The following is a 57671-nucleotide window of genomic DNA, read 5'->3' as shown; positions in this document are numbered from 1 at the left end:
GGTACTGGCTTTTTTACATTTTATCAAAATAACATCCCGGTTCATATGATAGGACGTATCGATAGCGTATTTGATTCCATAAAAAGTTTTATCCAAATCTTTTTCATTTTAGCAATTGGAGCATCCGCACAATTTCTTTCCGTTCAAATGACTGTAATAAGTAGCTCGTTACTCATCCTTTTCCTTTCCTGTTTATTAGCAATCCGAGTAATGACTCCTTCACGAGAAAAATATTTTAAGGCTACAGGATTAACCGCAACATAACAAGCGGCGATTTGCTAGGTAGTAAGCCCTCACTGATTAAAGTTTTACTTTATGTTAAAATATTAATGAAATTTGATTATGTAGGAGGGCTTTTTTGAATACTATATTCATGTTCATTTGTATTATATTAGTAGCTTCTATTTTACAAACGAGTACCGGTTTTGGCTTTTCTATTATGGCAACACCTTTCTTACTCATGTTATTTCTACCACAAGAAGCTATACAAATAAATATCATTTTATCATTCATTATTTCTATATCACTCATTTGGAAAATAAGAATGGACATTGATTGTATTCTACTGAAAAGATTAATTGTCGGCAGTATAGTTGGTGTTCCTTTTGGTATTTTCATTTTCGTTTCCATTAACATCAATACGTTTAAATTAGCAATTAGCATCTTGCTCTTACTATTAACGTTGATGCTAATCTGTAACTTTAAGATTCAATCAACAAAATCTAGAGATTTCTTAGCGGGAGGATTATCCGGTCTTTTAACGACAAGTATCGGTATGCCGGGACCACCTCTGTTACTGTACTTTACAGGAACTGATACAAAAAAAGAGAAGCTGAGAGCAACTACTTTAGCTTTTTATCTATTTATATATTTCATTAGTCTACTAACGCAAATACTCTTTACTGGCACAAACAAAACAATTTGGGAATCAAGTTTTTACGCTATTCCAATCGTATTTCTAGGTTTGTATATAGGTCAAATTATTTTCAAATGGCTTAATCAACGGATTTTTAAAATATTTACATACATCCTTTTAAGTTGCACGGGCATGTATCTTCTTATTGAAAGTTTGCATTCGTTATAGAAGTTGCTTTAGTTTGTGTCATAACGGATAAGTTTTCAATATTTTTAAACGTGCTAACAATAAAAAGCGGCTATTATGCCGCTTTTTATTTTCAAATTAAATATTTTAAAACTAGAAGCCCACCTATTGCTATTACAAAGACATTGAAAAAAATCATCCAACGTTTTTCAAATTCTTTATACCTCTCTTCTTTCACTCCACATTTTTTAGCTTTTCAATTAAAAGTGTTAATTCTTGATTATACTCTTTACTTCCTAATTGTATATAGTTATTATCTATAGTAATTCCATATACATTCTTCATTTTTTTATGTCTCGAAACTGCTTGAATTGAACTAATTAGCACATTGTACTCATTTATTTCTTTGAAATAACAATCTAACGATTTAATTCGTAATCTTGTATTTGTTAAAACAATGTAATAATAAAAAGCAGCACCTGCCGTTAATATATTCGGTATAACTTTAGAATTTACAAGACTCCCCTCTTCTACTAATATTTCGCATTCGATTTCTTCTCCTTCTTGTAAATCTTTCCGAACTGATTCTTCCAACATTTGCACCGTTAATTTCTTCAATAATTCTCCGTTTTTCACATAATACTTATCTATATTGATAGTCTCATCCGCTTCTTTCTCTAAACGTGCAATTTCTTCGTCTGAATATTGGAGCTCATTTAACATAGATAATAATCTTTTATCCATATTACACACTCCCTTTCCATAGTTTTTGAATTTTTTTCTTCCCACGAGAAATTCGATTGTATATATAATCCGCCGTTACTTTTAATTCTTTTGCAATATCGTCAATGGAATATCCATCAATGTACCTCTTTAAAAAGATATATCGATCTTTCTTATTTAAATCTTGGACTATTTCCATAATCTCTTCTTCTTGTTCTATTTCATACCTATCATGGACACCTGTATCTATCTCTACGTCTTTATCGACTTTATTCTCTTTATATACTTTCTTTTTATATTCCAATGTCTTTAATTTAGTAATACCAATCATCCAAGATTTGAAGTTTCCCTTTTCCATATCAAATTGTTCGATATGAAACCAAATGACAGTAAATACATCGTTATAACAATCATCCACATATTGTTTCTCCATAGGGCTACTTAATGATTTATGAATAATGTATAAAATTAATTTTCCATATTGATCAATTACTTCTTTCAAAGCATCTTGATCACGTTTTTTCATAGCTGTAATTAAATCCACTTCAGAATCGAAAATCATAAACATCTTCCTTCCTCAATTCCCCTTTAGCAGCTGCCTTTACTTACTATTGGCATTTCACTCTCATTTCCTATCACTTTTGTAAAAATTTTTTAATTTTTATGTATATGATAACAAATAAAATACCTAAGTTCAGAAAATGGTATCTACATTCTGAACTTAGGTATTAGCAATCAAACTATTCACTTAAACTAACATCTCATCACAAATCTCTGTTACATTTTTAAAATATTGCAAGTTCTCCTTCACTTCAGATCTGCCTTTTTACTCATTTCTTATTAAATCCTTTTTCACTTAAAAACTCTTTCATATGCATTCTTTTTTCTTTAGACATAAACGAACTCATTGATTCCGTCCATGTTGCGTTTTTCTTATTTGATGATCTTTCTTTATAATACGCGCTCATCGTTTCATCGTATTCGTTTAGTAATTCATCATATTTCTTTTCATCATATCCATTTTCATGAAGGATTGCTGCTACTGGTAAGCGTGGTTTTACTCCATGATCTTCATCTGGTACACCGACTGTCATTCCGAATACAGGATATACTTTATCCGGTAAATGAAGCAATTCGCTCACTTCTCTCGGATTATTACGAATACCACCAATATAACAAATACCGTATCCTAACGATTCTGCTGCTAACGCCAAGTTTTGCGCAAAGAGTGAAGCATCTACCGTTGCTACGATAAAGTCTTCTACTCCTTCATGCTTTATCTCTGTACCATGTTTTTCACATGCCATTTCAAGTCGTTTTAAATCTGCACAACAAACAAAGAATGCTGCGCAGTCCTTCACATGACGATTTCCGGATAACTCTGCTAGTTTCGCCTTTAAGTCTTGATCGGTTACATATATAACAGAGTAAGCCTGTACAAAATGCGAGGAAGCAGCATGCTGCGCAGCTTGCACCATTCTTTCTACTACATCTTTCGGAATGGATTCTTCTTTATATTTACGAACTGAAACGTGTTGCTCCATTTTATGTATCATCTCATTCATGAAAATCACTCCTTTTTTCTCTTCCTAATGAAAAATTAACATATCTTTTCCAATATTCACAACTTATAAGCACAAAAAGAGCAATTCTTTTTGAATTGCTCCTTTTAAAAGATCTATTAATACGGTAAATGAAATTATATCGACGATTTTTTCAATATATCGACTTACCAACAAATAACGACAAATTCATTCCAAATTATTCCTTATCTTATTACGCTGTTTTCAACACTTTAACACCTTTTACGATATTCCAAATGAAGTAATAAATCCCTACAAGAATGAACACTGCATATGTGATCATGATCCCAATTCCAGCACCGTCAGATTGATTGAATCCTAAACCGTATATTCCTGATATCGCTACCCCTCCGAATAAAATTGCATACGGGAAAGTATGTGACCAAAATGCTTTTTTCGCGTGATATTTCACTTCATCCTCTGCAACGAAGTACACGATAATTGGTAGTAAAAATGGTGCAAAAAAGATACTAAAGTAACATAGTGAAGATAATATATTATTTCCTTTCATCCGATTCACCTCTAAATAGTTTTTGTTATCTTCATTATGTCAGGAATCCATTCTAGAAACTATCGCTTTACCTTTCATTAAGATGACATATTTGTAAGATTCCCCTCAAAAAATCCCGCCTAGAATACTAGGCGGAATCACTTTCTCTATATTCGATTCATAAACCAATATTGCGTAATGGCTAAATATTCACGTATATTCGATGGAATGACAATTCGCTTTGGTGTTTCGGCCGGAAGACCTTCTAATTGTAAACCTTGCTTAGCTGCTATTTTTTTCGCTCTAAACATATGGAAGTCATTTGTTACGATCAATCCTTTTTTCATATTGTCCGGAATTAAAGGTTTTGAGAATTTAATATTTTCATCTGTACTCGTTGACTTATCTTCCATTATAATGCGGTCTTCTGCAATTTTTAGTTTTATTAATTCATTTTTCATTGCTAATGCTTCTGAAATATCTTCCCCTTTTCCTTTTCCTCCAGACACAATAGCAATTGCTTTCTCATGTGCTTTCAAATACTCAGCTGCTTTATCAATACGATATTGCAATGAGTACGATGGTTTCGTTCCGTTTACTTTCGAGCCTAATACAATGATATAATCAGCTTCATAGGTGGCATTCATTTGCCCATGCTTATAAATGTTATATTGTAAAAATCCCACATAAACGGCGCAAAGCATTATCATTCCTATCATATACTTCATTATTTTTTTCTTTCTCATATCTATATACTCCTATGTTCTTTGCTTCTTTCATGATAATATCCATTTATTTGTTTGTATACAGACAAATTCCAATTCAACCTAATTTATCCTCTAGAAAGTAATATTTATATTTCTTTCGGGAACAGTAAGTACAACTTTGCACGAAGGAGTGTCTCTATTGCTTCTCTTTTTATGTAACGTATCGTTCTTTTTTATCTTATTTTTACTATCACTTAAGATGCTCGGTAAATCAGCTTTAGCACAACTAACGCCTCATGATTTTGGTGCTATTATCTTTTTATCTTATTTAGCTTTTCAGGCCATACCAGTCTCTGGTGCTTTGCAAGCTTTTCTCGGTATGGTCGTTATTACATGTTTGCATTTAATCCTTACAAAATTAAGCCTATTCAACAAACTAAATCGTTTCATTCTCGGGCACCCGATTATTTTAATTAAACATGGTGATATTATTTTTGAGAACTTACAAAAAAGTAGGTATCCCATTGCTGAATTACTTTCTAATCTTCGCGTCGCAGGATACCCAAGTGTTCATGAAATTGAATACGCTATTTTAGAAGCGAATGGAGCCATTAGCATTTTACCAAAGCGTGAACTTGTCCCATTAACTCCGAAAGATTTGAACATAGATGTTAAGTATGCTGGATTACCAATTGCCCTTATCGTTGATTCACAAATTCAATACGATAACTTAAAGTTAATTCATAAGGACGAAAAGTGGTTATATAAAGAATTAAAAGAAAAAGGCATCACAAATATTAAAAACGTTGCCTTTGCGTCTGTTCAAGAAACGGATGGTTCTTTTGCTATTAGTTTAAAAGAATAAAAAATCCCCTTACTTGCTCAAGGGGATTTTCTTCATCATATTGCTTCTTTCTCGCCTGCCATGTTTAATGGCACAGGATGTTTCATACGATTCATCGTAAATACGATAATCGCTGTCAATACTTCCGCTACTGGCATAACGAGCCAAATTCCGTTTATCCCAAATAATTTCGGCATAATCCATAATAACGGAATAATAAATAGCAGCCCTCGGCTCATTATAATAAGTACTGATTTTGTCGTTTGTCGCACTGATTGGAAGTACTCTCCATACACAATGTTATAGCCTAAAAATACATATTGGATAAAGAACAAGCTCATACCTGTTAATGTTAACTCCAATAACTCTGGAGATTGGACATCAAATAGACCAATAATATATTTCCCGAAGAATAATCCGACAATTATTGCAACGCCTCCAAGTACAACTGCAATTTTCACTGCAAACTGCAATCCTTCACGAAGTCTCTCTGCTAAATTTGCACCATAATGGAAACTAGCAATCGGTTGTAATGCTGCACCTACACCAAAGAATAATAGCAATGTCATTGCATGAATACTATTCACCATCGCATAAGAAGCGACTCCTACTTCTCCTGCATATTGAACGAATGCAATATTAAAACCAATCGTTACAATCGCTACTGTACTTTCTGCTGTAAAGCTCGGGAAACCGATTATCATAATTTGTTTTACTGTATCCCATTCAAAATGGAATTTCGTCCATTTTAAAATACTACTTTTTCTAAAGAAATGCGTTAATAATACAAGGAAACCAATCGCTGCTGAAAGAATAGTTGCTGAAGCAGCTCCTGTTACGCCCCATTTAAAGATGAAAATAAAGATATAGTCAAACACTATATTTAATACAGCTGTTACAACTAAACCTGCCATTGCTAAATTAGGATTTCCATCATTTCGTATAAATGTACTTAAAATATTTTCTAAAACGTATATCATTCCAAATGTTAATAATACGTGTAAATAGTCTAACGCATACGGTAAAATTACTTCATTCGCACCGAATACGTATGCTAAATCTTCTATTCTCCATAAGCAAATTGCCGCTAAAACGCCTACAATAATGACTGCTACCGTCATGGATTGAGTAAAAATAGACCTTGCTCTTTCAATTTTATTTTCACCTAATGCAATGGAATATAACGTTGCCCCGCCCATTCCAATCCATAATGAAATAGAGAAGAAAATTGAAAACGCTGGAATAGCCACGTTTACTCCTGCCAATCCATTTGCTCCAACTCCCCGACTAATCATTACCGCATCAATTACAATATTAACCGACATTAATACCATTCCTAGAACAGCTGGTATTAAATAAGAAATAAATAAACTTTTTATCGGTTTTTCTCTTAATTTTTCTGTTGCTTCCATACTATTATGCTCCTTTTTTCAACTCTCTTTTCTTAGTTTAAACCTTCAAGTAACTTGAAGGTCAATAGAGAATTTAAAAAATAGGTAACTGAATTATCGTATTTAATACCCATTTGTAATGATACGAGTGCTACAGCTTATTGTTTTATTTTTTCATGATAGGAATTTGAATTTCTGTTACTTGCTCCTCTGGATTTTCTGTTACAGACCAATCGATTAATCCAATCTCAATCGCATCTCCACTTACTTCATATCCTTCTTGATCAATGTATGCAAGTAATTCCTTATACGTTGCATCTGTTTCTTCATACGGTCCATGATGATAAGAACAAGCATATAAACCTTCCTTAATCTCATCTGAATTATGCACTTCATACGGCATATAATCCAAAAGAATAAACACGCTACTATACGCTTGAAACTCATTTTGCATGAATCCTTTTTTCGCAACTGTTACACCAATATCTCCAGAAAATAAACTATCATCCATTTGCCTCATATTTTTTTGCAACGAATGAATGTAGTACTCAAACATATCATCCGTCGTATTCGGAGCAACCGCAATGGCTGTTATTTTTCGCCGCGGGATCTCTTTTATTACCATTTGTTTAGCTTTTGCTTTTGTTGCTTCCTTAATCAAATGAATTCTATGCTCCATTTTCGCCAAAGCATACTCAATTTCTCTTTGTTTTTTCAACATCATTTCTTGTTGTTTTTCCAACAAATTGAGTGCGTATGCTGGATTTCTTTCATCAATATATTTCTTAATTTCCTTTAATGGAATATTTAATTGGCGTAAAAACTTAATCGTATCTAATAGTGAAAATTGATCGATTGTGTAATAGCGATAATTTGTTTGTGGGTCCACAATGGACGGATGAAAAATTCCTTTTTCATCATAATAACGTAAAGTAGATTCCGCTATATTATGCATTTTTGCCATTTCTCCAATTGTAAAGCGTTTGTTTAATAACATCTTTTATTCCCTTCCATTTCTATTTATTTCATTATATGTTCATTCTATCTTCAAAACAAAAAAGAATTCCCTTAAGAGAATTCTTTTTATTCATCATTACACCTCTATAATTATAGGAAGAATCATCGGTTTTCTTTTCGTACTCGTATATATATACTTCCCTAAAGCTTCTCTTACTTCTCTTTTCAAAATACCCCAGCTATTCACTTTCTCTTTCTTTACATTATTAATCGTAATAACAGCTAATTTATTTAATTCCTTCAAAAATTCTTCTGAATCACGAACATAGACGAATCCACGAGAAATAATATCAGGACCTGAAATTATTTCTCCATCCACTTTATTAAAAGTAATAACTATAACGAGCATTCCATCTTCTGAAAGTTGTTTTCGATCACGTAATAATGCATTTCCAACATCACCAATTCCTAATCCATCTACATATATATTTCCTGCTTGTATTTTTCTCGATTGAATTGCCACTTGATTACTTATATCTACAACATCTCCATTACGAACGATAAAGATATTTTCTTTTTCGACACCAATTGATTCCGCTAGCAAGCTATGGTGATGTAGCATTCTAAACTCTCCATGAATGGGGAGAAAATATTTTGGCTTCATTAATGTGAGCATTAACTTTAATTCTTCTTGATATGCATGGCCAGATACATGGACTCCAGTAGAACTGCCTGATCCGTAAATCACTCTTGCCCCTAATGCAAATAAGTTATCGATAATTCGCGAAACATTACGTTCATTTCCTGGAATAGGAGTCGCAGCTATAATAACTGTATCTTCTGATAAAATATCTACTTGTCTATAGTTTCCACTAGCTAAACGCGCTAAAGCTGCCATTGGTTCTCCTTGACTTCCTGTACAAAGTATTGCGACCTGCTTTGGATCTAAATTATTTACCTCATTTGCTTCAATTAGCATACCATCTGGAATATTTAGATACCCTTTCTCTAGAGCAACTTCTACTACATTTACCATACTTCTGCCGAGCAAAGCCAGTTTTCGATTTGTTTTTATACAAGCTTCAACTATTTGCTGAACACGATTCACATTAGAAGCAAAAGTAGAAATAATCACTTTCCTATTTGCTTTCATAAATATTTCCTCTATCCGTTCCCCTACCGACCTTTCTGATGGGGTAAATCCAGGTCGTTCTGCATTTGTACTTTCAGATAGTAAAGCTAATACACCTTCACTACCTATTTTAGCCATTTTATGAATATCAGGATGTTGATTATTAACTGGTGTTAAATCAAATTTAAAATCACCTGTATGTACTATAGTACCTTCTGGTGTATGAAAAACAATACCGAGGCAATCTGGAATACTATGATTCGTTTTAAAGAAAGTTGTCTTAATAGTACCGAAATCAATTTCTGATTCTGAATGAATCACGATTAATTCTGTATCACCTTGAAGGTTATGTTCCTTTAATTTAATTTCAATTAAACCTAACGTTAACTTCGTCGCATAGATTGGTACGTTTAGTTGTTTTAAAAAATATGGTATTCCGCCAATGTGGTCTTCATGTCCATGCGTCACGACTAATCCGCGAATTTTTTCTTTATTTTCTTGTAAGTAGGTGACATCTGGAATGATTAAATCAATTCCTAATAAACTTTCATCTGGAAATTTTGATCCACAGTCAATAACGACAATATCATTTTCAAATTGAATAACATACATATTTTTCCCTATTTCATTTACTCCACCTAAAGCAACGATAGACACGTTGTTTTTTAATGAATTCAAACTATAAACCCTCCCTTTCACATTTATAACTCGTGAAATCGTATTTAGGCTTTATTATTTGTAATGAAAAAGGACTTCATACTATTTCATACATATATAAATTCACACGCTACTCTTATATGTATATCCCCAATTACACAGTCTCTCTCTAAAAAAAACCCCATTTTTTCATTGATTTTTTGTAAAATCTATTATATATTAATTACAGGTTCAAATTACGAGTTCAAAAGAACTTGTAATTAGACCCTTTGTTTAATGGGTTTTACATATTTTCATTAGGCAAATTCCGAGAAATCGTATGATAAAAATAAAAATGATAAGGAGAGGATCCGATGGAATTCGAATTTTTCTTTCAAATTGCACTTATTTTATTAAGTACAAAGCTTGCTGGTGATCTTAGTGTTAGATTAGGTCAACCTTCTGTACTAGGTAAATTAATTGTCGGTATCGTTATCGGTCCAGCTGTATTAGGTTGGATTGAAAATTCAGAGCTTCTAACACAATTAAGTAATGTTGGTGTTATTCTTTTAATGTTTATGGCAGGACTTGAAACAGACTTAGAGGAATTAAACGCAAATCGTAATTCTTCTTTAGCTGTTGCACTTGGAGGTATCATTCTTCCATTCGTAGGTGGTTACGTTTCTGGTCTTATTATGGGAATGGAACAAGGAAATGCTGTATTTTTAGGATTACTTCTATGTGCGACAAGTGTTAGTATTTCCGTACAAACACTTCGCGATTTAGGAAAGATGAAAACACGTGAAAGTACAACTATGCTGGGCGCAGCTGTATTTGATGACATTCTTGTCGTTATTTTATTAGCATTTGCAATGAGTTTCCTAGGTACAGACGATGTTAACTTAACAATGATTATCTTGAAGAAAGTTGTATTCTTCGCTTCTATTATTTTAATCGGATGGAAAGGTGTTCCTGCGATTATGCGCTGGTTATCACCGCTACGCGTATCTGAGTCTATCGTGAGCGCGGCTCTTATCATCTGTTTCTCATTCGCATATTTCGGCGAACTATTAGGAATTGCTGGTATTATCGGTGCTTTCGCAGCTGGTATCGCAATTTCTCAAACGAACTACAAACATGAGGTAGAAAAGAAAGTAGAACCAATTGCTTACGCTATGTTCGTTCCAGTATTCTTCGTAAGTATCGGTATGAATATTACATTTGACGGTATTGGCGATCAAATTTGGTTCATCCTAGCATTAACAGTAATCGCTGTATTAACGAAACTAATCGGTTGTGGCTTAGGTGCACGAATGACTGGATTTGACGCTAAGTCTTCTGCAATTATCGGTTCTGGAATGGTTTCTCGTGGTGAAGTTGCACTTATCATCGCAGGAACAGGACTTTCTTCAGGTCTACTAGCACAAGATTACTTTACAGCTATCGTTATTGTCGTTATTTTAACTACAATGATTACACCACCAATGTTAAAATACACTTTTGGTGCAAAAGATAAAGCAATGAAAGCAAGTAAATAAGTTTAATAAAAAAGAAGCTTACTATCTTATAAGATAGTAAGCTTCTTTTTCGTTTTATCTTTAAACAATCCCGTTCGTTTTTAACCATTTTTCAAAAATAATTCGCGCTTCATCATCATCAATATCATTACGAAATGAATACACCATAATGCCATAATCATCTACATATTCACCTAGCTTCATTTCCTCCACTTTCTTATAAAAATCGTCTACCTCATAGTGTGGAATATAAGCATCCCAAACTGGTTCATGTATTCTTTTGTACGCTGTCACTTCTAAATCATATCCATCTTCATAATATCCGATGTGATAATGTTGACTAGGATCATATTTCTTCATAATAATTTCCCTCCCTTTGAAAACGTATCATATTTCACCTAATAAAGTGAAACTTTAATCAGCCCTCACCAATCGGACTTTAATGGGCAGCCCGCCCCCCACCTAACTCCTTTGCTTTCGCTGCATTTTGAGGTGGGGGTCTTACTGCCCATTAAGTGGGATAAACAAAAGCGAGCTGTAATCACAGCTCGCTCAATTCATTAAATGCGTTCCATCGCTGTCTTCAACGTTCCAACAACAAAGGCAATTTCTTCACTTGAAATAACAAGTGGTGGCGCTAATGTTAAGACGTTATTATATCCTGCTGTTGTCATACCGTTTCTACCTATAATTAACCCTTTTTCTTTGCAAGCATTTACAACACTTGCAATTTTGTCGTTATCAATTGGCTCTTTCGTCTCTTTATCGTTTACTAGTTCAATTCCCACTAGTAGACCTTTTCCTCTAATATCTCCAACAAGTGGATGCTCCCCAATTTCTTCTTTTAATTGCTCTAATAAAAGAGAACCCATTTGCGCAGATCGCTCAATTAAATTTTCATTTTCCATAATTTCTAAGTTTTTAAGTGCTAGTGCACAAGCTGCAGGATTTCCACCAAATGTATTAATATGACGGAAGAATTCATATTCTCCCTTTCCTTTAAATGCTTCATATATTTCTTTTTTCACAGCTGTTGCTGATAATGGTAAATATGCACTCGTAATGCCTTTTGCCATTGTAATAATATCAGGCTTCACATCATAATTCATAAATCCAAATGCCTTTCCTGTACGTCCAAAACCGCAAATCACTTCATCGCTAATAAGCAGGGCACCGTGTTTTTGACACGTTTCATGAACAGCTTTCATATAGTCTTGTGGCGGCATTAAAATGCCTCCGCCTGTAATAATTGGTTCCATAATAAAAGCTGCAATCGTTTCACTTAGTTCCCATGTCATGACCCGATCTACTTCTTTTACACATTCTACATCATAAATGTTCTCTCTTTCTATTCCAGGCATACGATAACAATCTGGCGGCGTTACATGTAAAAATCCTGAAGCAAATGGCTCATATTGATATCTACGCTGTGCTTGTCCCGTCGCTGCCATCGTTGCCATTGTATTCCCATGATAGCCGCGGTAACGTGACATAAATTTATAACGATGTGGTTCACCTTTTTGCGCATAGTATTGTCTCGCTATTTTAAAAGCTGTTTCGTTCGCTTCCGAACCACTATTAGAGAAGAAAATAACATACTCTCCTCCAAGCCATTCATTTAATTTTTCTGCAAGCTTTATAGCCGGTTCATGTGATTGTGACATCGGAAAGTATGATAATGTTTGTAATTGCTTATAGGCCGCCTCTGCAAGCTCTTTTCTGCCATATCCACTATTCACACACCAAAGACCACTCATACCATCTAAATATCTTTTTCCTTGTATATCTTCAACCCAGCACCCTTCTGCTTTTGCCCCTACCATTGTACTATTTGGACTAAAGGGACGCATTCCGTGCCAAACATATTGCTCATCTTTTGCTAATAATTCATCAGTCTGTTTCGTTTTCATCATTTCTTCCACCTTCCATAACAACTTATTTTTCACAAAAGCTGCGCTGGTACCATGATGATTTAAATTTCTCCCTGCTTATTTTCATTCCACAAAATTAAGACAAATCCTACTTACAAAGCAGTATTATTTACAAGAAAATGACAAAAGAAAAAGGAGCTTTTCTTATCTATCGAAAAGCTCCTCTTTTTTAATGCGAAGACGCGTCACTAATACCATGCCCAGTATTAGATTTCACGAGAATTTCATCAAATTTCGCTGCATCTTCTTTCTTACTAGATAAAACAGTTCCTAAATACGCTGCAAGAAATCCGAGCGGAATCGAAATAATTCCAGGTGTCGTATATGGGAATATCGCTTCCCCAACAAATATAGCTTTTCCAGCTACAGGGTTCCATACATTTGGGCTTAACGCTACAAGAACAATAGCTGATACAAGACCAGCAATCATACCAGAGATGGCACCTGTTGTATTGAAGCGCTTCCAATATATTGTGAATAATATAACTGGCAAGTTTGCACTCGCTGCAACTGCAAATGCTAACGAAACTAAAAATGCTACGTTCAATGTTTGAGCAAATAACGCTAGTATAATAGATAATACAGCTACTCCAATAGACGCATAACGAGCCATGGATACTTGCTCTTTTTCCGTTGATTTCCCCTTACGGATAATTTCATTATAAAAATCATGTGCGAATGCGGATGCTGCTGTTAATACAAGGCCTGCCACTACAGCTAAAATCGTTGCAAAAGCAATTGCTGATACGAAAGCAAATAAGAAATCTCCGCCCAATGCTTTAGCTAATAAAGGTGCTGCCATATTACCAGCTGGATTTGCTTTAATAATTGCCTCATTTCCTACAAACGCTGCTGCCCCAAATCCTAAGAAAATCGTCATAATATAAAATGCGCCAATTAACCATGTCGCATATACAACAGATTGACGTGCCGTTTTTGCATCACGTACTGTAAAAAAGCGGACAAGAATATGTGGTAACCCTGCTGTACCAAGAACTAGTCCTAAATTTAAAGATAGCGTATCAAGACCATCTTTATACTTTACACCGGGATTTAAAAACGACTCTTTTAACGGAGTAGCTGTTTTCATTTGCGCGAACATTTCCGTCACACTGAAATTAAATTTGGCGAAAACGATTACAGAAATAATAAATGTACCAGCCATAAGTAATACAGCCTTAACGATTTGCACCCAGCTCGTCGCAGTCATACCACCAAAAATAACATACACAGTCATAAGTGTACCAACGATTAATACAGATGTTGTATATTCGATTCCTAATAATAATTTAATAAGTGCACCCGCACCAACTAATTGTGCAATCATATAAAAAATGGATATCGTCATCGTATTAAGCGCTGCAACTCCGCGAACTTTTTTCGCATCAAAACGCGCCGCAATCATATCTGCTAATGTGTATTTCCCCAAGTTTCTAAGCGGCTCTGCAACTAAGTATAGTACAACTAAATAAGCAACTAAGAAACCGATACTATAGAAGAAACCATCAAACCCAGTTAACGCGATCGCTCCCGCTATACCAAGAAAAGACGCAGCAGACATATAATCTCCCGCAATGGCCAGACCATTTTGCCAACCAGTTAATCCCCCTCCAGCTGTATAAAATTCACTCGCATTTTTCGTTTTCTTCGATGCAAAATAAGTTATGACGAGTGTACCAAGTACGATGATTAAAAATAGTGCAAAAGCGGTTGTATTCAAAGTCAGCCCCTCCCTTTTTGCATCTCTTGCAGAATGTTTTGTGAGATTTTATCAAAGGATTCAGCTTTTTTGCTGTAAATCATACATAATGACCACGTCATAATAAATTGTGCAAAAGCAAATATCCACGCCCACGTAACATCACCAAATGCCGGTGTATTGAGTACCTTTGAATACGATGTTAAAATAGGTAACGCAATAAAAAAACTTAAAAAGAAAATACTCATTGGAACGATGAACTTCTTTTTCGTATTTAATAACAATTGAAATTCTTCTGACTGAACAACCTCTGTATAATTCACCTCATTTTGTAACTTACGTGCTGACGTATCATCTCGTTTCATTCTCTAATCCCCTCTCTTACTGAAAGTACAATTCCCCCTTGTATACCCAAAAACTGAATTTTATAAATATTCAGAAACTTATTTTCATTTTAGACAATCCATACATTCCTGCAAAGATTTTTCGATAGACATTTTTCGGCATTTTCCCCTAAATTTTTAATATACTTTTTCAACATAAAATTCACGTGCCAGTGCAGCTTTCATACTCATTAAAACAAAAACAGAAGTAATGCTTATCGCACCACTTCTGTTTTTTTCTCTTTTTCTAAATTACGAGCTGTTTCGCTTAATTCAACGTCTTTTCCATCTTTAAGTGTTCCAAATATGAAATCGAATACTGGATTTGAAACACCAAACCAAAATTTTTCATTTTTATAATGGTGTAATATGTGCTGTTTTTTTAGCCACCTACCGAACTTGGTGACGGGACGAATTGGCTTATGTGCAATATAATGTTTCCATTCATAAACGAGAAGCATAATAATCATTCCGATTCCGAATGAAAGTGTAATGGTAACACTTTTTGTTATCACGTATGATATAAGTAAATATATAGTAAAGCTCGGTATACTAAACCATACAGGCAAAAATAAAAGTTTTAAATCATCTGGATATACGTGATGGTCATAATGTAATCTTCTTAGCATTTTTAATAAAAATACGTTTTTAGGTGGTTTTAAGTGAAATAAAAACCGGTGTGTCATATATTCGTTTAGCGTATAAAAAATAATCCCAAACAAACATGCTAACAAACCGATCCATGTAAAAAATTGCATTTTTAAAATAATAATAAAAACAAATAAAATACTATACATAATAACGATATCATGTTGTAAAAAGAACTCTTTCCCCACCCTCTTCATCTTCCTTCCCCCTTTTCAAAAGAAATAGTCGCAACATATCGTTACGACTATTTCTTTTCTATATCTTATTCTATACGCTTTACAAATTTGCCTGTTGCTCTATTGTCGAGAAAAAATTGTTCGGTCCAAATATATTTTGCTTTGGAATAATATGTTCTACCGCAAACACTGTTACTTCTCCTCTTTGTACCTCTCCAATGATAAGTCCAAATATTTCATGATTTACAGCAAACGTTGGTTGCTTTGTTTGTAGTAATCTTGCTGCATTATGAAATACCGCTTCATATAGTGGATTTCTATCAGTAATTTCTTTTCTGATTTTTGGCGCTAACGTAATAATGATTTCTTTTCCGTCAATAGTGGTTCGATACATAAAAATCTCCCCTTCAATCTTATGTGAACAACTGTAAAGCTTTGTATGCAAAATGGATAGAATATCCTACTAAAATAATACCTGCTCCGGCTGTTATATAGCCAAGTGCTTTTTGCTTTAATAATGTTCTGCCAAAATGGACAGAAAAAGCAATATTTACATTCCATAAAATAATACCAACGATAATACAAAGACTGTACAAAAAGGCTTCTTGTTTCGTTACCTTCGTAAGCAATGAGCTAAGTGTACTTCCGTATATACCAAACCAAAAAACAAGATTTAATGGATTGGATATCGCAATTAAAAAACCTGCCATAAACGATTGTTTAAGGCCGCCTACCTCTTCTTTTTTATATTCCATATTCGATTGAGAAATTCCTTGTTTTACACTTTGAAATCCTAAATAAAATAATAAGAAAAACCCTGTGCAATACATAAAAGCTTGTACATATGTATACATAAACAGAGAAGATAAACCGAAATAGATGAGAAGCATAAACAAAATATCTGCTGTCATTCCACCAATTCCAACAACCCACGCATGCCAAAAACCTCGTTCAATTCCTCGTTTTAACATTTCAATATTAATCGGACCTACTGGCGCAGCTAATGAAATACCTAATACAATTTGTTGTATAATTGCTCCAAACATCACTCTATCCTTTCTACTTCCTTTACTATTAAGTAATGATGTAATAATTAAAAATAGACTAGCTTTCCTCAAAATATTTACTACTAAAATACCCTTTTTTATCCAAAATATACAAAAGAGCCATCCAGATGATGACTCTTACTTTTCTATCTTATGAAGAAAAGGACATTTTCCTTTTAACGGTTCTACATCGTCTCCTATAAAGTATTGTTTCCATTCACGATGATCCGGATCACCATAATGACTAATGTTAGGATGTTTCGGCAGCTGATCCCACTTTTCAACTCGCTCACGGACCGTTTGCCTAGAATATGCTCCTTTAGGACGATCCCCTTCTAATCCATCAAATATAGTACGTGGCTGAAATCCAATAACGAGAGAATTTCCTAAATGCCTAGTTTTTCGTTGTTTATAGGCTGGTGCGTTTCCAAATGCGAATATCGGTTCCCCGCCAAATGAAAATTCCCATAAGTAATGATCTGGGTCTTCAGGAATTTGCTTTGGCCATGTTTCCTTATCGTTTTCATGTAAATATTGTAGTACTTTCCAAAAGTAATCACGGTAATATTCCAGTGATTGCTCCTCACATTCCGGTTCTACAAAAAGAAAAAATCCTCTTCTTACAATTGGACGCTCTTTCATTAACTCTAAAAAAGATAACATTGTATGTGGCAAATGACTCCAATCATTATGAGAGAGAAATGAATAACGAAGTTCATTCTTTTTTAAAGCTGTTAAGCCGAAATAGCACGGAAAAGTTGGTTCTAGCACAACACTCGAAAAATTTTGAAATTCCTTTGCAACCCAATTCGGTATGTCGTTTCTCGTTCTCATTCCTTCATTATCTAATAAATAAGACTCATTCATTCTTTCACCTCATTATGTATAGCGTTCAATTAAGACTATTACTTACTCGGCCTGTCCTATACCTATTAAAAAATTTGGCTAAAAAATTATTTAAAAATACAAAAAAATAAAATCGCTTACTTGACTAAATTCTCCCAATTCGTGTATATTTAAATTAATCATTTAGCAGAATATTCAAGATTATAGCATTTTTAGTTTATATTATCTTTTCAAATGAATTTCACTAAATGAAAAAACGTAAATGTTTTCTAGGAGGAATTGTAACATGCAAGGAAAAGTAAAATGGTTTAACAACGAAAAAGGTTTTGGATTTATCGAAATTGAAGGCGCTGACGATGTATTCGTACATTTCTCTGCTATTCAAGGCGAAGGCTACAAAGCTTTAGAAGAAGGTCAAGAAGTATCTTTCGATATCACTGAAGGAAACCGTGGACCTCAAGCTGCTAACGTAGTAAAACTTTAATCCAACATATGACAGGAGGTTACCTTACTTGGTAACCTCCTTTGTTATTCCTTTGTATATTTCCGTTTTCCAGAGCAAAAACTATGTGAAATGCGCACTATACAAAGGAGGAATTATTAATGGGATCAGAAGTAAATGATTTTGAAGAAGTGAAATTCCGTGTAGAAACAGCACAAAAAATGGTAGGATCAGCGACAATTTCAATGGATCCAGATACATTAGAGCATGCGACTACTGCTGTAGAAGCAGCTCGCTCTCAGCTTGAAATTATGAAATCTGTTGCAACAGATTTAGACGAGCCATTTTTAATAAATGAGGAAAAGAAATTAAGCGAGTGCGAGCATCAATTAAATGAAGCGAAGCACTAAAAAACATCCAGAGAGTTTTCTCTGGATGTTTTTTCATGACAACTGTTCCCCATATTTTTTCAATGTTTCTCCAACTGTACATTGTCTTATACAAAAGGAATGAGCATAATACTTACTATTTGTCTTTCGATTATGTTCTCGCAAAAAACATCCTTCACAATACGTTTCTAATAAGTCATTTACCTCTGTAATGAGTTGCTTTTTATCCACTCTTGCACCTCTCTATTCGGTTATTTCTTTATGACTATCAATCACTGTTCCTTCTAATGCTTGCGTAGCTAATTGATGTGCTTCTTTATTTTGTTTTCTTGATATAGGCTCACATACAAGTTTTAATTTCATTTGCTTCGCCTTTTGCTCAATTTGATCTAAATAATGATTTAAATGTTCATCATAACAAGGCCATTCTCCAGCCAATTGCTGCAGTACAACTTGAGAATCTCCGCGAAGCGTGACCGCTTCATACTTAATCCCTAATTCCTCGAGTATATTCATGCTATATAGTAATGATGCATATTCCGCTTCATTATTATCATATATGCCTTCTATATATGCATTACGGCGAATTCGGTAGTTTTTATTTCCTTTTTTATAGTACACACATATACCTACTCCAGCTTCTTTCGTCTGCACATCATAACCACCATCAAAATAAACGAGTATTTCTTGAGGCTCATCCTCCACTTGCTTACTCAGTTTTTTCATTTCTTTTAATGACCATTCTGCATCCATTTCATCGTAAAATAATAATTCTTTCACTCTTCCTGTTTTCTCGAAATCCTCTGCAAATTGAAGTACTTCTTCTATGTTCATATAATCTGTCGTTAAGTCCGTCTGCAAACCGCGCTTTGTTTTATACAACCAATGAATTTTATATTTCATACTAAATTCCCCTTATATAAGACTTCTTATATGTAGCCAGCTAATGAAAGCCTCACTTTATTTTATTATATTTTATCAAGAGTCAAAGAATTATATTCAATATTATCACATGCAAAAAGAGCTATCCCTATAGGAATAGCTCTTTCATCTATTACATAAATCTTTCAAATTGTACTCGTTTATTAATCCAGTACATTACAGGCATACCAATCGCCATAACAACAAATTCACCGATTGCACATGTTAACCAAGTCAACATAAATGGTAAATCAAATGCAAGATGAAGTTCAATTGCAATCATAAACATTGTAATTGTAAAAATAACTGTATTAAAAATCATACGAGCCCAAACACCTTTAATAAATCGCATAGAAATAATCGTTGCAACTAATGCAAGAATAGATTGCCCTACTCCAAATACTAAATCGTAAGCGATCATAGGTGAGAAAAAGAGATTCGTTAAAAATACACCTAATACAATTCCGTAAATTGCTTTCTTATTAAATACAACGAGATGATTAAACATCTCTGAAATACGAAACTGTACATTCGTAAAGCCAAATGGCTGAATAAGCATAGAAACAGCAATATATAATGCCGCTAAAATACCATTACCGACTAAAGTTCTAATATTCATGACAAAATCTCCTTAGTTTTTTTACGTGGGATGGTTTCGAACCACGTTATTCGTTTTTTTAGCAACAAGATTATATTTTACGCGGTAGCCCCCCTTTCGTCAATAGATTCCTACCATGAACTACCCTTTTTCTTTTAGACAACGTATAATGAAATATATGAAAGATTTAGGAGGTTTTACTTCATGACTGCAACAATTCAAAATGAAAAAGTGATCGTTACCATCTCTGACAAAGGTGCAGAATTACAAAGCGTTCGCTTAAAAGAAGACAATACAGAATACTTATGGCAAGGTGATGCTACTTATTGGGGACGCCGTGCACCAATTTTATTCCCAATCGTCGGCCGATTAGTAGATAATACATACTACGTAGATGGTAAACCTTATTCTTTAACACAACACGGCTTTGCTCGTGATCTTACATTCTCTGTAGAAGAACAAAGTGAAACGAAAATCACCTACATTGTAACTAGTAATGAAGAAACATTAAAAAAATACCCATACGAATTCGAATTACTCGTTTCTTATGAACTAGACGGACAAACCGTTCATGTAACATACGAAGTAAATAACCCTACTTCAAAAGAGATGTTCTTCTCAATCGGGGCGCATCCTGGTTTCAATTTCCCGTTATTAGAAGGCGAATCATTTACAGATTACCATCTATCATTTAATGGTTCTGAACGCTTAGAAACAAGTGTATTAGAAGGACCTTACCTTTCAAATAAAAAGCAATTAATCGCTGAAAGTACAAATGAATTACCACTTACATACGACCTATTTAAAAATGATGCGCTTATTTTTGAAAATATGAATACGGATGAAATCTCTATTCGTTCTCATAAACATAATAAATTTGTAAAAGTAGAATTTGACGGATTCCCATTTGTCGGCGTATGGACACCAGGCGAGAACGCACCTTTCCTATGTATCGAACCTTGGTACGGGATCGCTGATGAAGTAAATCCTGCAAAAGATTTCAAGGAAAAAAAAGGAATTCAATCTTTACAAGCGAATGAAACATTTACATGTCGTTATAGTATTACAATCGGCTAAGTTACTCTATCCCCTACTTCAATGAAACATATAGGTAGGGGATCATCTTATCATTTGGAGGTTTCTCATTTTGATTGAAGTATATATTGATGGTGCATCAAAAGGAAATCCTGGTCCTTCTGGTGCAGGCGTATTTATTAAAGGGGTTCAACCCGCTGTACAATTATCATTCCCCCTTGGGACAATGTCCAATCATGAAGCGGAATACCACGCTTTACTTGCGGCATTAAAATATTGCACGGAGCATAATTATAACATTGTCTCTTTTCGTACAGATTCGCAACTTGTTGAGCGAGCTGTCGAAAAAGAATACGCAAAAAATAAAATGTTTGCACCACTATTAGAGGAAGCACTGCAGTACATAAAAAGTTTCGATCTCTTTTTTATTAAGTGGATTCCAAGTAGTCAAAATAAAGTTGCTGATGAATTAGCTAGAAAAGCTATCTTACAAAATTAACGGGGGTATGAGTGTGAAAAAAGATTGGATTGCTCCTCTTGCTTTATTATTTGTGTCTTTTATTTGGGGAGCTACATTTGTCGTCGTTCAAAATGCTATGTCTTTCGTTGGTCCATTTACATTTAATGGTATACGCTTTTTATTCGCTGGAATCATTTTATTATTCGTTCAAATGATTTTCTCAAAAAAAACTTCAAAACAAGATATAAAACAGAGTAGCCTCGCTGGATTAACCATTGGATTCTTTTTATGCGTTGGCTATGTATTACAAACATTCGGCTTACTTTATACAACTTCTTCAAAAGCTGGTTTCTTAACAGGGCTTAGTATCGTTATGGTACCAATCTTGTCTTTTATCTTTTTAAAACAAAAAGCTACTATTTTTATCGTAATTGGCATTGCTGTAGCAACAGCGGGTTTATATTTATTAACAGCAGGTGATTCTTTTCAATTAAACATTGGAGATATACTCGTTCTCGGTTGTGCAGTTGCTTTCGCTGCTCATATTCTCGTTAACGGCTTCTTCTCTAAAAAAATATCACCTTTATTATTAAGCACATCGCAAGTATTAGCTGTCGGTATGTTTTCTTCTATTTGCGCCTTTTTGTTTGAAGATTGGGAAAAATTATTTTCAGTAGCACTATGGACGAATGCTTCCTTTTTATTTGCTCTATTTCTAACTTCCCTGTTCGCGACATCCATTGCTTTTTTCATTCAAACATCAGCACAAAAACATACGTCTCCAACGAGAGTAGCAATTATTTTCGCAATGGAGCCCGTTTTCGCTGCCTTAACAGGCGTTCTCGTTGCAAACGAACAACTTTCTATTTCCGCTATTATCGGATGCCTCTGTATTTTCCTAGGCATGGTTTTTGTTGAATTACCTTCTAAAACAAAAAAAGAAGCGCAGGCTGCGTGAAGTTACGCTTGTAACTTCCGCATAAAAGCCTTAGCGCTTTTTTTATCTGTAATCTCTTCTTCTTTCAATCGTTCTAATAGCGCAACAAAATAACTGCCATCAAACTGCAATTGATGTTTAATTGTCGCTTCTATTGCTGCGTTTACAATGCCATCAGATGCACCCGTATATCCTTGTCCGAACATAATAAACCCTTGCGCTTCCTCTGATAATTTAAATCCTTTCGTATGTAAGAATGAAAGATAATCTTCTACTGTTTGCATGATATTCCCACCTACTCAAAAATTCTCCACTTCTTATCATACATGTTTTTACACGCTATGAGAATGAAATTTATTTGACAACTTTGTAAACCAGTCGCTACTTCGCTTGCAATGGAGGATTTCCTTATAATATGGAGGAATATGTACAGTGGAACTTATTTCATATTAAAGGGGAGACACGATGAAACAAGCACTATTAATCATTGATGCACAGCAAGAATTAATGGATGGTAATGAACAAGAAAATGAAGTTTTTCGTAAAACTGAGCTATTAGCCACACTAAATACAGCCGTGCAGAAAGCAATAGATGCCAATGCCCTTATTGTTTTCGTAAGAGATATCGATGTTGCTTCTGGTAGCGGCGTAGGCTTTGAAGTACATAATACAATTCAAGTACCTCAGTCTGCAATCCTTATTAATAAAGCAGCCACAAACGCATTCTATGGCACTTCTTTACTTGAACTTTTAAAAGAAGAAAAGATTAACCATATTGTTATAGGTGGATGTAAAACAGAACATTGTATCGACACCGCTGTTCGAACAGCAACTGTACAAGGCTTTGATGTTACATTAATTAAAAACGGTCATTCCACAACTGATTCTGACGTATTGTCTGCCGAGCAAATTATTGGTCATCACAATAAAACTTTACATGGGCATTATAACGTTGATCATTTTTCTATGGTGAGAGATGTCGAGGAAGATCTCTTTCAGCCAACTCATGACCAATATCGTGATTAAATGAACTAAAAAAGAATCCTTACGTGAAAAGGATTCTTTTTTAGCCAAAAATTTGCGCTGCAATACTGTATAGTTCTCCATTTCTTTTCAATAATTGATCACTATTTTTCAACATAATGGGTGGTATATTCGCCCTTTTAAAACCAGCAATCTCTAACTCTTTCAGAAAATCGTCCTTTCCTTCTGTTACATCTATTCTTAATCTCCCATTATGGCCCCTTGCTAAAGCATGTACAATTCTCATTGCCATCGCATCATTTTTAGCAACAACCGGTCCTATTATTTTATTTTCTGGTGTTTGTATGCTTAAACCGTAACCTAATACATTTTGTTCCTTGTCCTTTACAACGATACACTGTTCACTTTGCATAATTCTTTTCTTTAAAAACTCTTTTCTATTTGTTCCAAACGCATATTCATCTATTTTTATTATTTTTTCTAACTCACCCTCTTCATAATTCATCACATAATCTTCATTTCTTACACAATAATCATTCGCATTGTATGAGTTACATATGTATTTAGAAACATAACTTACTGCCCTAAATCCTAATTTTTCATATAAAGGTTTCCCTTCATCCGTAGCAATAAGCATAAATGGAGTTTGAGCTGATACGCTATTCATGCATGAATTTGTAATCATCTTTCCAATTCCTCTTCCCTTATAATCTGGATGTACAATTACCATTCCGATAGATGCCAACGCCTCCCCATATAATATTATTGCTGCGCTAGCAATAAGTTCCTTTCTCTCATTCCATACGCCGTATACAATACCTGAGTTAAAAATTGTTTCAACTTCTTCCCTGTTATAATCCCAACCAATATAAGATGATAATGCTACAATATCGCCTATTTGTTCTTCCCTAAGACGCTCCACGCTAAATTCCAATTCAATCATACTCCATCCCCTTATCTAGACATTTAAATCCATCTTCCCAATTCAACTTGTACATGTTACCCTTTATTTGTCACACACATATCCTATTTTGACCAAGACTATATTGTAAATGAGGTGACAACATGCCCATTACGAATCGATTTTCTACCACCACTAACGGCGCACTCGCTATTACAGGAAATACTTTAGGCTTAAGTAAAATTAGTAATCAAAACCGTGCTGGTACAATCGGGGCAATTGGTGCATTCGCAACTACGAATACCGCTTTACAAGTACCTACTTTTCCTGCTGGTACAACGTTAAACTATACACAAAATAGTTCTACCGCTCTTTTAAATATACCTGCCGGTAGTACAATTCTTTACGCAGAACTCGTTTGGGGTGGAAACTATTTATCTCGTGATCAAAACATTACAAGTGTTTTAGGAAACCCCGTTTCTTTTACAACACCTGTTTCAACATACTCGATTACCCCTTCATCCGTTACAGCTTCTAATCAAACATTCGTTTCTGGATCAGTCACATTTGGATTTTATACGCGTTCAGCAGATGTAACATCACTCATTCAAGCTGCGGGAAGCGGCTCTTATACGACTGGATCTGTTCCTGGACTTGTGGATCCTTTAGATGCTTCTAATGGGGCGATTAATTCAGCTGGATGGACGCTTATCGTTGCTTATCAGAACGGAACATTACCCGCAAGAAACTTAACGATTTATGTAGCAGGAAACCGTGTTTCTGCAGAAACTGGTAGTGCCGATGTATCTGTTTCAGGATTTTTAACACCTTCCGGAGGACCTGTAAGCGGGAGATTGTTTTTAAGTTCTACCGAAGGAGATGCTGATCTAACTGGGGATCAAGCTTTGTTTGGACCAAATTTCAGTTCATTAAATGCTTTATCTGGGCCAAATAATGCTGTAAATAATTTTTTCGGTTCTCAGGTCAATAATGCGGCTGGAAATTTAGATACAACCGGGACATTTGGAACACGAAATCAGAGTGCTTCTACAAGCACAAATATTTCCGCAGGTCGGCAAGGTTGGGACATTACTTCTATTGATATTTCTCCTTATTTAACAAACTCTCAAGTGTCCGCAGCAATCCGTTTAACAACTAACGGAGATGCATATATGTTAAATACAGTCGGATTACAAATTAATATAAACTCGCCTAACATACAAGCAACGAAAAGCGTAAATAAAAGTGTTGCGGCAATTGGAGACATTCTCACTTATACAGTTACTATCCCTAACACCGGACTACTTCCTGCTAATAACGTTACTTTTACAGACATACTCCCTAACGGTACTTCCTTTATACCTGGCACTGTAACAGTGGATAATGTCCCGCAAACAAATGCAAATCCGGCTGCTGGTATATCTCTTGGAACAATTAATAATAGTGCTTCTCGTACAGTAACTTTCCAAGCAACCGTCGTTTCTCTTCCAAGTCAAAACCCTATCTCTAACACCGCTACTATCACATTTCAATATACACCAATTGCTGGAGGAACGACTTTTAACGGTCTTGCAACAAGCAACTCTGCAGGAACACAAATTAACCTCGCAGATATGAATGGAACAAAATCAGTTAACAAAATCTTTACTGACATTGGTGAAACATTAACTTACAGTATCGCCTTAACTAATATAGGAAATATCACTGCAACGAACGTTATATATACGGATCCGATTCCTAGCGGGACTACTTTCGTTCCAGGAAGTGTAACTGTTAACGGAATTACGCAAGCTGGAGCGAATCCCGCTAATGGTATATCAATTGGGTCTATTGCTGCTAATTCTACAACTACTATTTCATTCCAAGTACTCGTTCCATCTATCCCCCAAACAAACCCCATATTAAATAGTGGAACAACAACATATCAATATACTCCTATACCAAATCAACCGGCAGTAAGCGGGACTGATACGACGAATATTGTCTCCACTCAAGTGAATAATGCTACTGTAACAATGACGAAAGTAGTAGATAAAAATTTTGCAGATATTGGTGATACACTAACGTACACCGTTTCCTTTACAGGTACAGGTAATACAAGTGCAAACAATGTTATTTTTACAGATGCCATTCCTACTGGAACAACTTTTGTTCTCAACAGTTTAACAATAGACGGAACGACACAAGTAGGCGCAAATCCCGCAAACGGTGTGAATATTGGATCGATCCCAACTGGTACAACAAAAAATGTTTCATTTCAAGTAGTAGTAAATACAATACCCGCGTCAAATGTCGTATCTAATGGATCAAACGCTTCTTATCAATACATCGTCAATCCTAGCCAATCACCCGTTACAAAAAATATTTCTTCTAATCTCGTTTCCACTCAAATTAATAATGCGAATGTAACAGTAACAAAATCAACAAATAAACAATTTGCTACAATCGGCGAAACAATTAGTTATACAATCCTTATCTCAAACAGTGGAAATACAGCTGCAACGAACGTACAACTAACAGACCCACTTCCAAATGGTACAATATTGACTCCAGGTACTGTAACACTAAACGGTGTTTTGCAAAATGTAAATTCTCTCGTTGCTTTTCCTATTGGCACAATTCCCAGCGGAGCTACTTTTACACTTTCTTTCCAAGTAACTGTCATCAATATTCCCGCCCAAAATCCTATCATTAATAATGCTTTCGCTTCTTATTTATACACTGTAAATCCTGGTCTGCCACCAACTTCAAAAACCGCAAATTCTAATTCTGTTACATCAACAATTAGATTAGCAAACCTTCAAGCTACTAAATCTGTAGATAAAACGTTTGCAGAAGTTGGAGATGTATTAACCTATACCTTAGCTCTTACAAACAACGGAAATGTTACGGCAAACAATGTATTACTATCCGATTCAATAGCGAACGGTACTTCCTTTGTACCGAACAGTGTTATAGTTAACGGTACTACTCAGCCGGGCGCAACACCAGCTAGCATCAATATCGGTAACATCAATGCTAATACTACACTTACAGCTTCATTCCAAGTAGTAATCACTAGCATTCCAAACCCAAACCCGATTTCAAATAGCGCCTCCATCTCTTATAACTTTATTGTTGATCCAAATGCTTCACCTGTAAGTAAAAACACAACTTCAACTACTACATTTACGCAAGTAAACGATGCAAATGTCATTTCAGCCAAAACAGTGGATAAAGGGTTCGCTACTGTAGGGGATGTATTAACTTATACCGTCGTTTTAACGAATGCAGGAAGTGTTTCTGCTGATAGTCCTACTTTCGTAGATACAAATCCAAACGGTACTACCTTTATCCAAAACACTTTCCTTATTAATGGTGTACTCCAAAATAACGCCGATCCAAATGTCGGTGTTCCGTTACCTTCCATTCCTGCTAACGGCTCACTTACCGTCTCTTATCAAGTAACTGTCACCTCTTTACCAACACAAAACCCAACAATAAATTCATCTAGTACACAATATAGCTTTATTCTAAATCCGGGCGATCCACCAACTATAGAAACATCTTTAAGTAATACTGTAAGTACACAAATTAATTTAGCAAATGTAGTTATTGTTAAACAGGTAGATTTAACTATTGCTGATGTTGGGCAACCAATCACATATACCATTTCCCTAGCTAACCCAGGAAATACTCCAGCGAATAATGTAGTTGTTACCGATATACTCCCTTCTGGCACAACTCTCGTACCAAATAGTACTTTTATAGGCGGTGCTTTACAGCTAGGTGCAGACCCAAGTACCGGTCTTCAAGTTGGGACAATTCCTGCTGGCGGATTTACAACGATTGTTTTTCAAATAAGCGCAAGTAGTTTGCCTACACAAAATCCAATTCAAAACAGTGCTGCACTGCAATATAACTTTATTGCTGATCCAAATTTACCTGCTGTTGTGAGAAATGCTACTAGCAATATAGTAACGTCTCAAATTAACACCGCTAATATTGTTGCTACGAAACTAACAAGTACAAATTTCGCTGATGTTGGCAATGTCATAACTTATGCAACGATTTTAACGAATAACGGCAATATCCCTGCCTCCAATGTAACGTTTTCAGATATCATTCCAGCCGGTACCATCTTCCTTCCTAACACTGTAACGATTAACGGTGTCCCCCTAGCTAATACAAACCCTGCTAATGGCATTTTAATTGGTACAATAGGAGCGAATTCATCACGTACTGTTTCATTCCAAGTTTCTGTACCAACTATTCCTAGTCCAAATCCGATTACGAATCAATCGAGCACTACATTCCAATACACGTACGACGCATCCAAACCAGTTGTAACGCAGATGGTGGCGTCTAACACCGTACAGACGACTATTAATAATGCTACAATTGCCGCTGTAAAATCGGCAGATAAACAGTTTGCTAACGTAAATGATATGATTACGTACACAACTACTTTAACGAATAACGGGAACACACTTGCATCAAATGTAATTTTTACAGATGTAATTCCAAACGGAACATCATTTATTCCTAATAGTGTAACAGTAAATGGGAATACACTCCCTAATACAAATCCAGCAAGTGGGATTGCAATTGATCCAATAAACCCTAATACAAGTGCAACAATCTCATTTCAAGTAATAGTAAATTCCATTCCTAGTCCAAATCCAATCCCGAACCAAAGCAATACAGCGTACCAATATGTCATAGATCCCAACTTACCTCCAGCATCTTCCAATGCGTTAAGTAACGTAATAACAACTCAAATTAATAATGCTACAATTGTCGCTACGAAGTCAGTAAATACACCGACAGCTGCAATTGGGGATATCGTTACTTATACGATTGCAGTTACGAACACAGGAAATATTCCTGCTAGTGCTACAGTTTTAACAGATGGACTTGGTGCCGGCGCGTCCTTTATCCAAAATTCAGTAACTATCAATAATGTTCCTCAGCCAGGGTTAGATCCATCACTTGGTATTCACTTGGCAGATATTCCGCCGGGAGATACTGTATTGATTACTTTTCAAGCCCAAATTTTAGCTATACCACCTAGTGGCACATTAACAAATAATGCTCTTGTAAATTATGAGTATACCGTGAACCCAAACCAATCACCTGCTGTTGGTAGCACAATTACGAATACGACGGTTACTCCAATTATTGATGCTACTTTAGTTTTAAATAAAAATGCGAGTACAACTTTCGCTACAATTGGTGATACGATTACATTCACTTCATCTGTTACAAACACAGGAAATACTACTGCAAACAACATTGTTTTTACAGACACAATTCCAAACGGTACTACATTTATCCCAAATAGCTTTAAGATAGATGGTGTAACCGTTCCGAATGCAAATCCACAAAACGGTATCAATATCGGTAACTTGAATGCAAATGCATCAATTACACTCAGTTTTCAGGTAAACATTACAACGATTCCAAATCCTAATCCAATGCCTAACAAATCATCACTTCAATATAGCTTTATTGTAGATATAAATGAACCGCCTGTTTCACGAACCGTTCAATCCAATAAAACTTTTACACAAGTAAATACTGCTTCCGTTATCGCAACAAAAACTGCAAGCAGCGCATTTGCTGCTGTTGGAGATATAATTACGTATACGACTATCCTCACTAATAGCGGAAATACTACTGCAAACACACCTGTTTTTATCGATATATTACCACCCGAACTTTCATTCGTTCCTGATAGTGTACAAATTAACTCCAGCCCACAACTTGGATTTAGGCCAGATAGCGGAATCTCTTTAGACGCAATTCCAGTTGGAGGAACGATAACAATTAGCTTTCAAGCTATCGTTGGCTCAATACCAGCTACAAATCCAACATTGAACCAATCTAGCACAACATACTCTATCATTGTTGATCCTACCCAGCCGCCGGTGACGGAAACAGCTACAAGTAATCCAACTTTAGTGCAAATTAACGAAGCGATTATTCAAGCAACGAAAAGTGTAGATCGACTATTCTCTGACGTCGCACCTGGAAATTCCTTTTTAACGTATACTGTTTTATTAGAAAATATAGGGAACACAACTGCTACGAATATCATTTTTACAGATTCGATTCCAAACAATACAGTATTTATAGAAGATAGTGTTCGAGTAGGTGGGGTTTTATTGCCTGGGGTAAATCCAGCGAACGGGATACCAATTGGGGATATTATTGCAGGAGATTTTATAAACGTTACCTTCCGTGTGCAAGTAGTTAGCATTCCAAATCCAATTTTCACAATTGGACCTGGGGGGCCAAATTCACCGGTTGTAAACGGTGCTTCTATTGATTATCAATTTATGGCAGGACCTAATTTACCACTTGTTTCACGAAATACGACATCCAATTCTGTTTCGACACAAATAAATTCTGGGGAAATCGCACTTGTTAAATCTGTAGATAAAACTTTCGCAACAATTGGCGATACAATTTCTTATACAATTACATTAAGTAACCCTGGAAATGTCACTTCACAAAATATAATTTTCAACGATATTTTACCTAATGGAACAACATTTATATCTGGTACTCTTGTAAATGATTCTGGTACGCAGCAAATCGGAAATCCAGCTAATGGCATACAAATTGGAAATGTCAACCCGAGCGGAATAGCCGTTATTACTATTAATGCACTTGTTATAAACATTCCAAGTATAAATCCAATCTCTAATTCTAGTTCTGTACAATTTCAGCATATTGTTAATCCAAGTCAACCAGTTATCACTCAAACCGCTTCATCTAATACCGTTACTACGACAATAAATAGTGCCATATTAACTACTACAAAAAGCGCTGATAAATCCATTATTTCTGTCGGTGATACGATTACGTATACAACCACGATTACAAATACAGGAAATTCGACAGCGAAAAACATAAAATTTACAAGCGCTATTCCAGCTAACACTACATTTATACCAAATTCAATCACAATCAATGGTGTTCAGCAACTTGGTGCACAGCCAGCTCTTGGAGTAAATATACCAAATATCGCTCCTGGTGAAACAGTAACCGTTACTTTCCAAGCAAATGTTCTTTCTGTTCCCTCCTCAAGTTCAATTATGGGTAATGACACAATTTTATATTCTTATACTGTCGATCCAAACGGAACTCCTGTTACAACTTCTACTTCAACGAATATCGTTACAAACCCTGTACTAGATGCTATGATAACGATGGTGAAATCTGTAGATCAAACACTTGTAACACTAGGTGATACCATTACCTATACGACACTTTTGACAAATACCGGGAATACAAACGCTACGAATATTACGTTCACTGACCTTATTCCAGACGGCACATCATTCGTTTCTGGTAGTGTCACAATAAATGGCCTCACACAACTTGGCCTTAATCCTAATACAGGTATTACAATTGGATCAATTGCTCCTAACAGCTCAATATCTATAGCATTTCAAGTTACTGCTACTTCTACACCACCCCAAAATCCTATTGCCAATTCCGCTACTGCTTCTTACACATTTATCGCTGATCCAAATGCACCAATTGTTTCAAGAAATGTTACTTCAAACACAACATTTACTACAATTAATACAGCTACCATTCTTTCATCTAAACAAGTTGATAAAGCATTTAGCCATATCGGAGATACACTCACTTACACTGTCACTTTAACAAACACTGGAAACTTCCCTGCAAACTCTGTATTACTCATTAACGGAGTTCCTGAAGGAGCATTATTTATTCCAAATAGTGTTACACTCAACGGGATTTCACTTCCAGATGCAAGTCCAACTCTTGGCATTCCCGTTGGTATTGTCGCACCAGGTAATTCTGCTACTATTACGTTCCAATTTCGTGCAAGCTCTATTCCACCGCAAGGAGCAATTATAAATCAAGCACTTACAAGTTACACGTATACTGTCGATCCGAGTCAACCTCCAGTTACAGCAACCTCCTCATCTAATACGGTTAGTACAGCCGTCGTTGATGCATCGTTATCCGTAATTAAAAATACAGATTCTCTCGTACAATCTACTAACGGTACAATCACTTACACTGTCGTCATTCAAAACAACGGGAATACAACTGCAAATACGGTTACTTTAACAGATTTGGTCCCAGAAGGAACTGCATTGATTCCAAATAGCGTGATCATTAATAGTATCTCAATTCCAGGTGCCGATCCAAACGTAGGAATACCAATAAACTCCATTGCGCCGTCAGAAATCGTCACCGTCACATTCCAAGTTATCGTTCAATCTATTCCAACCGCGAATCCAATTTCTAATATAGCCCGTATTGACTATACTTTTATCGCCGATCCAAACGCTCCTATCATCTCTCGAACAATTGCGTCTAATCCAGCTTTCACACAAATTTCGGATGCGAATGTCCTTTCTTTAAAAGCAGTTAATGCACAACAAGCAACAACAGGTGACATTTTGACCTATACGATAACACTAGAGAATACCGGAAATATTCCAGCTACAAATCTCATATTTTCAGATACTATTTCAGAAGGGACTACATTCATAGAAAATAGTTTTACACTTAACGGAACAGCTATACTTGGTGCAAATCCAAACGCAGGGGTTACTTTACCTAACCTAGCAGCAAACGCTACTCACCTTATTTCGTTCCAAGTTCTTATTAACGATCCATTCTCGCAACAATCGATTACAAATCAATCTAATACAACATATACAATTCAACCAGATCCAGAGCAACCGCCTATTACGGAAACATCTACTAGTAATATCGTCATTACAAATTTCGTGCAAGCACAATTGACAATTACAAAAACATCCAATCCAACAACTGTAGATATTGGCGGAACGATCCTTTATATTTCTGAAGTGAAAAATCTCGGCAATGTTGACGCAATAAATATTATTTTTACAGATTCTATTCCAGCTGGGACTACATTCGTTACCGACAGCGTCACAATTAACGGTGTACTTCAGCCAGGTGTAAACCCTGAAAACGGAATAGCAATTGGAACGATTCAAGCTAACAGTTCCAAAACAATACTATTTCAAGTACAAACAAATAATCCACCTACTGAAACCGAAATTGTAAATCAATCTTCAGCAACGTACCAATATGTAAGTATTCCTGCAGCTCCCCCAGTGAATCGTTCTGTAACTTCTAATATCGTTACAACATCGCTTCAAAATGCAAATATTATTTCTGTTAAACAGGCGAACGTTACTTTCGTATCTATCGGGCAAAATATTACCTACACAAATACACTACAAAATATCGGAACTGTTCCGGCTAACAATACAGTGTTCATTGACAATATTCCAGAAGGTACGATATTCATTAAAGATAGCTTATCAATAAATAATGTGATTCAGCCTGGTGCGAATCCTGAAATTGGCATAACGCTTGACACGATACAACCAAATGAAACAGTCACTATTTCATTCCAAGTACAACTTACAAGTATACCTCCTGACAACATAGTCATTAACATTTCAGACACTTCGTATGAATATCAAATTGAGCCTAGTTCCCCTATTATTCAGCGTAGATCGTTATCAAATGCAGTAAATACTGAAGTCCGTACAGCAAATGTTATTGCAATTAAATCCGCTAACAGATCTATTACACGCATCGGTCAAATCATCACATATACAGTCGCGGTTACAAACACTGGTACAGTACCTATTACAAATACTCTCCTAATTGACGCAATTGCTGCTGGCACTACATTCGTTCCAAATAGCATTCTTGTAGATGGCATACCAAGACCTAACGAAAATCCAATTACCGGTATCACCCTTAATATTATCCTTCCAAACAATACAATTATCGTTACATTCCAAGTAAATGTAGTCTCTATACCTTCTCAAAATAACATGAATAATATCGCCGTCATCCACTATGAGTATGAGCCAGATCCAAGCTTACCACCAATTTCAGAAACGGCATTTTCCAATACTACCAATATACAATTTATTGATGTAATTCTTACCGCTACAAAATCCGCTAATACAGTATTAGCTAATATCGATGAAACCGTTGCATATACAGTCTTTATTCAAAATAACGGATCCACTACAACTAACTCCATCTTTTTTACAGATACGATAGAAGATGGAACAGTATTTATTCCGGGAAGTGTAATAGTTAACAATACTGTGCTTCCTGCAGCAGATCCGAATATCGGCTTTTCCATTCCTAATATCGCATCAGGTCAAATGGCTACAATAACCTTCCAAGTTTCCGTTACGAATTTACCTGATGTAAATCCAACACCTAATACTGCAAACATCATCTACGACTTTGTTTTCACCCCTGATTTTGCACCAATTCAAAAATCGACTACTTCCAACACTACTTTTGTTCAAATTAATGATGCTGATATCGTTTCACTTAAAACTGTTGATTTAACTTCTGTAGCGATTGGTGACATTTTAACTTATACAACAACTTTAACGAATACAGGGAATACAGATGCCACTGCGGTTGTATTTACAGACAACATTCCTGGTGAAACTACCTTTATTGACGGTAGCGTTTTAATAAATAATATTCCGCAACTTAACGCCAATCCAAGTACCGGTATACTTGTAGGAACGATTGCTCCTAACATTTCTATCTCAGTCACATTTTCTGTTACCGTCATAGCTCTTCCAGCTACCGGCCATGTTCAAAATCAATCAACTTCTCGTTATACAATTAACGTGGAAGAACAAATATCGACTAGCAATATTACCTTCACTGAAGTTATTTCCGCTAATGTAATTGCGACAAAAACAACACCTATCCAATATGCTGACTTACAAACTATCATCCCTTATACAATTTCCATCATAAATAACGGAAATATACAAGTCGAAAACATTATTGCTACAGATATTATCCCGGCAGATACGAGCTTTATAGAGAATAGTGTTATCGTGAACGGCAACGCTCGGCCAAATGACAACCCTCTTCACGGTATACAAATTGATACCATTCCACCTAATACGACAGCAACTATTCTATTCCAAGTACGTGTTACTTCGATCCCACAAACAAATCCAATTTCTAACACGAGTACAATTGAATTTCAATACACGTTACCAGATCGACCACCTATTACAGAAACTATTATTTCATCAGCTGCCGTAACAGAAATTAATCACGCGACTTTAAATAGTAATAAAGCTGTTGACCTGGCATTTGCAACGGTTGGTGATACGTTAACGTATACGATTACACTCAATCAAACTGGTAATGTTGCAGCAAATGATGTAGTCATTCAAGATATGATTCCTCAAGGTACTACGTTTATAGAAAATAGCGTTATTGTAAACGGAAAAACGCTTCCGGGAGTTAATCCAGTAAGCGGTATACCAATTGACACTATAATTGTTGGTGGAGATGCTATCGCTTCATTCCAAGTTTCTGTGACTTCTATCCCAACACCAAATGAACTCAACAACAATGCAATTACTACCTTTAACTATACCGTCAATCCAAATAACGCACCTGTTACAAATACAACCACAACAAATACTGTCACAACGACTGTCCAAAATGATAATGTCATTGCCATAAAAGCTGTTGATTTCACGAGTGCCTTACCTGATCAAACTTTAACGTACACCATTACTATTACTAATAGTGGTAATATCACTATTGAAGATCTTCTTTTAGTAGACACAGCACCAGTAGATACGACATTCGTTATTGGTAGTGTTACAATTAACGGAATCAATCAACCTAATACGAATCCTGAAAATGGTATTACGTTAGGAACTCTTGCTCCTAGTGAATCTGTTATTATTACGTTCCAAATAACAATATCTTCTTCTACTCTTCAACCTACAATTAATAATGATGCTTCTGTTTCCTATACCGTTATCATCGATCCAACAAAACCACCTATTACAATTACAAAACAAACAAATACCGTTACAACGACAGTCATTGATCCGATGGTTCGTATTGAAAAAACAGCTGACAAATCTATTGTCGTTATTGGAGATATAATTACATTCACATTAGCGGTATTTAATCACTCCCCAATTCCGACAATCAATACTTCTGTTATAGACACTATTCCGGCTGGTACAACATTTATAGAAAATAGCGTAACAATTAACGGTACTCCGGTACCAACTGTCCGTCCAGACACTGGTATGAATATCGGCGCTTTACCTGCAGGCTCAGTAGCAACGATAACATTTCAAGTGCTCGTAACTTCTATTCCTTCAAAAAATACAATTATAAATTCTGCAACAGTTACAGCCGCTTTCCAATTGACACCACAGGATCCGATTATTACTTTCGTTGTTAATTCGAATATTGTTCGTATACCAGTTCAATTTGTAACTGCGACAGTCACGAAAAACGCTTCCGTCAGCTCTGCTTATTTAAATCAATATTTTGATTACACGGTGCGTATTACGAATACTTCGGAGATTTCACTCTTAAATATTTCTTTACAGGATACTATTCCAGCAGGTTTACAATTTATAAACGGCACTGTCTCCATTAACGGTGAACACTCTCCACTAGCGAATCCGAATATCGGTTTCCTAGTCGCTACTAATTTGGAACCAAACGAAACAATTATCGTGTTATTCACAGTACAAGTAATAAGTCCACCTGTTACTAATGAATTTAAAAATACGACTACTATTTCGTTACAACTTCAAGTCTCGCCTACGGACCCACCAATTACAGTATCTGTTATAAGTAACGAAAACATCGTCACCTTTGTTCCAGAAAATCCAGATGAAACACTTCCAAATTTGAATTGCTTCTTTGACGGTGAACGCTTCATACGGATTACTCCTCGAAATGTACGAAATGACTTTTGGGCTTGGATTTGGTGGAAGTAATACAAAAGAAAAAGCTTGTAGTTTGGATAGTCTCTAAACTACAAGCTTTTTTCATAGGGAAAATTATTATACTCAATTACTAGCAACTTGATATGCTACATGTCGTTTCTCAATTCGTTCCTCAATTTCTTTCATATTTTCTTTATTATTTAATAGTGATTGTTTATTTTCAATTAATAATTGTTTAAAAGATTTTCTCACTTTTTTTCTCATTTTCATTGTCCTCCTTGGGGGATGATTTATATAAAGTGAAACTTTAATCAGTGGGGGTTTTCTTCATCCCCCACTGATTATTAGTTGAACCAATCGGACTTTTATGGGCAGTTGATCCCCCACCTAACTTCTTTGCTTTCGCTGAATTTTAAGATGGGGGTCTTACTGCCCATTAAAGTGGGATAAAAGATAATGAATTATCTGGTTGTTCTTATAATAATTGATTGTTGTGAATTCTATTTGAACTTCATATGAAAATTCCGTTTATTTTCTGACAACTTTGTGAACACTCAAAAAAAGAGATTCCCCTAAAAAAGTCTATAGTTGTTTCATTCAATTACATCAATCGCCATTTGCATCATCTTATATCGGTTTATATTATCTAAACGTTTATATATCACAATCTAAATTTCATATATTTTCACTTATTAACATACTGTTTTCCAAATTAAAAAAGAAGGTGTCACCTAGTCTAAGTTCGATTTATGCAACATCCTTCTTTTCAACTATTTACAGCATATTGATTAATATTTCAGGTCTTCCCCAATTCATTTCTTCACAAACGAATCGTAATTTTTCTTCATCTATTGTGTGTAATCCTTCTTCTAGTGAACATGAAATAGGAACTTCACAATGAATTTGTGCCAATTGTAATGAAATATTTAAATTCTCTAAATCACTTTCAATCTTCGTACGTTGCGCTTTCGTTAATGATGTTATGTTTTCTAGTACAGCTGATACTGTTCCGTGTTCTTGAATAAGCTTATACGCTGTTTTTTCACCAATACCTTTTACACCTGGATAATTATCACTTGTATCTCCCATAAAAGCTTTCGCATGAACAATTTGCCACGGTTCTACACCTTTTTCTTCCATAATTTTCTCCGGTGTGTAATACTCGTAATTTCCAATTCCTTTGCGCAGAAGCATAACTGTAACGTTTTTATCAACAAGCTGAAGTAAATCCGTATCACCTGTTAAAATATAAACTTCCGCTTCATTGCAATATTGTTTTGCTAGTGTACCGATACAATCATCCGCTTCATACCCTTTCAGACCGATAACTGGAACAGATAATTTTGCAGTCATTTCTTGCACTAGATCAAATTGCGGAATTAATTCTTCAGGCGGCGCTGCACGATTTGCTTTATAATTTGAGAACGATTCTGTTCTAAATGTTGTACTTCCCATATCCCAGCATGTTACGATATGTGTCGGTTCAATTGCTTGTATTGCCGTTAATAAATGTTTCATATAACCATGAATCCCATTTGTAGGGGTACCATCTTGTCGTTTCATAAACTGTCCATAGACACTTGTTGCATAAAAAGCACGAAATAATAGTGCCATACCATCAACTAATAATACTTTTTTCATAATTCCTCTCCTACCAAAAAAATAATAACCTCACGTCATCACGTAAGGTTATATAAATAGATTACCATTCTACGTTTTTCAACTTTGTCTATTATACATTGTTTTTGTATATTTAGCATCATTTACACATTAAGACGTTCTACTACAACAAGTATGAAGAATCCCTGTATACGTATTTTTCCCAGTTGAAACTACTACAGCTTTCGCATTTCCACCAACAATATACGTTCCTTTGAAACATACATTTTCAAGTTCAAGTGGATTATAGTCTTTCATTCTTTTTAAAGGAATAAATCGTTTGCGCTCAAGATGATAGCAGCTTTCAAACTTCTCAATACTCGCATCATTTCCTGTTAGTACAGATTCATTTACTAATAAATCATTTGCATAAATGATACGTACATCTGCTGGTACTGTGTCACCTTCTGAAAGGAAAATTATATCCCCAGGAACAAGCTCTTGTACTGGCAAATCCATCATTTTTAATTCACCATTTAAACCTGTTACACTAGAACATTCTACTCGAGACACAGTAATCTTTTCACATTGTAATCCATCTCTCACATGTTGTTTTGAAAAACCTGGGATCATTCCACTTAGCTTCATCATTACTTCCGCAATACGAGCTCTTTTTGAAGTTAATTCATTTCGGCCGTATACTTGAATACGTTTTTGTGCCTCTTTCATAGATAATCCATCTCTTGTTGTTTTAAAATACGCAAATACAGATTTTACATCTCTCGTTGCGATTTCAATTAATAAATCTTTATTTTTTTGAAGCAATGTTTGTTCTTTCATTGATTTTTTACTTAATTTATATGACGTGTTACCCACAGTTTTGTTTGCATATAACATATTATCGTCTCCTCCTTTACAACGTAGGAAGAAACGCTTTGTTTCTCAATTTATCTACTTTACTGTGAAAGTATTTAGCGCTTAAACATACATATAAACGCTACATGATGATAAATATAAAGGGAGGAACAAGTCGTTTCCTGCCTACATCATATATTTTTGATTTGAAGTATATGGGTAACGGAACCGAGTCAGAATTTGACATGCTCCTCACCTCCTCGTTTTATTTTATAGTTTATACTATGAAATTACTCATAGCTTTGCAACAAAAAGACCTTTACTCCGAAAAGAGTAAAGGCCATGACATACACAAATAAACGATTCCTAATACAATTAGAAATCTACGGACCTCTCCCTCGCCGAGTTTTAGCACTGTATAGCATAGGTACATTACCAGCTACGTTAAGAAAAACCTTAATTCGATCATTCCTGTTGACCCATTGGCGTCTCTCGACATTTTTGGGCAGTAGCATTTCTCTATACAGGAGCCTCACCTAACAGAGACTTATTTTTATTACATAGAAAATGTTACTCTTATTTAAAATAGATGTCAACAGTAGCCTACATTTTTTTCGAAAGGTATAACAAACTAACCTAGATATAATAAAAAACTTTACGTTTAAACGTAAAGTTTTTAATAAGTTATACAACCAGCAATTACAATCCCAATTGAAAGCGATAAAAACATAAGAAAAAGACCGACCGCTTGATTATCTTCTTCAAGACTTTTATTTATATTAAAGCGTGGTGTAAGCCACTCAGCCAAGTAAAAGACGATAATTTGAGCCAGAATCCCAACCGCTCCCCACGAAACCATATCAAGAAGTGAAATGGAATTAGCCGCTGTCGAATATAGAACAATAGCTAACCCAAGTAATCGCCCTCCAAGTACATAGCTTACTGCCTTATTCCCTTGGGCCATTAACTTAAATTCTTTTACTTTCGTTGTCACTTCCATCAGGAAAAGACCTATGCATAAAAGACCAAGTGTTACTGCTAAATATAATAAAAAATTAATCATATACTTCCTCCTTTTTTATACCTACTGGTAAATAGTACGATTCATTCCCCGTAATTTTTTCACCAGCACGAATACCAATACTACTCGCTTTTCCAGCAATTAAAAATGAACCAAACACATACGACAAATTCTCCATCCCTTTTTCTGTTTCCAACGATACGACTGGAAGTTCTGTATACTTTTGAAATATCGGCAGCGACGCTTTATACGTTTGGTATGTATTTTGAAGCATAATATTTTCGTCCTTATCGCGAATCGTAATTGTATCTCCCTCTCTACCAAATGAAGGTTTTTGAACGAAAGAACCTTTTCCTAAAAATAAATCTGGTTCTAAATATGTAGGTAACATATATTCTTTAATCCACTGTCGTTCCTCATTTGTATAAAAGGCCTCTTCTTCTGCTAGCCCCCAAATAAGACACTGAATTGATTTTGGCTGAAGTAAAAATGATGACAAAGGATTTATAATAAAAAGCTTTCCAGATTTCACAAGTTGCAATAGCTCCACACCAACCAAATCTCCAGTTTCAGGATCTTGATCCTCAATTAAATCTTCTATTGGATATGTTTGGCGGTATAAAACATCAATTTGCACTCCATCCCTATCCACTAAAGCATCTTTTGTAATTCTAAGTTCTGACATTGGTACTACTTTATTTTCAACACGGCATAACTGACTTAAATACATAGTCGTATTCCAATCCTCAATATGCTCATGATGCGCTGTAAAAACAACATTTGGGTTGTCTATTCCCTTTGTCGCTTCCATTACAGCTTTTGTAACACCAGAGGATAGCAATCGCTCTTGACCTAAGTTTGGATCATCATAACCTAGCTTTTTACAAACTTCCCCATTCATTTGAAAGCATTCCATAATAAAGGTAGGTGTATCACTATTAAACTCAAGCATTTTAATTTGGTTATCGCCTGTTAAAACGAAATCAAATCGTGAAATAACAGATTCAGGATATAATCCTTTCATTCTAATGAACGATAAGCTTGCGAGGGGAAATCCAAGTTCAAGAAGCTGTTCGTCACTTAAATTACGCAAAAGTCTAGCGGTCTTAAAAAATATTTTCCCCATTCGTTCAGTTGCTAATTGCAATTGTTTCCTAGTCTCATTTGTTATAGAGAAAACATGAAATAAGCTATACTCACATTCATATAGATCCGACCAGAAATCCGGATATATCGAATAAAACTCTTTTCGATCCCTTATGTACTGCGACATATTTTAGCCCCCAAATCCTCCCTTTGAACCGCTTCCAATTCCCCCTTTAAATTCGGCAGACGATTGATACGATTTAAACGCCGATGAATTTTTAAAAGTGGATTTATTTTGATAGTATGTTCCGCCATAGAAATAATGCCCACGATAACCTGAACTACTATCATCACACTGCCATACCCCAAGTTCATCATCCCAATCCCAATCTGAACAACTTTTATCATTCGGTTTTGGGGGAAGATCTTGTGCGCAGCCAAATAAGGTGCCAGTCATTAAAGACGTTACGACACCACCTACTAGCCATTTCGTTTTTGTCACCTTCGCACTCCCCTTTTTAAATTCTATTCCTATTATATAGGATGTCATGATAAAGTAGAAGAAAAAGGAAGAAGAGGGATAAAATGCGCTTAGAATACCGACTTAATGATGAAACGAAAGGGTATCCAGCTTTATGGAACTATGCAAATATTTCTAATTCTGAAATCATTGCACGCATGACTTGTGAATATTTTATAAAAGATAAAAATACATATGTTGTCACTGCAACCTCAGTAGATCCAGACGGAACAGCAGTTATATATATTCAACAAGAAACTTTCTCTAACGATCCTTCAGATCCTACTTACTTCCACATCGGTTTTGAAATTAGAGAGCTAAAGGATACAAGTTCAAACTTGATTGAAAGTAAAGATGTATGGAACTATGAAGAAATTTTACCATCTCTTCATTCAGATATTATATATATTCAGCGCGACGGCATTCATATGGAGTTTACTTTAGATTCAAGAGAAATTGATGAAGACAGAAAATGCTATATTTATTACGGAAACTTCACAGGTGAATCGAGATAACATGGATATATGTATGCAACAAAAAAACCTTACGTATAAAACGTAAGGTTTTTATATAGCCCCACATATGCCGTTCTCTCTAGATGTCCATAAACCTGCTCTCACAGGTGGATGCTCTCACAAATGTTTGTAACTTCCTTCTTAAAAAGATGGCATGTTAGCTACATTTAAATATTGAACTTCCATATTAAACTTATTGGTTTAAGACATGCATAAGCTACGTACACCGTAGGAATTTTATATAATGTTAGTTGAAATAAGACCCCCGCACGTGCCGCTCCTCGTAAATGTCCAAAAACCCGCTACTCGCAGGTGGATGCCCTCACAGTTACCGTACATCTTCCTCCACAAGGAAGGCTTGATGATGGTCGCTAAATATTGAGCTTCCGTATAACTAACATCGGTTTTAGACATAAATAAGTTACGTACACCGCAGGATGTATTATTTACTTGTCGTTATATTATCACATTGTTTCCAATGTGTAAAATACAAAGTTTTTCGAGCAATCTCTTGCTTGTGACCTTATTTTAATACAAATTATTTTTGCATGCAAGTGATTAATCTTCTTCTTTTGCAATTTGATTTTCTGGATAAGAAATCCAATCACTCCAGCTACCTGCATACAATTTAACATTCTGGAATCCAGCTAATTTCAATGCAACGATATTTGGACATGCTGTAACACCAGAACCACAATATACAATTGTTTCCTTATCTTTCGAAAGATTTTGGAATCGTTCTTGTTGCTGAGCTTCATTCTTAAATTGTCCTGATTGCAGCATTCCATCCTTCCAAAAATAATTTACTGCTGTTGGAATGTGTCCTCCTTTCGGATCAACAAGTTCCTCTACACCAGCATAACGTTTTGGCTCTCTAGAATCAATTAACGTAACATCTGCACTTGCATAAATATTCTCTCTCACCGTTTCCATCGTTACAAGCATATGATTTTGTACATTTGCTTTGAATGCTTTTCGTTTAGTAACAGAAATTTCCGTTGTTACCGGTAGTCCATTCTCTTTCCATGCTGGAAATCCGCCATCTAATATATATACTTTCTCATGTCCTACATAGTTTAATAACCACCAAAGACGAGAAGCATTTGCACCCGCTTCACTGTCATATGCAATCACTTTCGTATGTTCATCAATACCAGCTTGCGAAAGCTTGTCTGCAAACTCCTCAATATTCGGTAACGGGTGGCGACCACCATGTTCTGTTATAGGACTTGATAAATCTACATTCAAATCAAAATATAATGCATGAGGAATATGTTCTTCCTCATACTTTTCTCTACCCCAATTAGGATTCGCTAAATCAAAACGACAATCGATTATACGGACGTTCTCATCTTCTATATGCTCACGTAACCATTCGACTGTAACTAACATCTTTAACGACCTTCTTTCTCTTTCAAACGACTTACATACTCCATAACCATTTCTTTTGTAACATATTTACGCTCTAGTGTAACACCATTTTTTGCAAGAGCATTAATTTGCTTCGTTACAACATTAATGACATCAACCGAAAATTCTTTCCCATTTGACGCAAGAGATACGGCTGCTTCAATAGCTGCTTCACGCTGCGCATCTAATTGTAAACATGCTTTTACACTTTCATTTTGTTTACGAGAATGTGCTGTAATTGCTTTATGTACTTCCATCTTCTCTTCCCCCTAAATAAGTTATACGTTTTAATTTAATTCCATTGCAAGCCGAATCATATCACGGCATACAATCCCATTTTCAATAATCTCTTCTTCATAATGCTTCGAAAAGTAATCAAAATCAATAGAAAAAATACGAAATCCACATTTTTGATATAAAGCAAGTTGTGAAACACTAGAATTGCCTGTACCAACTTCAAGTTTTGACATACCATATCCTTTAGCAGTTTCTATAGCATGACTTACTAGCTTCTTTCCAATGCCTTTTCCTTGCAAATGCTCTACAACCGCAATATTCATAATTTCCATCGTCTTCGGCCTTGTTTCCAAAATCACATATACACCGATTACATTATCCTCTTGCTTAGCTACGTATGTTAATCCTCTTTGTACATATGCACCAATTTGCTGTTCACTTGGATCGGCAAGTAGTAATAAAGACTTCGGTATAGCTTCTTTTGAAATACGTTCTATTACAACAGTCATAAAAAATTCCCCCTTCTCTATTGTTCTAAACCCTCCTTGTCTACCATAAGTAATAGAAAGGAGGGATTCACCATGGACAACAATGAGAAAAAATGCAACGTCATCTCTATTGATGGAAAGAAGAAGAAGAAGAGCGACACGTATTCCTATCCAAAATTAGTAGTAGAAAACAAAACATATGAATTTTCTTCGTTCGTCTTATGCGGTGAAACACCAGACGGCAGACGACTCGTTCTTACTCATATGATTTCTACCGATGAATTTGCTGGGTTTGTCAAATCTTTAGATACTGTACTACAAAAGAAAATCGAACGAATCTTTTTCTCATAACGACTACATCACATACATTTCTTTTTCAATCTCTACTAATTGCTTTTGCAATTGTTCTTTACTTTGTTCATATAGTGATACATCAATTGTTTCAGCCAATGCAAATAATACACTTTCATAATAATTCATCACATCTTGCTGCATCACTTTTTGGAATAAGTTCCATTTCAAATCCCACTCTTGCTTATAATGATGAACAAATAAATCTTTTTCATCAGCTACATAGTTTGATACGAGAGGTTCTAATACAGATTTAACGTCTTCTTGCATAAAGGCTTTGTCATTCTTTTCAAAAAAGCTTTTCTCGTTTTTAAAGTGTGCCAATGCTTTTTTGAAATCTTTTATTTCAACTGAAGGGAACGGTTCTTTATGTGTAATATCTTTATATTCATATTCCACTGTTCCATTCATAGAAATTGATTCATTTTCTACTTTACAGTTCACCACAATTTCATTCTTTGCACGCTTCATCGCTTCATCTATCCATTTTTCAAGGCGTAATGATGTCGCACGCATTTCTTGTAATAAATCATGCTGAATAAATGCTACTAATTCCATAACACACTGCTGCAACTGCACTTTCACATTTCCATCCGTTCGAAGCGATGCTGGATTAATAAATTCAGTAAACACATCGTTATAGCGTAGGAATAGACGTTGTTGCACGTAATAAAGCAATTCTTTCACTTCATTTTGCATCGCCTGTTCTTCAGCAAGCACACTATATGATGAAATAATATGAAGTAGTTGATCACGCTCTGCTTCATATTTTTTCGTTTGCTTCTCTTTCTCTTCATTCCCCTGCTTTGCACCATTTATCATATTTACTAACAGCTGATCTGCCCCTTGCAATGCACCATATAAAGCATGAACAGATACGAGCATTAAATCTCTCATCATAAAGGATGTAAATGATTCCTCTAACTTAGCAATCCCAGAGTTTTGTAAAATACCGTACTTCTCTTTTTCAATATTTTTCCCTTGTTTCTCTTCAAGCGCACATAAACTTGAAATTGCAAATAAACGCGGATTCCTAATACCGTATTGCAGTAGCTGATCTGCGATATAACCTTTTACCATTTCAAGCTCTTCTTCAGACTCTGCTAAATCGGCCGCATTAATTAAGAAGAACATTTTATCAAGAGCAAAAGTATCCTTTACACGACCAAGCTGAATTAAAAATTCACGGTCAGCACGAGAGAACACGTGATTATAATACGTGACAAATAAAATAGCATCTGCGTTTTTAATATACTGGAACGCAACGTCTGTATGGCGGGCGTTAATAGAATCCGCTCCAGGTGTGTCTACAAGCGCTACTCCTTGCCTTGTTAATGCACAATCATAATAAAGCTCCATGTACTCAACAAAACAAGATTTTTCTTCATTCGCTACATAATCAGAAAACTCATCTAATGTAACTTGTACTTGCTCACCTAAATGCGCAGAAACCGTATCATACCCTTTTTGTACCGCTCGTAAAAAGCTAAATGTTGTTTTTTGCTTTCCAGTTGGTGAAGGGTATTTCATAACTTTATCAATCTGTGCTAACGCTTCATCTAACGTAGTAATCTCATAATGAAACAGCTTATAAACAGCTTTCATATCTTCTAATAAGGCTTGCTTTGATTTAAATTGAACCATTACTGTTCCGTGTGGTTTTTCCTCTGTAACTGGCAAAATTTGATTAATCGTTGCCGTCGTCGGATTTGGTGACACAGGAAGTACTTTTTCACCAAGCAATGCATTGGCAAATGATGATTTCCCAGCACTAAAAGCTCCAAATAATGCCACTGTAAATTGTTTCGTTTCCACACGGCGCCTTTTTTCTATTACCTCTTGCTGTACATGTTTTAGCGCTGGCAATGGCTCTAATATCGTTTCAGCTTTCTTCACTTTCTCTAATATACGCTGAATATTTAAAGCTGCCGTTCCTTTTATCTCTTCCTCACGAGCCGCTACGTTATCATTTACAATTTCCTGCTCTTGTAGTGTGAATTTCTCACTAACAATTTGTTTTTTACTTTGCAATATTTCCTCTACTTGCAATCCTTCTGGTGTAGCAACACGATCATGCCAAATATTTTGTAAATAGCCTTCATATGCCTCCAAATTGTTACTGTATTGCAATTGTGTTTCTTTCGCAGTTTGCAACATCGTATATGTTTCAATCTCTTCTTCAACACGATCAACTGCTTCTTTTACCTTTTGCTTTAAAACGACTGCACTTTTATCAAAAATTTGCTGTGCTTTTGTAAAATAACGTTTCTTTAATTCATTCGCTACATCCGCTGTATAAAGAAGTAAGTAATCACCTGTGAAACCTGCACCTTGTTTAATTACTTCCGCTAACATTTCTGGTCCAAAAGCAATTTCTAAAGCATATATGTCTTTCCCAATCTCTTCTGTAAACAACCCTTCTTCTTTTAAGAAGGCAACAATAAATTCTTTCACATGAAAATCAAGTTGCGTTTCGACAGTCTTTTGCAAAGCAGCATAAAAAGCATCTAAACGTCTCTGTTTTTCTTGCTCAGTCTTTCCTTTCGCAAATAGCAAACCAACTTTAAATTTTGTTAATTTCGTTTCTAAGTACGCATTTGCCAATTCTCTCATTTCAAATGGCATTAAATACGCGTTATCTAATATAGCTTGTAAGCCCTTTATAAATTCATTTCTCATTTGAGACTCTTTATTAGCCTCGCGATGTTTCATTTCCGTTAGCTCTTCTTTCTTTTCAACTATTTCTGAAATGGAAAGCGGTGATGCTAACTCTTCCTCATATTTCAAAAGAGCTTTTTCATTTTCAGAAAGAATAAACGAGAAATGTTCCCCCATTAAATATTCTGTTTCTCGCTCCATTCCATCTCTTACATACTGCTCTTTTTCTTTCATAATAGAAGTAATTAGCGTTTCTAGGTTTTCAATTTCATTATGTGGATGGTTCATCATTCGTAATGATGTATAATAAACTCCATCTACTTCAATATCCCAGTTAGAGAATGATTGTTTTACACTATCTCTATAATCCGCAAACGATAATTCATTTTCTTTATGTTTATCTATTTGATTTACAACGAGATAAACCGTTTTATTACGTTGTTTCAATTCTTTAACAAATTGTAAATTCACTTCCGATTGGACGTGATTATAATCCATCATATAAAAAATCACGTCTGCTAGATGCAGCGTTGATTCTGTCGCTAGTTGATGGGCATCATCTGTTGAATCAATCCCTGGTGTATCAACTAACATAACACCTTCAGGAATTGGCGCATCATTCCGATAAATATGAACACCAATTACCTCATCGCCATCTTTACAAATTTGTTTTAATTCTTCTGCTGAATATGCACCGTCATATTCGTACTGCTCTCCAGATTTAATCGTTACAACAACACGATCAAATCCCTTTTCAATTTTAACGACGTTAGCGCTTGTCGGAATTGGACTTGTCGGTAACAACTGCGCTTTATATAGATGATTCATCATCGTTGATTTCCCTGCTGAGAAGTGACCGCAGAATGCTATCATAAGCTGCTCTCGTTTATATTTTTGAATTACTTCAAACAACTTTAAGCTATTCTCTGCATCGCCGTGTTTTTGCCACTCTTCATAAAAACAAACAAGTTTTTTCATACCGTTTGTCTGTACTATGTTTGTCATCCCCTTGTTCCCCTTTATCCAAGATGTATATGCTATTTGCAAGCTAATAACCAGTGAGAAATGCACCTACTCATTGATTATCTTTTCACTTTACTATCATACTAAATTTTCAGCATATTCTCATTAAAAATAAAAAATCCCTTTCATTCTTTTTACAAATGAAAGGGATTTTATGTAATATCACTCATTTTGCTGTTCCTACTCCATTTAAAACATACTTTGCAATAACTGCATATACAGTGACTGTACCTGCTACTAATGCATATACCATACTCATGCACCAACCTTTTTTGATAATGATTATCACTTTTGAATACATTTTATCATTAAAGAGAATCATTATCAACACTTTTTCATAAAGAAAGCCCCTTATAAGAAGGAGCTTCACTGCCTGTTTTGAAAAAAGGTAAAACTTGTTGTGCACTCTTATTATATCTCATCTTACATAACTTAATAGTTAAAAAAAATGGAAATCCACCCTATACCCTCCATCTTACATTTTGTATAATAAAAGGGAATTACTTAACAAGGAGGAAAATAATGACACAAAATATTTCACAAGGCGAGAGGATACACTCCATCGATATTATTAGAGGAATAGCTGTACTTGGTATTTTTCTTGTGAACTGGCCTGTTATCGCCGGGATTGACTCACGTGATATTACAGGAATTTACGAAGGGATAGACAGCTACATTCGCCTATTTTACGATATGTTTATTCAAACAAAGTTTTATACTATCTTTTCGTTTTTATTCGGCCTAGGATTTTACATTTTTATGACTCGTGCTGAAGCGAAAACAGATCGACCAAAAACTTTATTTGTTCGTCGCTTACTTATTTTATTATTATTTGGTTTCTTACATTACGTTCTTTTATGGGACGGAGACATTTTACATACTTATGCAATTACCGGGTTTTTCTTATTTTTATTTTACAAAAGAAAGCCACGTACTATTTTAATATGGTCAATTGTACTATTAAGTTTCATGCAACTGTTCTCATTATTAGGTTCTCTTCTCATGTTAATCGTGCCAGTAGAGGAATTAGGCCTTTCCACAGCAATTATGCCGTTAGAAAACTGGGGCTTACAAATCACAGACCGATTCCATTCTTTCTATTCTGAAGCAATACGTAACAGTCTTATTATGCTTCCTGAAACACTAGGATTGTTTTTACTCGGATTATATGCCGGTAAAAAAGACATTTTCCGCCGTGCTAAGGAATTAGATCCAAAACTTAAAAAATGGCAAATCATTATGTTCATTTTAACATTACCGATGTGGTTTATTATGGTTTACTTCTTTATGAACAATCAACCATACACACCATTTTCACTTATGGGTATTACGATGATAAGCGGAAAGACATTATTCATATTCTACATTTTCACGCTCATGCGTTTATTACAAAAAGAAAAATGGCAAAAGATATTACGTCCGTTCCAGTACGTTGGTCGAATGGCATTAACAAATTATATCTCGCATACAATTGTTACGTTGCTTGTATTCGGAATATTGTTCAAAAATGATTATCTTGCTCCATTATGGGTAGGACCACTATTTTGCATCGGTTTCTACACGCTGCAAATCTTTATTAGCCGCTGGTGGCTGTCACGTTACCAATACGGGCCACTTGAGTATATATGGCGCCTTGGTACGTACGGAAAGATGATGCCACTTAAAAAGAAAAGCAAGGTCTCGTAAGCAACACAAAAATAAAAGGTTCAAATCGCATGCGATTTGAACCTTTTATCAATTTTACGCTTCTCTTACCGCACTTTGTATCGGAACTGGTTCATCCTTTACTTTCACTTTACGCTGCGGCACCATATTAAATACGATATTTAAAAGGACTGCTGACGCACTTCCAAGTACGATTCCGTTATCTGTTAAAATACGAATACTTTCTGGAAGTTGTGAGAATAATGTAGGAACGACAGTAACTCCTAGTCCAATTCCGACAGAACATGCAACGATTAATAAGTTTTCTTGTCTTCCAAAATCAACGCTACTTAACATTTTAATACCATATGCCATTACCATACCGAACATCGCTAACATCGCACCGCCAAGTACTGATTTCGGAATGATTGTTGTAATAGCGGCGATTTTTGGAATGAACCCAAGAACGATTAACATACCACCACACGTGTAAATAATCACGCGATTTCTTACTCCAGTTAATTGAACAAGCCCTACGTTTTGAGAGTATGTTGTATACGGAAAAGCGTTGAAAATACCACCTAACACCATCGCTAATCCTTCTGCACGATAACCTTTTGTTAATTCTTTTTCACCAATCTTTTTATTGCAAATATCAGATAATGCAAAGTAAACGCCTGTCGCTTCTACAATCCCTACGCAAGCAACGAGAATCATCGTAATAATTGGCGTTAATTCAAATGTTGGTGTACCGAAATAAAATGGCTGGATACCATGGAACCAATCCGCTTCTCCAACCGCTTGCAAGCTTACTTTCCCCATAAATGCTGCAACGATTGTACCGAACAATAGACCTAGTAAAATAGAGATTGAACGAATAAATCCGTCAAAGAAACGATACATAATGATAATAAATAGTAACACACCAAATGCTAATGCTAAATTTTCAAGACTACCAAAATCTTTACTTCCTACTCCACCAGCCATATCATTAATAGCGGCAGGAACAAGTGTAACTCCAATTACGGTAACGACAGATCCTGTTACAACAGGGGGAAACAGCTTTACAAGCTTTCCAAATAATTTCGCAAAAATAACAACGAATAACCCCGCAGCAATAATCGCTCCATAAATAGAGGATACGCCGTATTGTTTCCCGATTGCAATCATCGGGCCAACCGCTGTAAATGTACAACCAAGTACAACTGGAAGTCCAATACCGAAAAAGCGATTTGATAATGCTTGTAAAATTGTCGCAACGCCGCACATTAATAAATCAATTGAGACTAAGTACGTTAACTCTTTTTGATTTAAACCAAGTCCGCCGCCCACAATAAGCGGAACGATAATTGCACCAGCATACATTGCAAGCATATGCTGCATACCAAGTGATGCGATTTTAAATGGATGTTGCTTCATCGCTTATTTCACCTCCGCAGTTTCATGCTGTACAAATGTAACTGTGCCGTTATCAAGTGATGCAATTTCTGCTAGTGATTCAACACGAACTCCTTGTTCACGAAGCTTCTTTCCTCCATCTTGAAATGCTTTTTCAATAACAATACCAATACCTGCAATACTTGCTCCGGCTTGCTCTACTAAACTCATTAAACCTAAAGCAGCCTGACCGTTTGCTAAAAAGTCATCAATAATTAAAACGCGATCACTTTCATCGATATGATTTCGAGATAATGAAATTTCATTCGTTTCTTGTTTCGTAAATGAATATACGTTTGCCACATACATATTATCTTGTAACGTTAACGATTTACGCTTTCTAGCAAAAATTACTTTTACACCAAGTTCTAATGCAGCCATAACCGCTGGTGCAATACCTGAAGATTCAATCGTCACGATTTTTGTAATGTTCTCTTCTTTAAAACGTTTAGCAAATTCTTTTCCGATTTCTTGCATAAGTACTGGATCAATTTGATGATTTAAAAAAGCATCTACCTTTAATACGTCACCAGATAAAACCTTTCCTTCGTTCAAAATCTTTTCTTGTAATACTTTCATGTTTGTTCCCCCTCTTATGCAATAAAAAAACTCCAAAAGCCGCCACCACTCGTTACAAGTGAGAGACGCGCTTTTGGAGTTTCGCAAAAAAAGAATGCTAAACAAGCAAATATATTCGTCCTCACTCATAGTCAAAGTATTTACGGTACTTCGGTAGAAACTTGCAGGCCATATCCCCGCGATTATATGAGTGTAGCTAACTATTTATTTTATAGAAGGATTATAACGTACTTTTTATACTTTGAAAAGCTTTTATTAATAAAACACGGACAAATTTTATAAAATCATCATTTTCGTTCGAGTTTTGTAAACTCTTTCATTCCAAATTACAACTTCGTTAAAATGATCGGTCCATCTTCTGTAATCGCAATTGTATGCTCATATTGAGCTGATAATTTCCCATCCATCGTTTTCGCAGTCCATCCATTTAAATCTACTTTCGAATATCGCATACCTACATTGACAATTGGCTCAATCGTAATTACCATTCCCTCTTGTAACTCAGGCCCTTGTCCCGGCTTACCAAAATGAAAAATTGCTGGTTCTTCATGAATCTCTTTACCAATTCCATGTCCCGTAAAGTCTCTTGCGACAGAAAAACCTTCACTTGCTACATAACTTTCAATCGCATAACCAATATCTCCTACATGATTACCAATTATCGCCTGATCAATGCCTTTATACAAAGCATTCTCAGCTACTAGTAACAACTTTTCTGCTTCATCAGAAACTTTTCCAACTCTATACGTCCAAGCAGAATCTGAAAGACCACCATTTAAGTTTACTACCATGTCAATTGTTACAATATCACCCTCAGTTAAAGGAACATCGGCCGGAAACGCATGACACATTTCATCATTTACAGATGCACATATCGCATATGGATATCCGTTGTACCCTTTCTGCTCAGACGTTGCACCATGCCGTTCTAAATATGCTTCCACAAACGTATTAATTTCTTTTGTTGTAATACCTGGTTTCATTATTTTCGCAATTTCTCTATGACATGAAGCAAGTAACTTTCCAGATTCATGCATTACATCTATTTCATTTTTCGTTTTAATTGTAACCATTCTACCTCTCCTGACTAAACTTCACATTTACTACTGAAATTCAATCATACACATCCTCTATCAAAAATTCAAAGCACCCAATTACAAAAATATTATTTATTTCTGCATCAAAATTAAAAACAGAGGAGATTCTTCTGTTTTTAATCATTTTTACATATATAGTTCATTTTCAAAAACTCAAAATAACTACCGTTTGTTTTCTGTATAAACGTTCCAACTGCTTCAAATCCTGCCCTTTTATACACTTTAATTGCTCTCTTATTAAATGTAGCTACTGATAGTGTTATATACTTGCATCCATATTTTTCTTTACTAAAAGCTAGTATAGCGTTTATGAACTGTAATCCAAACCCATTTCCAGTTATATTAGGTTTCATTCCAAGACCTATATCAACCGTCCCATCATTTATTTTACAAACAGTAAAATAACCAATGAGAGTGCCATTTTCCTTCACAGAAAAGGTATGATCCCCCCTACTCTCATCATGTAAAAATTCAGTTAAATCTTCTTCATCTGCCTCTATATCATAAAAGGAATATTCCCCTTCATAATGCCAGTTGTATGCAATTTCTTCTGCTTCTTCTTGCGTCATTACTGTATATGTATAATCCATTTTTCTCCCCCCTTTAAAAAAAGAGCTGCAAGTAAGCAGCTCTTTTTATAACTCGTAAATTTCTTTATACTTCGCTTCTAAATAATCTGCTAAGTAATTTGCATTTAATCCTTCACCTGTTACATCTTCTAAAATTTCAAGTGGCTTTTTCGTTTTACCGTATTGGTGAATATTTTCTGTTAACCATTCACGAATTGGTGTTACGTTTCCTTCTTCTAATAATGCATCAAAGTTCGGAATGTCTTTTAACATTCTTTGCTTAAATTGCGCTGCATACATATAGCCAAGCGCATAAGATGGGAAGTATCCAAATGAACCACCAGCCCAGTGAACATCTTGTAATACGCCTTGTGCATCGTTAGCCGGGCGAATTCCTAAATATGCTTCCATCTTATCATTCCAAGCGGCTGGTAAATCTTTCACTTGTAATGTACCATCAAATAATTCTTTCTCAAGTTCATAACGAACCATGACGTGAAGCGGATATGTAAGCTCATCTGCTTCTATACGAATAAACGACGGCTTCGATTCATTAATCGCATCGTAAAACTCATCTACTGATAAATCATTGAATTGACCATCGCTATACTCTTTTAATAAATCATAATTTTTCTTCCAGAATGATTTATTACGACCGATAAAGTTCTCAAAGAATAATGATTGTGACTCATGAATACCCATAGATGTTCCACTACATAGCGGTGTACCTTCAAATTTCTCTGCAATATTCTGCTCATATACAGCATGACCACATTCATGAATTGTTCCAAACACAGCCATACGGAAGTCTTTTTCGTCATAGCGTGTCGTAATACGAACATCCCCTCTATTTAATGTGATCTCGAATGGATGTACCGTTTCATCAAGACGACCTGCTTCAAAGTCATAATTTAATTGCTTTAATAGCTCTAATGTAAAGTTTTTTTGTTTTTCTTTTGAAAAATGTTCCGATAAAGCACTTGTCTTTAATCTCTTTTGCGACTCCGATATTTCTTTTACGAGCGGTACGATACGCTCACGAAGTTGACCAAATACGTGGTCTAATACTTCTACCGTAATACCCGGCTCATACATATCTAATAATGTATTATATTTATATGTTTCGTAACCCCAATATGTAATGAACTTCTTTTTAAATTCAACGATTTGTTCTAAATACGGACGGAACATTTCGAAATCAGATTTTTCGCGAGCTTCTTCCCACACACTTTCTGCTTTCGCTTCTAATTTCACATACGCTTCATATTCCGCTTGTGGAATTTTCTTATTTCTATCATATTCTTTACGACACTCTTCCACCATTTTCTTCGTCGTTTCAGAAAGTTTGTCTTCACTTATTAAAGCTTCAAGCTCTGTTAAATAGTTCCCCATCTCATCTGAAGTCGACATAGCAAATACTTCTGATGAAAGCATGCCAATTACTTCTGAACGCTGGTCTACACCTTTTTTAGGCGCACCTGTTCTCAAGTCCCAAAACATTAAGCTTAATGCCTCTCCATAATTCTGTATCTTCTTCACATATGTTAAAAATTGTTTTTCTACTTCATATGTAGCTACTGTCATCGTATAAAACCTCCCTTTTCTACCTCAAACTTAATTCGACATGGAAATCTAAATTCCTTTTATAATAGAAAAAAAGCTTGGCAAGCGCCAAGCTTTCTCCTTATAATTCTTTACCTTCTACTGGTAGTACGTTTTTCACCGCTTCTATCACTTTCTCATCTTCTGTATCAGATAAGAAGATTGATATAGCACCTTTATCGTCGCTCGTACGAATTAAACGTCCAATCCCTTGACGAAGACGTAAAATCATATATGGTACATCTACATCCCAGAATGGATCATTTACGTGTTTACGCTTCGCTTCAAACACAGGATCGTTTGGAGGGAATGGTAATGACCAAATGATAACATGTGATAATGATGAACCAGGAATATCTAAACCTTCCCATAAATGAACGGCACAAAGTACAGTCTCTTCTTCATTTTGGAAACGAGAAACGAGCTGACTAATTTCTTGATCCCCTTCATATAGGAACGGAACGGACATTTGTTCTTTACTTACATATTCTTTAAACGCTGCAAGTTCTTGTGTTGTACGGAATAATACAAGTGTACGTCCATTTGTTTTCTGTATATTTTCAAGTGTATATTGACACTTTCTTTCCCATTCATTTTCTTTCGTATGGGATAGTAAGTTTACTGCCATTTGCTCCTCATAATCAAACGGTGAAGCAACCGAGAATGACAAGTAATCTTTTACTCCTAAGCTATTTGCTGTAAATGCGAATGAATCGTTATTAGATAATGTAGCAGAAGAGAAAATATACGGGATTTTCTTCGAGAATACTTTCTCTTGTAATACTTCTTCAACTGCACGTGGCATAATCACTAACGTGAAGGCTCCATCACCTTCTTCACCCCATGTAATTACATTTTTCTCGTGCATGAACAGACGAAGTGAATGTTCTAATACATCTAAATGTTCATCAACGATATTTAAGTCATACGTGTTTACTGTATGCATTTCACTTTCAAATACTAATGCATCACCGACTTCACCAATTTTCGCATAAAGTCGCTTCGCTTCAGCAGTTACTTTTTCTGTCACAGTAATTTCTAAACGATCAGAACCGGCAATTTCTTTTTTATTTTCTTGTAACACATCAAAGAATCGCTCTGTTTGCCAAATTGTTTCTTCTACTAAATGCGCAAACTCTTCACGAATATCGTTTTGCAACAATCTTGTTAAAAGTTGCTCCATCATCGTTTGCTTTAAACGATATGTTAAAGCTTTTTGAGCTGCATACTCTACAAGATGTCCTTCATCGAATACAACGCAGCTACTTTCTGGTAATAACGGAATTTGCCCTTCACGTTTACGTGCATCATACGTCCAAATATGATCCATATAGAAATCTTGAGAACAAATAATTAAATCTGCTGCTTTACGATAATGTTCACGAGAAAGGGTTTGACCACAACGATGACGAGAATCACAAGTGAAGCAATCTTGGAAGTAATCCCAATTTACTTTTGACCATTCCTCATCATTTAAAAGAGGAAATTCTTTTCTGTCACCGTAGTGAGTAAAGTTTTGCATCGTACCATGATCAAATACAAACTGCGGTAATTCGTAGTATACATCTTCAATTACTTCTGGAGCTCGTCCACTCATAACATCTTCAAGTTTACGTAAGCACAAATAATTATCCATTGATTTCGCAAGTCTTACATCTACCGATAAGCCTAATGCCTCAGATAATTTAGCAATGTCCCCTTCTTCTTTCACAAGCTGCTCAATTAACGTTTCATCAGCACAAGCGATAATCGCTGGTTTTCCAGTATAACGCGCATAGCAAATTGC

Annotated in this window: 50 protein-coding genes, 2 other RNA genes, 1 pseudogene and 3 riboswitches (2 of these 56 only partly in view); of the genes and pseudogenes, 14 read left to right on the top strand and 39 right to left on the bottom strand. The window is 35.4% G+C overall.

The window, feature by feature from the left end:
* Nucleotides 1-264 carry the final stretch of an MFS transporter gene (locus tag PDQ68_RS08125; protein WP_061184037.1) on the top strand. The gene continues 954 nt to the left of window position 1, outside the view, so 264 of the gene's 1218 nt are visible here — the last part of the coding sequence; its start codon lies beyond the left edge, outside the window; its stop codon occupies nt 262-264.
* A gap of 94 nt (nt 265-358) precedes the next feature.
* On the top strand, nt 359-1084 hold the full coding sequence (locus tag PDQ68_RS08120) for a sulfite exporter TauE/SafE family protein (protein ID WP_001092071.1): 726 nt from the start codon (nt 359-361) through the stop codon (nt 1082-1084).
* 91 nt (nt 1085-1175) lie between these two features.
* On the opposite strand, the pseudogene PDQ68_RS08115 reads toward PDQ68_RS08120, so the two are convergent.
* The 5 genes and pseudogenes from PDQ68_RS08115 to PDQ68_RS08095 all read right to left on the bottom strand — a co-directional run bounded on the left by PDQ68_RS08115 (nt 1176) and on the right by PDQ68_RS08095 (nt 4557).
* Nucleotides 1176-1786: pseudogene (locus PDQ68_RS08115) on the bottom strand (flagellar motor switch protein FliG).
* 1 nt (nt 1787) lies between these two features.
* Nucleotides 1788-2333: a sigma-70 family RNA polymerase sigma factor gene (locus PDQ68_RS08110; protein WP_029141091.1), complete on the bottom strand. Its 546-nt coding sequence runs from the start codon at nt 2331-2333 to the stop codon at nt 1788-1790.
* 262 nt (nt 2334-2595) lie between these two features.
* Nucleotides 2596-3330 carry an oxygen-insensitive NADPH nitroreductase gene (gene nfsA / locus PDQ68_RS08105; RefSeq protein WP_061184036.1) on the bottom strand — a complete coding sequence of 245 codons (735 nt, stop codon included), beginning with the start codon at nt 3328-3330 and terminating at the stop codon, nt 2596-2598.
* A 211-nt stretch (nt 3331-3541) separates the two neighbouring features.
* Entirely contained in the window at nt 3542-3859 is a 318-nt protein-coding gene (locus tag PDQ68_RS08100) for a magnetosome magnetite crystal formation protein family (protein WP_061184035.1), read from the bottom strand.
* Nucleotides 3860-4005: 146 nt separating this feature from the next.
* The gene (locus tag PDQ68_RS08095) at nt 4006-4557 is read right to left on the bottom strand and encodes a YdcF family protein (protein WP_321175370.1); all 552 of its coding nucleotides are present in this window, start codon (nt 4555-4557) and stop codon (nt 4006-4008) included.
* 187 nt (nt 4558-4744) lie between these two features.
* On the opposite strand from PDQ68_RS08095, the gene PDQ68_RS08090 reads away from it, so the two are divergent.
* On the top strand, nt 4745-5410 hold the full coding sequence (locus PDQ68_RS08090; protein ID WP_000923931.1) for a DUF421 domain-containing protein: 666 nt from the start codon (nt 4745-4747) through the stop codon (nt 5408-5410).
* A gap of 35 nt (nt 5411-5445) precedes the next feature.
* Here the strand turns inward: PDQ68_RS08090 and PDQ68_RS08085 are convergent, their stop codons facing one another.
* The 3 genes from PDQ68_RS08085 to PDQ68_RS08075 all read right to left on the bottom strand — a co-directional run bounded on the left by PDQ68_RS08085 (nt 5446) and on the right by PDQ68_RS08075 (nt 9547).
* Complete coding sequence (locus tag PDQ68_RS08085) at nt 5446-6801, bottom strand: MATE family efflux transporter (protein ID WP_000388382.1); 1356 nt, start codon at nt 6799-6801, stop codon at nt 5446-5448.
* 145 nt (nt 6802-6946) lie between these two features.
* Entirely contained in the window at nt 6947-7777 is an 831-nt protein-coding gene (locus PDQ68_RS08080) for a MerR family transcriptional regulator (protein ID WP_000925926.1), read from the bottom strand.
* 96 nt (nt 7778-7873) lie between these two features.
* Nucleotides 7874-9547: a ribonuclease J gene (locus tag PDQ68_RS08075; protein ID WP_061184033.1), complete on the bottom strand. Its 1674-nt coding sequence runs from the start codon at nt 9545-9547 to the stop codon at nt 7874-7876.
* A gap of 332 nt (nt 9548-9879) precedes the next feature.
* Between PDQ68_RS08075 and PDQ68_RS08070 the strand changes: the two genes are divergently transcribed.
* Nucleotides 9880-11043, top strand: coding sequence for a cation:proton antiporter (locus tag PDQ68_RS08070; RefSeq protein WP_000393887.1), 1164 nt, complete (start codon nt 9880-9882; stop codon nt 11041-11043).
* Nucleotides 11044-11103: 60 nt separating this feature from the next.
* Here the strand turns inward: PDQ68_RS08070 and PDQ68_RS08065 are convergent, their stop codons facing one another.
* The 8 genes from PDQ68_RS08065 to PDQ68_RS08030 all read right to left on the bottom strand — a co-directional run bounded on the left by PDQ68_RS08065 (nt 11104) and on the right by PDQ68_RS08030 (nt 17772).
* A complete protein-coding gene (locus tag PDQ68_RS08065; protein WP_016717048.1) occupies nt 11104-11382 on the bottom strand; it encodes a DUF3986 family protein in 279 nt (92 codons plus the stop codon).
* Nucleotides 11383-11582: 200 nt separating this feature from the next.
* A complete protein-coding gene (locus tag PDQ68_RS08060; protein WP_000850971.1) occupies nt 11583-12932 on the bottom strand; it encodes an aspartate aminotransferase family protein in 1350 nt (449 codons plus the stop codon).
* A 190-nt stretch (nt 12933-13122) separates the two neighbouring features.
* Nucleotides 13123-14673 carry a solute symporter family protein gene (locus PDQ68_RS08055; RefSeq protein WP_001098251.1) on the bottom strand — a complete coding sequence of 517 codons (1551 nt, stop codon included), beginning with the start codon at nt 14671-14673 and terminating at the stop codon, nt 13123-13125.
* 2 nt (nt 14674-14675) lie between these two features.
* Nucleotides 14676-15017 carry a DUF485 domain-containing protein gene (locus PDQ68_RS08050; RefSeq protein ID WP_000817374.1) on the bottom strand — a complete coding sequence of 114 codons (342 nt, stop codon included), beginning with the start codon at nt 15015-15017 and terminating at the stop codon, nt 14676-14678.
* Between the two features lie 233 nt (nt 15018-15250).
* Nucleotides 15251-15880, bottom strand: coding sequence for a sterol desaturase family protein (locus PDQ68_RS08045; RefSeq protein WP_000832152.1), 630 nt, complete (start codon nt 15878-15880; stop codon nt 15251-15253).
* A gap of 79 nt (nt 15881-15959) precedes the next feature.
* Nucleotides 15960-16253, bottom strand: coding sequence for a hypothetical protein (locus tag PDQ68_RS08040; RefSeq protein ID WP_000286361.1), 294 nt, complete (start codon nt 16251-16253; stop codon nt 15960-15962).
* A gap of 19 nt (nt 16254-16272) precedes the next feature.
* The gene (locus PDQ68_RS08035; RefSeq protein WP_000466557.1) at nt 16273-16905 is read right to left on the bottom strand and encodes a LysE family transporter; all 633 of its coding nucleotides are present in this window, start codon (nt 16903-16905) and stop codon (nt 16273-16275) included.
* Between the two features lie 138 nt (nt 16906-17043).
* Nucleotides 17044-17772, bottom strand: a complete 729-nt coding sequence (locus PDQ68_RS08030) for a YqcI/YcgG family protein (protein ID WP_016717045.1) — start codon at nt 17770-17772, stop codon at nt 17044-17046.
* A 265-nt stretch (nt 17773-18037) separates the two neighbouring features.
* Between PDQ68_RS08030 and cspB the strand changes: the two genes are divergently transcribed.
* Together cspB and PDQ68_RS08020 are read left to right on the top strand one after the other, a co-directional pair.
* Nucleotides 18038-18235: a cold shock-like protein CspB gene (gene cspB / locus PDQ68_RS08025; protein WP_001161727.1), complete on the top strand. Its 198-nt coding sequence runs from the start codon at nt 18038-18040 to the stop codon at nt 18233-18235.
* Nucleotides 18236-18354: 119 nt separating this feature from the next.
* The gene (locus tag PDQ68_RS08020; RefSeq protein WP_000534391.1) at nt 18355-18603 is read left to right on the top strand and encodes a DUF2564 family protein; all 249 of its coding nucleotides are present in this window, start codon (nt 18355-18357) and stop codon (nt 18601-18603) included.
* Nucleotides 18604-18636: 33 nt separating this feature from the next.
* Here PDQ68_RS08020 and PDQ68_RS08015 read toward each other — a convergent pair whose 3' ends face one another.
* The 3 genes from PDQ68_RS08015 to PDQ68_RS08005 form a co-directional block, all read right to left on the bottom strand.
* Nucleotides 18637-18813, bottom strand: coding sequence for a zinc-finger domain-containing protein (locus tag PDQ68_RS08015; protein ID WP_000358801.1), 177 nt, complete (start codon nt 18811-18813; stop codon nt 18637-18639).
* Nucleotides 18814-18825: 12 nt separating this feature from the next.
* On the bottom strand, nt 18826-19485 hold the full coding sequence (locus PDQ68_RS08010) for a ribonuclease H family protein (protein ID WP_000875522.1): 660 nt from the start codon (nt 19483-19485) through the stop codon (nt 18826-18828).
* A gap of 151 nt (nt 19486-19636) precedes the next feature.
* Nucleotides 19637-20122 (bottom strand): QueT transporter family protein, encoded by a 486-nt coding sequence (locus PDQ68_RS08005; RefSeq protein WP_001026467.1) that lies wholly within the window; start codon nt 20120-20122, stop codon nt 19637-19639.
* A gap of 6 nt (nt 20123-20128) precedes the next feature.
* Nucleotides 20129-20173: riboswitch (PreQ1 riboswitch) on the bottom strand.
* A 132-nt stretch (nt 20174-20305) separates the two neighbouring features.
* Between PDQ68_RS08005 and PDQ68_RS08000 the strand changes: the two genes are divergently transcribed.
* The 3 genes from PDQ68_RS08000 (at nt 20306) to PDQ68_RS07990 (ending at nt 22554) form a co-directional block, all read left to right on the top strand.
* A complete protein-coding gene (locus PDQ68_RS08000; RefSeq protein WP_061184032.1) occupies nt 20306-21178 on the top strand; it encodes an aldose 1-epimerase family protein in 873 nt (290 codons plus the stop codon).
* 70 nt (nt 21179-21248) lie between these two features.
* Entirely contained in the window at nt 21249-21635 is a 387-nt protein-coding gene (locus tag PDQ68_RS07995) for a reverse transcriptase-like protein (RefSeq protein ID WP_000573869.1), read from the top strand.
* Between the two features lie 13 nt (nt 21636-21648).
* Complete coding sequence (locus PDQ68_RS07990; RefSeq protein ID WP_061184031.1) at nt 21649-22554, top strand: DMT family transporter; 906 nt, start codon at nt 21649-21651, stop codon at nt 22552-22554.
* Nucleotides 22555-22556: 2 nt separating this feature from the next.
* On the opposite strand, the gene PDQ68_RS07985 is transcribed toward PDQ68_RS07990, so the two are convergent.
* Nucleotides 22557-22817, bottom strand: coding sequence for a DUF6123 family protein (locus tag PDQ68_RS07985; RefSeq protein ID WP_001195212.1), 261 nt, complete (start codon nt 22815-22817; stop codon nt 22557-22559).
* Between the two features lie 181 nt (nt 22818-22998).
* Here PDQ68_RS07985 and PDQ68_RS07980 point away from each other — a divergent pair, with 181 nt between their 5' ends.
* Entirely contained in the window at nt 22999-23559 is a 561-nt protein-coding gene (locus PDQ68_RS07980; RefSeq protein WP_061184030.1) for a cysteine hydrolase family protein, read from the top strand.
* Between the two features lie 40 nt (nt 23560-23599).
* Here PDQ68_RS07980 and PDQ68_RS07975 read toward each other — a convergent pair whose 3' ends face one another.
* Complete coding sequence (locus PDQ68_RS07975; protein ID WP_016717041.1) at nt 23600-24460, bottom strand: GNAT family N-acetyltransferase; 861 nt, start codon at nt 24458-24460, stop codon at nt 23600-23602.
* Nucleotides 24461-24582: 122 nt separating this feature from the next.
* On the opposite strand from PDQ68_RS07975, the gene PDQ68_RS07970 reads away from it, so the two are divergent.
* Nucleotides 24583-37245 carry a beta strand repeat-containing protein gene (locus PDQ68_RS07970; RefSeq protein ID WP_270786653.1) on the top strand — a complete coding sequence of 4221 codons (12663 nt, stop codon included), beginning with the start codon at nt 24583-24585 and terminating at the stop codon, nt 37243-37245.
* Between the two features lie 72 nt (nt 37246-37317).
* On the opposite strand, the gene PDQ68_RS07965 is transcribed toward PDQ68_RS07970, so the two are convergent.
* From PDQ68_RS07965 to PDQ68_RS07940, 6 genes are all read right to left on the bottom strand, one after another.
* Nucleotides 37318-37458 carry an FbpB family small basic protein gene (locus tag PDQ68_RS07965; protein ID WP_001228043.1) on the bottom strand — a complete coding sequence of 47 codons (141 nt, stop codon included), beginning with the start codon at nt 37456-37458 and terminating at the stop codon, nt 37318-37320.
* 510 nt (nt 37459-37968) lie between these two features.
* Nucleotides 37969-38835, bottom strand: coding sequence for a 5'-3' exonuclease (locus PDQ68_RS07960; RefSeq protein ID WP_016717039.1), 867 nt, complete (start codon nt 38833-38835; stop codon nt 37969-37971).
* A 129-nt stretch (nt 38836-38964) separates the two neighbouring features.
* A complete protein-coding gene (locus tag PDQ68_RS07955) occupies nt 38965-39690 on the bottom strand; it encodes a P-type ATPase actuator domain-containing protein (RefSeq protein ID WP_000964962.1) in 726 nt (241 codons plus the stop codon).
* A 343-nt stretch (nt 39691-40033) separates the two neighbouring features.
* A riboswitch (M-box (ykoK) riboswitch) is annotated at nt 40034-40199 on the bottom strand.
* 125 nt (nt 40200-40324) lie between these two features.
* A complete protein-coding gene (locus tag PDQ68_RS07950) occupies nt 40325-40711 on the bottom strand; it encodes a DUF350 domain-containing protein (protein ID WP_000606860.1) in 387 nt (128 codons plus the stop codon).
* The gene (locus PDQ68_RS07945; protein WP_061184027.1) at nt 40704-41942 is read right to left on the bottom strand and encodes a glutathionylspermidine synthase family protein; all 1239 of its coding nucleotides are present in this window, start codon (nt 41940-41942) and stop codon (nt 40704-40706) included. Before PDQ68_RS07945 ends, PDQ68_RS07950 begins: the two co-directional genes overlap by 8 nt.
* A gap of 3 nt (nt 41943-41945) precedes the next feature.
* A complete protein-coding gene (locus PDQ68_RS07940; protein WP_000169022.1) occupies nt 41946-42257 on the bottom strand; it encodes a hypothetical protein in 312 nt (103 codons plus the stop codon).
* Between the two features lie 83 nt (nt 42258-42340).
* Here PDQ68_RS07940 and PDQ68_RS07935 point away from each other — a divergent pair, with 83 nt between their 5' ends.
* Nucleotides 42341-42790 carry a hypothetical protein gene (locus PDQ68_RS07935; protein WP_270786652.1) on the top strand — a complete coding sequence of 150 codons (450 nt, stop codon included), beginning with the start codon at nt 42341-42343 and terminating at the stop codon, nt 42788-42790.
* Nucleotides 42791-42844: 54 nt separating this feature from the next.
* Here the strand turns inward: PDQ68_RS07935 and ssrS (PDQ68_RS07930) are convergent.
* From ssrS (PDQ68_RS07930) to PDQ68_RS07910, 5 genes are all read right to left on the bottom strand, one after another.
* A non-coding RNA gene (gene ssrS, locus PDQ68_RS07930) (6S RNA) lies at nt 42845-43028 on the bottom strand.
* A 21-nt stretch (nt 43029-43049) separates the two neighbouring features.
* Nucleotides 43050-43232, bottom strand: a non-coding RNA gene (gene ssrS, locus PDQ68_RS07925) — 6S RNA.
* A gap of 116 nt (nt 43233-43348) precedes the next feature.
* Complete coding sequence (locus PDQ68_RS07920) at nt 43349-44182, bottom strand: sulfurtransferase (protein WP_016717036.1); 834 nt, start codon at nt 44180-44182, stop codon at nt 43349-43351.
* 2 nt (nt 44183-44184) lie between these two features.
* Nucleotides 44185-44457, bottom strand: a complete 273-nt coding sequence (locus PDQ68_RS07915) for a YpbS family protein (protein ID WP_000451811.1) — start codon at nt 44455-44457, stop codon at nt 44185-44187.
* A gap of 30 nt (nt 44458-44487) precedes the next feature.
* Nucleotides 44488-44946, bottom strand: a complete 459-nt coding sequence (locus PDQ68_RS07910) for a GNAT family N-acetyltransferase (RefSeq protein ID WP_061184026.1) — start codon at nt 44944-44946, stop codon at nt 44488-44490.
* 72 nt (nt 44947-45018) lie between these two features.
* Between PDQ68_RS07910 and PDQ68_RS07905 the strand changes: the two genes are divergently transcribed.
* Nucleotides 45019-45276, top strand: a complete 258-nt coding sequence (locus PDQ68_RS07905) for a DUF3931 domain-containing protein (RefSeq protein ID WP_061184025.1) — start codon at nt 45019-45021, stop codon at nt 45274-45276.
* A gap of 3 nt (nt 45277-45279) precedes the next feature.
* Here PDQ68_RS07905 and PDQ68_RS07900 read toward each other — a convergent pair whose 3' ends face one another.
* Nucleotides 45280-48939, bottom strand: a complete 3660-nt coding sequence (locus PDQ68_RS07900) for a dynamin family protein (RefSeq protein ID WP_061184024.1) — start codon at nt 48937-48939, stop codon at nt 45280-45282.
* 540 nt (nt 48940-49479) lie between these two features.
* Here PDQ68_RS07900 and PDQ68_RS07895 point away from each other — a divergent pair.
* Nucleotides 49480-50643 (top strand): DUF418 domain-containing protein, encoded by a 1164-nt coding sequence (locus tag PDQ68_RS07895; RefSeq protein ID WP_073529922.1) that lies wholly within the window; start codon nt 49480-49482, stop codon nt 50641-50643.
* 54 nt (nt 50644-50697) lie between these two features.
* Here the strand turns inward: PDQ68_RS07895 and pbuX are convergent, their stop codons facing one another.
* From pbuX to PDQ68_RS07865, 6 genes are all read right to left on the bottom strand, one after another.
* The gene (pbuX, locus tag PDQ68_RS07890; protein ID WP_000809226.1) at nt 50698-52020 is read right to left on the bottom strand and encodes a xanthine permease PbuX; all 1323 of its coding nucleotides are present in this window, start codon (nt 52018-52020) and stop codon (nt 50698-50700) included.
* A gap of 3 nt (nt 52021-52023) precedes the next feature.
* Entirely contained in the window at nt 52024-52617 is a 594-nt protein-coding gene (locus tag PDQ68_RS07885) for a xanthine phosphoribosyltransferase (protein ID WP_000866487.1), read from the bottom strand.
* Between the two features lie 108 nt (nt 52618-52725).
* Nucleotides 52726-52827: riboswitch (purine riboswitch) on the bottom strand.
* 116 nt (nt 52828-52943) lie between these two features.
* Nucleotides 52944-53690, bottom strand: coding sequence for a type I methionyl aminopeptidase (locus PDQ68_RS07880; RefSeq protein ID WP_000256355.1), 747 nt, complete (start codon nt 53688-53690; stop codon nt 52944-52946).
* Nucleotides 53691-53830: 140 nt separating this feature from the next.
* Nucleotides 53831-54304 (bottom strand): GNAT family N-acetyltransferase, encoded by a 474-nt coding sequence (locus PDQ68_RS07875; RefSeq protein WP_061184022.1) that lies wholly within the window; start codon nt 54302-54304, stop codon nt 53831-53833.
* Nucleotides 54305-54349: 45 nt separating this feature from the next.
* A complete protein-coding gene (gene ypwA / locus PDQ68_RS07870; RefSeq protein ID WP_000215092.1) occupies nt 54350-55867 on the bottom strand; it encodes a carboxypeptidase in 1518 nt (505 codons plus the stop codon).
* A 100-nt stretch (nt 55868-55967) separates the two neighbouring features.
* Nucleotides 55968-57671: the 3' portion of an ATP-dependent DNA helicase gene (locus tag PDQ68_RS07865; RefSeq protein ID WP_000493698.1), read on the bottom strand. It continues 234 nt past the right edge of the window; the window shows 1704 of its 1938 coding nt (coding positions 235-1938); its start codon lies beyond the right edge, outside the window; it ends in the stop codon at nt 55968-55970.

Source organism: Bacillus cereus group sp. Bc010, assembly GCF_027716745.1.
GTDB classification, from domain to species: domain Bacteria; phylum Bacillota; class Bacilli; order Bacillales; family Bacillaceae_G; genus Bacillus_A; species Bacillus_A pacificus.
This window is presented reverse-complemented; position numbering and strand designations above follow the sequence as displayed.

Excerpts from the sequence above, each read along its gene's own strand:
- cspB (WP_001161727.1), top strand. The coding sequence starts at position 18,038 with ATGCAAGGAAAAGTAAAATGGTTTAACAACGAAAAAGGTTTTGGATTT.
- PDQ68_RS08085 (WP_000388382.1), bottom strand. The coding sequence starts at position 6,801 with ATGGAAGCAACAGAAAAATTAAGAGAAAAACCGATAAAAAGTTTATTT.
- PDQ68_RS08080 (WP_000925926.1), bottom strand. The coding sequence starts at position 7,777 with ATGTTATTAAACAAACGCTTTACAATTGGAGAAATGGCAAAAATGCAT.
- PDQ68_RS08020 (WP_000534391.1), top strand. The coding sequence starts at position 18,355 with ATGGGATCAGAAGTAAATGATTTTGAAGAAGTGAAATTCCGTGTAGAA.
- PDQ68_RS07875 (WP_061184022.1), bottom strand. The coding sequence starts at position 54,304 with ATGGATTATACATATACAGTAATGACGCAAGAAGAAGCAGAAGAAATT.
- PDQ68_RS08095 (WP_321175370.1), bottom strand. The coding sequence starts at position 4,557 with ATGATAGGAATGATAATGCTTTGCGCCGTTTATGTGGGATTTTTACAA.
- PDQ68_RS07985 (WP_001195212.1), bottom strand. The coding sequence starts at position 22,817 with ATGCAAACAGTAGAAGATTATCTTTCATTCTTACATACGAAAGGATTT.
- PDQ68_RS08000 (WP_061184032.1), top strand. The coding sequence starts at position 20,306 with ATGACTGCAACAATTCAAAATGAAAAAGTGATCGTTACCATCTCTGAC.
- PDQ68_RS07935 (WP_270786652.1), top strand. The coding sequence starts at position 42,341 with ATGCGCTTAGAATACCGACTTAATGATGAAACGAAAGGGTATCCAGCT.
- PDQ68_RS07970 (WP_270786653.1), top strand. The coding sequence starts at position 24,583 with ATGCCCATTACGAATCGATTTTCTACCACCACTAACGGCGCACTCGCT.
- PDQ68_RS07900 (WP_061184024.1), bottom strand. The coding sequence starts at position 48,939 with ATGACAAACATAGTACAGACAAACGGTATGAAAAAACTTGTTTGTTTT.
- PDQ68_RS08045 (WP_000832152.1), bottom strand. The coding sequence starts at position 15,880 with ATGAAGAGGGTGGGGAAAGAGTTCTTTTTACAACATGATATCGTTATT.
- pbuX (WP_000809226.1), bottom strand. The coding sequence starts at position 52,020 with ATGAAGCAACATCCATTTAAAATCGCATCACTTGGTATGCAGCATATG.
- PDQ68_RS07880 (WP_000256355.1), bottom strand. The coding sequence starts at position 53,690 with ATGGTTACAATTAAAACGAAAAATGAAATAGATGTAATGCATGAATCT.
- PDQ68_RS07975 (WP_016717041.1), bottom strand. The coding sequence starts at position 24,460 with ATGATTGAATTGGAATTTAGCGTGGAGCGTCTTAGGGAAGAACAAATA.
- PDQ68_RS08010 (WP_000875522.1), bottom strand. The coding sequence starts at position 19,485 with ATGAAATATAAAATTCATTGGTTGTATAAAACAAAGCGCGGTTTGCAG.
- PDQ68_RS07920 (WP_016717036.1), bottom strand. The coding sequence starts at position 44,182 with ATGTTAGTTACAGTCGAATGGTTACGTGAGCATATAGAAGATGAGAAC.
- nfsA (WP_061184036.1), bottom strand. The coding sequence starts at position 3,330 with ATGAATGAGATGATACATAAAATGGAGCAACACGTTTCAGTTCGTAAA.
- PDQ68_RS08040 (WP_000286361.1), bottom strand. The coding sequence starts at position 16,253 with ATGTATCGAACCACTATTGACGGAAAAGAAATCATTATTACGTTAGCG.
- PDQ68_RS08060 (WP_000850971.1), bottom strand. The coding sequence starts at position 12,932 with ATGAAAACGAAACAGACTGATGAATTATTAGCAAAAGATGAGCAATAT.
- PDQ68_RS07910 (WP_061184026.1), bottom strand. The coding sequence starts at position 44,946 with ATGACTGTTGTAATAGAACGTATTTCAAAAGAAGCTATACCGAAGTCT.
- PDQ68_RS08050 (WP_000817374.1), bottom strand. The coding sequence starts at position 15,017 with ATGAAACGAGATGATACGTCAGCACGTAAGTTACAAAATGAGGTGAAT.
- PDQ68_RS08005 (WP_001026467.1), bottom strand. The coding sequence starts at position 20,122 with ATGAATATTAGAACTTTAGTCGGTAATGGTATTTTAGCGGCATTATAT.
- PDQ68_RS08030 (WP_016717045.1), bottom strand. The coding sequence starts at position 17,772 with ATGAATGAGTCTTATTTATTAGATAATGAAGGAATGAGAACGAGAAAC.
- PDQ68_RS07905 (WP_061184025.1), top strand. The coding sequence starts at position 45,019 with ATGGACAACAATGAGAAAAAATGCAACGTCATCTCTATTGATGGAAAG.
- PDQ68_RS08100 (WP_061184035.1), bottom strand. The coding sequence starts at position 3,859 with ATGAAAGGAAATAATATATTATCTTCACTATGTTACTTTAGTATCTTT.
- PDQ68_RS08110 (WP_029141091.1), bottom strand. The coding sequence starts at position 2,333 with ATGTTTATGATTTTCGATTCTGAAGTGGATTTAATTACAGCTATGAAA.
- ypwA (WP_000215092.1), bottom strand. The coding sequence starts at position 55,867 with ATGACAGTAGCTACATATGAAGTAGAAAAACAATTTTTAACATATGTG.
- PDQ68_RS08035 (WP_000466557.1), bottom strand. The coding sequence starts at position 16,905 with ATGTTTGGAGCAATTATACAACAAATTGTATTAGGTATTTCATTAGCT.
- PDQ68_RS07980 (WP_061184030.1), top strand. The coding sequence starts at position 22,999 with ATGAAACAAGCACTATTAATCATTGATGCACAGCAAGAATTAATGGAT.
- PDQ68_RS07950 (WP_000606860.1), bottom strand. The coding sequence starts at position 40,711 with ATGATTAATTTTTTATTATATTTAGCAGTAACACTTGGTCTTTTATGC.
- PDQ68_RS08070 (WP_000393887.1), top strand. The coding sequence starts at position 9,880 with ATGGAATTCGAATTTTTCTTTCAAATTGCACTTATTTTATTAAGTACA.
- PDQ68_RS07960 (WP_016717039.1), bottom strand. The coding sequence starts at position 38,835 with ATGAAAAAAGTATTATTAGTTGATGGTATGGCACTATTATTTCGTGCT.
- PDQ68_RS07955 (WP_000964962.1), bottom strand. The coding sequence starts at position 39,690 with ATGTTATATGCAAACAAAACTGTGGGTAACACGTCATATAAATTAAGT.
- PDQ68_RS07945 (WP_061184027.1), bottom strand. The coding sequence starts at position 41,942 with ATGTCGCAGTACATAAGGGATCGAAAAGAGTTTTATTCGATATATCCG.
- PDQ68_RS08065 (WP_016717048.1), bottom strand. The coding sequence starts at position 11,382 with ATGAAGAAATATGATCCTAGTCAACATTATCACATCGGATATTATGAA.
- PDQ68_RS07965 (WP_001228043.1), bottom strand. The coding sequence starts at position 37,458 with ATGAGAAAAAAAGTGAGAAAATCTTTTAAACAATTATTAATTGAAAAT.
- PDQ68_RS07885 (WP_000866487.1), bottom strand. The coding sequence starts at position 52,617 with ATGAAAGTATTACAAGAAAAGATTTTGAACGAAGGAAAGGTTTTATCT.
- PDQ68_RS07895 (WP_073529922.1), top strand. The coding sequence starts at position 49,480 with ATGACACAAAATATTTCACAAGGCGAGAGGATACACTCCATCGATATT.
- PDQ68_RS07915 (WP_000451811.1), bottom strand. The coding sequence starts at position 44,457 with ATGGAAGTACATAAAGCAATTACAGCACATTCTCGTAAACAAAATGAA.